Origin of the sequence: Methylobacterium sp. E-005 (genome assembly GCF_022829725.1) — a bacterium.
Classification (GTDB): Bacteria; Pseudomonadota; Alphaproteobacteria; order Rhizobiales; family Beijerinckiaceae; genus Methylobacterium.
This window is the reverse complement of the sequence record NZ_JAKSYG010000053.1, coordinates 56456-111504: the sequence shown is the minus strand read 5'-3', so window position 1 is coordinate 111504 and position 55049 is coordinate 56456. Positions and strand designations below refer to the sequence as shown.

The following is a 55049-nucleotide window of genomic DNA, read 5'->3' as shown; positions in this document are numbered from 1 at the left end:
GCCGAAGTAGTCGAGGCTCGACAGGCCGCGCGGGTCGGTGACGTAGTAGCCGGGGGCGACGGCGCCGCTGACGAAGGCGTTGTTCCGGCTGCGGCCGAAGTCGAGGTACTGGGCGTCGGCCTCGATGCCGAACACCACGCCGTTACCCGGGGTCAGCTGGAAGTTGTAGCCGATCTGGCCACCGCCGGAGAAGCCGTCCTGGCTGCGGTTGCGGAAGGTGGCGGTGGTGCCGGCGGCGGCGTAGGGGGCGGGGACGCCGAAGGTTGAGTTGTTGTTGCTGTTGCTGCTGGCGTCGAAGGCGTAGCCGGCGTTGATACCGAAGTAGGCGCCGGTCCAGGTGAACACCGGCACGGGGGTGAACACGGGCGGCGGGGCGGCGCGGCGCGGCAGGTCGGCGGCCGAGGCGGCGCCGGTCAGGAGAGCCGTAGCGGCGCTGGCGAGAAGAAGCTTCTTGATCATCGGGTCCTCTGTCTCCCGTTGGACGGGATGTGTGCCGGGCGACAAGAACGTCAGGACGCGTCCGGGCGATAGTGCAAGGATGCAACAGCGCGGGTGGGGCTCCCGAACCCCACAGCCGAAAGGTGCGCTGGAGCACATCATCGCACGGATTTGATTGGTCCAGGACAAACTATTAAGGGATCTCTGTCCGCTCGGAGACACTCTATATTTTGTTCGCTTGTCACGGCAGGCGATCTTCTGGACGCGCAGCTGCAATGCCTGCTCCAAAAGGCCGGGTGGCTGGGGAAATCTATCGCAAGTTGTTTACCCTGTCGGCGACACACGAGGGGCCGGAGACCCGTGTGGGCGCCGGATCTCGGAGCCAGACCACGACCTGCGCCGATCCGCGCGACCGCAAGGCGTGGCCGCATGGACGGGCGGCGAGAGTCTTCCTATCTCTCCACCATGGCTGAGGCGCATTTCCGCCCGGATCCGGGCATGGCGTTGGCCACTGTCTCACTGGAGACCGCGGCGTCGCTGGAAGAGATCGTGTCCGTTCTCCGGCGGACCGGGCGGGAGATCGTCGGCTCCGACGGGATCGCGGTGGTGCTGCGCGAGGGCGACGCCGTCCACTACGCGGCGGAGGACGCGATCGAGCCGCTCTGGCGCGGGAGCCGCTTTCCGCTGACCGATTGCATCTCCGGCTGGTGCATCCTGAACGGCCAGACGGCGATCGTGCCGGACATCGAGTCCGATCCGCGGCTGCCGAGGGCGGCCTATCGCATGACATCGATGCGCAGCCTCGTCATGGTTCCGATCGGCGTCCCCGATCCGGTGGCGGCCCTCGGCGCCTACTGGTGCGCTTCGGTCATTCCCGACGACGCGACCGTTTGCCGGCTCGAGGCGCTGGCCCAGCAGGCCGCGGCCGCCCTGGCGCGGATGCGGCTCCTGACCGGGGTGACCGGATCTCAGGCCTCAGGGAAGCCCGCCGGTCCGTGACGCCCGGGCCGCGGGATCGTTCGGCCGTCCCGGTTGTTCCCTGGCTTCCAAGACCCCTCAGGAAGTCCGACGTCCCCCTCATGAAACGCCTCGTCCTCGCCGGCATCTTCGTTGCCCTGCTGATCGCCATCGTCGCCATCGCGGCCACGTGGTCGAAGGTCACGCCCGTAAACCCGGCCGTGGCGCCCGATACGTCATCGACGCCCAACCCCACCGGCGCGCGGAAGTAAGCGAACTCGCTTGCCCGGATCCGGTCCGCGACCGAACGCGCCGCGGGCCCTTCGGGAACATGCGCCGGGTTGCAGCCTTGAACAGGCATCGGCCATGCGCCGGAAGGCACCCCAGGGAGAGGCGCATGGGACAGGATGTCGAGGCGGCCCGCGAAGCTTTCGGATCGGTCCCGCCGGGACGGCCCGTCCAAGCCACCGCAGAGACCGATCCGGCGGCGGGCGGCAGTGGCCCGCACGCGCCGGGCCCCGTGGCCCCAGAAACCCAGGACGTGCCCGAGACCGGCGGATACGATACCCGCCCGCCCCGGCCCGCGCCGGACAACCGCAAGGGCGGTCACGGCGCGGGTTGAAGCCTCGGATCCGGCATAGCGATCCCCGCGCACGAAGCCCGTGCGCGCCGGGACGATCAGCAAAAGATCGAGACGTTCAGCCACTTCGACAGATCATCGCAACACGCTATCGGTTTTCGGAACGTCGTGCTCCGCTGCAGGATTGATGGTTCCGAAACGATCGACGGAGTCCATCATGCGTCTGCCCCTCGCCCTTGTCGTCGCAACCCTGCTGGGATCAAGCGCCGTCGCTCAGACCACGGTCACGGGCAAGCCGGCCGCTCCCGACGCCAAGACCAGCCAGCAATCCGGCGGTCAGGAGAGCGTGACGCGGCCGAACACCGACACGATGACGCCGAACGGCACCGCACCCGGCGCAGGCACCAGCGTCCGACTCGAGAAGGGCGCCAACAGCTTCACGGAGGGCGAGGCCCGTTCGCGGCTCGCCAAGGCCGGTTTCATGGACGCCCGGGACCTCAAGAAGGACGCGGACGGCATCTGGCGCGGCACCGCCACCCATGGCGGTCAATCCGTCCAGGTCGGCCTCGATTTCAAAGGCAACGTGTCGGCGCAGTGAGCCGCCCCGCCACAGGAGACAGATCATGGCCCAGCAGACCATCACGGCCCTGTTCGACCGCTACCCGGATGCGAGCGCCGCGGTCGGCGAGATCGAGGGGCAAGGGATCCCGCACGGCGATATCAGCCTCGTCAGCAACAACGAGGGCGACCGCCATGCCGGGACCCTCGGCGACGGGGGCGCCGATACCCGGGACCGCGCCAAGGACCGCGCCAAGGACGGCACCGGTGCGGGGGCGACCCTTGGCACGGTCGCGGGCGGCGCCGCAGGCCTCCTGGCGGGCCTCGGCCTCATCGCGATCCCCGGGGTCGGGCCGGTGGTCGCCGCCGGCTGGCTCGTGGCCACGCTGACGGGGGCCGGTCTCGGCGCGGCTGCAGGGGGACTCGCCGGAGCGCTGACGGGGGCCGGAGTGAGCGAGGGGGACGCGCATGCCTACGGCGAAGGCGTGCGGCGGGGCGGAACCCTCGTCACGGTCCGGATCGACCCGGCACAGGCCGCGCTGGCCCCGACGGTGACGGCGGCGCTGGAGCGGCACGGGGCGGTCGACCTCGACGAGAAGGCGAGCGCGTGGCGCGCGGAGGGCTGGACGGCCCCGCAGGTCACGGCCGGCAGCGGGCCTGCCGGGATGCCGAGCGGGCAGGGCCGGACCCGGACCTATCCGGCCACGACCGACCTCTGACCGGGCGGCCCGGATCCGAAGTCGTTCGAAAGCGGACCGCGCGATCGTCTGGCGACGCGGAAGCGGTCCGCGGCGGCGATCGTGCGGTGCAGATGAAATCGCGCCTATTCGCTAAGTCATCAACCTAAATTTACTTCGTTTAAACCCTTACTGGCCCCAAACGACGAGGAGACAAAGCGCGATTCGAAGGATCTCACATGACCGACACACACGATGACGCCACTGAGACCTTCATGGCGATCACCGCCGAGCTCGTCGCCGCTTATGTGTCGAACAATCCCGTGCCGCTCGCGGAACTGCCGGCCCTGATCGCCCGCGTGCACGGCGCCATCGCGGGCCTCGCCTCGGGAACCCTGACGACGGAGACCGGCGCGGCCGCCCAGCCCGAGATCGACCGGCCGGGTGCCGCCCAGATCCGCAAGTCGGTCCGCCCCGACGGGATCGTGAGCTTCATCGACGGCAAGACCTACAAGACGCTCAAGCGCCACCTCACCAGCCACGGGCTGGACCCGCGGGCCTACCGCGACCGCTACGGCCTGCCGGCCGATTACCCGATGGTCGCCCCGGCTTACGCCGAGCAGCGCTCCGCCCTCGCCAAGGCGATCGGCCTGGGCCAGCCCGGCGCCATGGCCGAGCGCGAGGGGAAGGGCCGCGGCAGGGCCTGAACGAGAGGGTCCGCATCTGTCCGGTGCGAACGTGACGATCCGCACCGTTGGATATGACGCCGACACTCCGACGCCGATCGTGGGCCGGACGCGCCGAGGCGCGATCGCAGGAGACGCGGAGCTGTCTCCGGGGCGACCGTGCCCCGGGAGCAAGTGCCTCAGGCTGACCCCGCCCGGCTCGCCGCCTCCGCGTCGAGCAGCCAGCGGCGGAAGGCCTGGATCTTCGCCAGCGTCCCGTTCGCGAGGATGACGTGGAGAGGTCGCGGGTCAAGCTCGCGACCCGGCCCTGATCCAGCCGCACGAGCTGGCCGGCGGCCCGTTCCCTCTCCGCGAACCGCAGGCTCTCCAGCGCGACCCCCAGCCCCTGGACCGCCGCCGAGATGACCACCGAGCCCCGGCCGATGGCCGCGCCCGCCGCGCCGTCGGCGGCGGCGGCCAGCCGGTTATGCGCGAGCCAGTCCGGCCAGCGGACCGGACTGAACGACGAGTCCAGTCGGGTGAAGCGCCCCGCCGTGCCCACTCCGACCGACCCCAGCGCCCGGGCGACCTCCGGGGTGCAGAGGGCGGCGATCTCCTCCGGCCCGAGGGACCCGACGGTCAGGCCCGCCCCGCACGGAGGCCGGCCGTCGGCGATCAGGATGTCGATTTCCGCGTGGGGCCGGCCGAGACGCAAAAAGTCCGCGCTGGGCGACAGCCGGAGGTCATGGCGACGTGCCACGTGCGCACCACCGACGGCATCGCATGGTGCGCCACCGGCCGGCCGCTGGAGATGATCAGCCAGGATGCGGCGGCCTTCGACAACAGCCACGCGGTGATCGGCCCCTCGGTGGGCGCCGTGTCGGTGGAGACGGAGAGCGGCCGCTCGGTCGCCCGGCAGATCAGCCGCAACCGGCGGCGTGCCGCAGCGGAACCACGGCCTGCTGACCTGCTCGCAGCACAGCATCGACGGCGCGGCCTTCTGGTTCATCGCCCTGGCGCGGGCCTGCCAGCGGCAGCTCCTGGTCGAGGCCACCGGCATCAGGCCGCAGCTCCTCTCCGAGAAGACCGCCCGCTACAGCCGCGAGCACGTGGCCAGTGCCGATATCGGCTGGCTGCACCTCCGGACGCTGTACGGCCACATCGCCGAGACCCGGCCGGACATGTTCGCGCAAGGCGCAAACCCGGCCCGGGGACCTGTCGGATGCGCGGGTCCCCGGTTCAGATCGGTCGGTCAAGGCGAGGCCGTGAGCCCCGGCCCGGTCTGTCCGGAATCCTGGCGCCGCGCTCAATCCGCCGCGGTTTTCATGGTGATCAGCCTGGACCGATCGACGATCGTGCCTGCGCCCTGCGAGCCGGCGGACCAGGAGTAGTTGCGAGGCGGTCCCGTCGGCCTGAGAGGCTTGGCGCCCGCCGTGTCGCGGTTGGCCGTGGCGATCATCGCCGCGAGGGCATCGGGACCCTCGAGCGATGCGAACGGCAAGGCGGCTTGAGGCGTCGGATCGAGGGGCGTCGCGAAGGCGATGTCGCCGCCCGGCCGCGTGACCCGGCTGACCTCGGCGACGAGCCGCGCCGGATCCGGCACGCGATCGATCACGTTCAGCGCGACGACGAGGCGGAACGTATTCGCCGCGAACGGGAGCGCCTGGGCGTCGGCGATCCAGAAATCCACCCGATCGGCCTCGGGCGGGAAGTGGTAGGTTTCGCGGCGCTCATAGGCATCGCCGCAATGCCGGAGCGGGTAACGCAGCAAGCCCCGATCGAGGATCCCCCGGCCGATCCGCAACAGGGGCCAGTTCAAATCCACGCCGAGCACGGGCACGTCGTGGTGGGCCGCGAGGTCGAAGCTGGTCCGGCCGGCCGCGCAGCCGATATCGAGCCTCGGGCCGCGCCCAACGCCGAAATGCTTCAGGGCCTCCGCCAGGCAGTGTCGGGCGCGGCCGGGCGGCGGCTCCGCACCGTCCGTCTCACCCTCGAACAGGTCGCCGTAATGATCGTGGGCGTAGCGCGATTGCTGCGCGCGGCTGATGGCGTAGGCCGAGTCCGGCCCGACCGCGGCGCTGATCACCGCCTCCACCGCCGCATCCTCGACATCGCCCGCCAGGACGAGCGGTAGATTCGCCGACAGCCAGCCGCGGACGTCCGGGACCAGGATCGGGACCCCCGCGATGATCGGGAAGCGCTCCCCGCAATCCGGATCGAGGCAGCGCAGGACCCCGGACATGACCGCGTTGCTCGTCGCCTGCGCGCCCGGTTCCAGCACCAGCGCGCCGCGGCGGCAGGTCGGGCAGATGGGCTTCAGGGCGTCGAAATGCAGGCGCCGCATCGGGTCAACCGCCGATCATCACAGGGGCGGGCTCCCTGCGCGGGGGTGGCGAGCCGGGCGTGTTGCGGTTGCACCACCGTACGCCGCGCGGGCCATTGGCCTGCCGCGGCCCATCAACCACCGCCATCCGATCGGTTCCTGAAGTCATCTTGATTCCCATAAGCGATATCGCGCATTATGGCCAGTGTTCAGAGTTGATGAGCGCCAATCTATAGCATAGGCGAAAGCGTAATTTCGTGAAATAACGATGGTGAAAGCTTATTTATTTTGCCGTATAATCGCATACCGAATATGAGCCAGCACACGGAATACTTTATTCTTCAGCGCAGGACAATTCTAGCAGAAGTTTTTACATTTTTCGATTTGATAGCGTGCGGTTGCTTCGCCAACGCTCAGGTTTTCGCTGATGCAGATTGCGGTTCGCCCGCGCGCAGGCCGCCGATCGTCGGGGATGCCCCGTTGGTTTGAGCGGCCCCGCACATCTGCTCCACGGCGCTGCAGCGCCGGCCGGTTGGCGCTCGGCCGTTTCGAAGGGACCGCGCGTTGCCGCATGGTCGGCTCACCACACGTGATCGGATCGGCGGGGGCCGGAGCCCACACCGTGCCCCGTGGCTCTCACCGCCCTCAGGCGGCCACCACGCCGGGCCCGGTGGTGTCGCGCGTGGCATCCCAATCGGCGTCCCAGACCTGCACGCTGTGGCCCGGCGAGACCGCCCGGTACAGCCGCTCCGGCGGCACGTAGTCCGGGGGGCGGATCGGGCTGCGGATCTCCTCGTCCGGCAGGGCGTGGCGCGCCCGGCGGCGGGCGGGATCGGGGACCGGGACGGCGGCCAGCAGCTTCTTGGTGTAGGGGTGCTGCGGGTTCTCGAACACGGCCTCCCGCGGGCCGATCTCCACGATTTCGCCGAGATACATCACCGCCACCCGGTGGCTGACCCGCTCCACCACCGCCATGTCGTGCGAGATGAACAGATAGGCGAGGCCCATCTCGGCTTGCAGGTCGAGCATCAGGTTCACGACCTGCGCCTTCACCGAGACATCGAGCGCCGAGACCGCTTCGTCCGCGACGATCAGCCGGGGATTCAGGGCGAGTGCCCGCGCGATGGCGATGCGCTGGCGCTGGCCGCCGGAGAATTCATGCGGGAAACGCGTCGCCATGTCGGGCGCGAGCCCGACCCGGGTGAGCAGATCCGCGGCGCGGCGCAGGGCTTCCGCGCGCGGGGCGAGGCGGTTGATCAGCAGCGGCTCGGCGATGGCGGCGCCGACGCTCATGCGCGGGTCGAGGCTGGCGAACGGATCCTGGAAGATCATCTGCATCCGCTGGCGACGGGTCCGCAGAGTCTTGGCGTCGAGCCCCGTGATATCCTCGCCGTCGAGCACGACCGAGCCCGACTGGGGCTCGACGAGCCGCAGGATCGAGCGGCCGGTGGTGGACTTGCCGCAGCCGGATTCGCCGACCAGCGCCAGGGTCTCGCCGGCCGCGAGGCTGAACGACACCCGCTCCACGGCGTGGACCCGGCCGGTCACCCGGCTCAACAGGCCGGAGCGGATCTCGAACCGGGTGGTCAGGTCGCGCACCTCCAGCACCGGACGCTCGGCGGCCTGGACGGTATCGGGCCGGGTTTCGGAAGGGTCGGGCGCCGCCGCGATGCCGGTGGTCCGGTCGACCACGGGGAAGCGCATCGGCGCGGAGCGGCCCGCCATGGCGCCGAGCCGCGGGACCGCGGCGAGCAAAGCCCGCGTGTAGGGCTCGGCCGGTTCGGCAAAGATCCGCGCGGTGGGGCCGGCCTCGACGGCACGGCCCCGGGCCATCACCACCGTCCGGTCGGCGATCTCGGCCACCACGCCCATGTCGTGGGTGATGAACAGGACCGACATCCCCGTCTCGTCCTGGAGACTCCGGATCAGATCGAGGATCTGGGCCTGGATGGTCACGTCCAGCGCCGTGGTCGGCTCATCGGCGATCAGGAGTTTCGGCCGGCAGGCCAGCGCCATGGCGATCATCACCCGCTGGCGCATGCCGCCGGAGAAGCGGTGCGGGTAGTCGTGCAGCCGCGCGCGGGCTGCCGGGATCCGCACCGTGTCGAGGAGTCGCAGCGCCTCCGCCTCGGCGGCGGACCGCGACAGGCCCCGGTGCTGGATCAGCGCCTCGGCGATCTGGAAGCCGATGGTCAGCACCGGGTTCAGGGAGGTCATCGGCTCCTGGAAGATCATGGCGATGGAATCGCCGCGCACCCGCCGCATCTCGGCTTCGGGAGCGGTCAGCAAGGCACGGCCTTCGAAGCGCACGCTGCCGCCGATGCGACTCGCATCCCGGGGCAGGAGGCGCAGAACCGACAGGGCGCTGACGCTCTTGCCGGAGCCGGATTCGCCGACGAGCGCGACGGTCTCGCGGGGGCCGACATCGAACGAGACGCCGTGCACGACCTCCCGCCAGCGCCCATCCGAACGGAAGGAGACGGTGAGGTCGCGGACCGAGAGGATCGGGTCCGTCATAGGCTGTCTCCCGGAGCGATCATCGAAATGCAGGGTCCCCGCTTCGCAAGCCAATCTTGGCAAGCCCGACTTCGCAAGCAGGATCTCGCATGCAAGACGGGGCCCGCACGGACCGCGGCATCCCGGCGGGAAGCGGGCCGGGCCGCGACGTCGCGCGCGCAAGCTTGTCAGGCGAAGGCTCCTGCTGACAACCCTGTCACAACCCCCGGTCACATGTGCCGTTGCATCCGGGGGCCGGTGCGGCGTCGGCGGATGCCGGGATGCGGAAGGGGGCCCGGGGTCGGAGCGCCTCAACGCACCGACAAACTGCGCGGGAGATCGGACAGGGGCTCGGCGCCGTCCGCGGTGACGATGACGGTCTCGGAGGCGCCGACGGTCCAGTGGCCGTAGCGGCGCAGGGTCGCCGGCAGGTGGAAGACCATGCCGGGCTCGATCAGCCGGTCCTGTCCGGTGAAGAGCGAGAGCAGGGCACCCTCGCCCCAATCCGGCGCGAAGGCGACGCCCATCGCGTAGCCGATGCGCTTGCGGAAGGCCGGGCCGTAACCCGCCGCGTCGATGACGGCCTGGGCCGCCGCGTGCGGGGCCGAGCAGGGATGGCCGGGCCGGATCGCGGCGAGGGCCGCGTCGAGGGCATGCAGGGCGCAATCCATCATCCCCTGCGCCTCGGCCGGCGGCGGCCCGATCCAGACGCTGCGCATCAAGGCCGCGTGGTAGCGGGCATGGCTGCCGGCGAGTTCGAGGAAGACCGCGTCGCCCGGCTCCAGCCGGCGCCGCCGCCACGTCATGTGCGGCAGACCGCTGCGCGGGCCCGACGCGACCAGGGGCTCCATCGCCATGGCCTCGGATCCGGCGGCCGTCGCGGCGGCCAGCATGACGGCCGCGACGGCATTCTCGTCGGTGCCGGCCGCGCAGGCCTCGAGCCCGGCGGCGATCCCGGCCTGCGCGTAGCGGGCGGCGGCGCGGATCGCCGCCAGCTCGGCTGCCGACTTCACCACCCGCAGGGGGGCGAGAAGGCCCGATCCGTCGGGCAGCCGATCGGGTCCGAGCGCGGCGTCGATCCGGGCCGCGAGCGCCGGCGAGACGAACCAGCCGTCCCGTTCCAGGGCTGGCCGGTCGAGCCCGCGCCGCCGGACCAGCGTTGCCAGGGCCTCGGCCGGATCGGCGCCATCCGGATAGGCCGCGATGTCGTGGAGCCAGGTGTTGGCGGCCGCGCCCGGCAGTTCGAGCTGCCGGACCAGGAGGGCCGGATCGCCCGAGACCGGCACCACGAGGGCCTGGAACGCGAAGTAGCCCGCCGTCTGGCGGCCGGTCAGCCAGTAGATCGTCTCCGGGCCGGTCACCACCAGGGCGTGGTGACCGGCCGCCGCAATGGCGGTGCGCGCCGCCGCCTGCCGGGCGGCGAACTCCGCCTCCGGGAAGGCCGCCTCGCGGCCGCGCAGGCCGGCGAATTCGTGCATCGGACCGTCTCCGCCTCAGACTTCGCTCAGGCGCCGGATGATGCCCTGCTTGAAGTTCTCGAGATGGGCCGCGATGGCATCCGCCGCCGCGGCCGCATCCCGGGCCCGCAGGGCGGCCACCACCGCGAGGTGCTCGCGATGAACCGCCTCGAATCGCTCGGGCATCCGGCTCAGGTTGAACATCTGCGTCTTGCGCCGCAGGTCCTTGATCGTCTTGGCGAGGATCGTGTTCTGGCTGTGGTCGGCGATCAGCTCGTGGAAGCGCCGGTCGACCTCCCAATTGCCCGGCGCGTCGGGATCGCCCGCCGCCAGCAGCGCCTCGCTCTGCCGCTCCAGATCGGCCAGCACGGCGTCGTCGATCCGGCCGGTGGCCAGCACGACGCTCTCCCGCTCCAGCAGGCGGCGAACATGCAGGATCTCGATCAGCTCGCGCAAGGAGAACTCCTTGACCACGAGCATCCCGCCGGGCTGCCGCTCGATCAGCCCCTCGGTCTCCAGCCGCGACATCGCCTCGCGGGTCGGGGTCCGCGAGATGTCGAGCATCTCGGCGAGGCGGCGCTCGTGCAGCACGGTGCCGGCCGGCAGATCGCGGCGGACCAGCATGTCGAGCAGCCGGTCGTAGGCCATCTGACCGAGGCTCCGCTCGCGACGGGCGTTGAGCGCCGTCGTGTACGACGCGGCGTCGAGGGTCTTCATCGCGTCCTCCCGGAGCGGCCGGCCGGGCCGCTCCCATTCTTATTTATCTCCGGCGCCGGCCCCGCTCACAGGGCGGGTGTGTGGATCGGCTCCTTCGGGGCCGGATCATAGCCGATCAGGGGCGTGACGAGCTTGGCGTAGGTCCCGTCGGCGACCATTTCGGCGAGCGCCTTGTTGACGGCGGCGTGCAGGTTCGGCTTCCCCTTCTTGATGGCGAAGCCCTTCTGGACCGTGCTGAGCGGGGTCTCGATCATCACCAGGGGCAGCTTGCGGGCCTTGATGGCGTAATTGCCCGCCACCGCGTCGTTGATCACCGCATCGATGTTGCCGTTGACGAGGTCCTGCATGGCATCCGCGGCGGTCTTGTAGCTCTTCAGGGTGGCGCCGTGCTCCTCGGCGAGCTTGCCGAAGGTCGAGGCCGAGAGGGCGCCGACGTTGCGGCCCTTGAGGTCGTCCGGGCCCTTGATGCCGGTATCCTTGCGGGTGACGATCCGCGCGCCGGACTCGAGCCACCCATCCGCGAAGGCGACCTGCTTCTGGCGGGCCGTGGTGATGTCCATCGACTCGCTGGTGATATCGTACTGATCGGCCATCAGGCCCACCAGCAGGGCGTCGAACTTGATGTTGACCGGGCTGTATTCGAGCCCGATCCGCCGGCAGACCTCGCGCATCACCCGGACCTCCAGCCCGTCGAGTTCGCCGCTCGGCGTGCGCATGCTGAACGGCGCGAAGGTGCTGTCGGTCGCCACGATCAGCTTGCCGGGCTCGATCAGCTCCAGCTTGCCCTCGGCCGCGCGGGTCGCGGGGGCGGTGAGAAGGCCGGTGCCCAGGCTTGCGCAGAGGGCGGCGAGGGCGAGGATGTGGCGGCGGTTCATGGCGATCTCCGGTGTCGGGACGGGGCGGGAGGTGTCGGCCGCGGCCCGTCCCGCGGTGGGTGAGGCTCAGGACAGGCGGGCGTAGTGCCGCTCGAAATAGGCCGAGAGCTGCGACAGGATCGACGTGAGGCCGAGGTAGATCAGCGCCGCCGCGATGTAGAAGTCGAAGGGCCGGAAGGTCGTGGCGATCATGAGCTGCGCGTACAGGGTCAGCTCCACCACCGTGATCGTCGAGAGGAGCGAGGTGTTCTTGACCGCCGAGATCGCCTCGTTGGTCAGCGAGGGCAGGATCATGCGGAAGACCTGCGGCAGGACGATCCGCACCATCATGATCCGCGGGTTCATGCCGAGCGCCAGCGCCGACTCGACCTGACCCCGGGGGATCGCCGCAAGGCCGGCCCGGATGGTCTCGGCCACGTAGGCGCCGCTGCTGACGCCGAGCGCGATGATGCCGGCGGTGATCGGCGAGAGCTTCACCCCGATCTGCGGCATGCCGAAATACACGATGAACACCTGCACCAGGGTCGGCGTGCCGCGGATGAACCAGACGTAGAAGCTCGCCAGCGCCCGGATCGGCGCGAAGGACGAGCGCTTGCCCAGCGCCCCGAGCAGGCCGCAGACCCAGCTCACCAGGATGCTCGCCACCGTGACGCCGAGCACGACCAGGGTGGCCGAGACGAAGCCGGGTCCGTAGGTGACGACCTCGTCCGAGAGGGTGAGCCACCAATCCTGCAACGCCGCGACGCTCATCGCCGTCCGATCTCCCCGAGGATGCGCCGGCGGCTCATGCCGTCTCTCCGAGCGCGGCGGGCTGGTGCAGCACGCGCCGGAGGAACTGGCGCAGCCGCTCGCTCCGGGGCGCGCCGATGATGGCGTCGGGCGGCCCGTCCTCGGCGATCACGCCGCCGTCGAAGAACAGGGTGCGGGTGCCGACATCCCGGGCGAAGGCCATCTCGTGGGTGACAAGCAGCATCGTCATGCCCTCCGCCGCAAGCGAGCCGATCAGCGCCAGCACCTCGCCGACCAGTTCGGGATCGAGGGCCGAGGTCACCTCGTCGAACAGCATCACCTTGGGCGCCATCGCCAGGGCGCGGACGATCGCCACGCGCTGCTGCTGCCCGCCCGACAGCTTCGACGGGTAGGCGTGCCGCTTCTCGTAGAGGCCGATGCGCTGCAGCAGCGCCTCCGCCTCCGCGACCGCCTGCCGCCGGGGCATCCGCCGCACCTGGATCGGTGCCTCGATGACGTTCTCCAGCACGGTCATGTGCGGCCAGAGATTGTAGCTCTGGAACACCATGCCGATCCGCGCGCGCAACGCGCAGAGCTGCTGCGGGGTCGGCTGGCGGCGGGCGCCCTGCTCGTAGTCGAAGGCGAAGCGCTCGAAATCCATGAAGCCGGAGGTCGGCGTCTCCATGAGGTTCAGGCAGCGCAGGAACGTGCTCTTGCCCGAGCCGCTCGCGCCGATGATCGACACGACCTCGCCCTCGTGGATGTCGAGGGAGATGCCCTTCAGGACCTCGTTGGCGCCGTAGCTCTTGTGGAGCTTCCTGATCTTCAGGAGCGGGGGCGCGGCCGTCGCGATCTGAGCCATCGTCGAACCCGAGGTGATGCGGTCGTGATGCGGATCTTTGCTTCGATCCACGACACGATGCGCGCTAAGATACTGTTTTTCAAAACATCAAATCTCTCAATATGGAGATTTTATTTTGATGTCGCTGCGGTTCTACATTGCCAGGGCCGCTGCGATGCCTTAGCAAAATCGGTATACCGCCGGCATTCAAGCGGTATTTTTGAGCAGGGCTGCCTTCGACATGGTCATCGAGCCCCCGGATCCGGGTTTTGCCTTCGCGGGCGCACCGAACCCCTGCCTCATTGTTCAGCCGATTGGCCGGATCGGCCCGGCGCGGCAGGCGGATGTGCACGGCGGACAGACGGCATGACCGGCCTCGCGATCGACCCGGATTTCTGCGAACGCCTGTTCGCCGAGCTCCTGACCTTCAGCCAGGACGCGCCGGGCGTGACGCGGGCGGCCTACGGCCTCGGCGAGGAGCGCGCCCATGCTTCGATGCGGGCCACCGGGCTGGCGCTCGGGCTCACCGCCGAGACCGACGCGGCCGGCAACCTGTTCCTGACCATGGCGGGGCGCGACCCGGCACTGGCGCCCTGGATGGTCGGCTCGCACGTCGACACGGTGCCCCACGGCGGCAATTTCGACGGGGCGGCGGGCGTGATCGGCAGCCTCGCGGTCGTGGCGGCCCTGCGCCGCGCGGAGATCGTGCCGGCGCGTCCGGTCACGGTGGCGGTGTTCCGGGCCGAGGAGAGCGTGTGGTTCCCGGCCTCCTATGTCGGCAGCCGGGCCGCCTTCGGCCTGCTGCCGCCGGATGTGCTCGACCTGCCCCGCGCCGATACCGGCCGGAGCCTGCGCGACCACATGGCCGAGCTCGGCCTGCGGCCGGAGGCGGTGGCGCGGGGCGAGCGGCTGCTCGATCCGGCGCGGATCCACGGCTTCGTGGAGATGCATATCGAGCAGGGGCCGGCGCTGGAGGCGGCCGGGATCCCGGTGGGCTTCGTCACGGCGATCAGCGGCAGCTTCCGCTACCGCAAGGCCGCCTGTTTCGGCCGCTACGGCCATTCCGGCGCCGTGACGCGCCGTGAGCGCAGCGACGCCGTCTTCGCCCTCGCCGACCTGATCACCGCGCTGGACGCCTTCTGGGGGGGCCTGGAGGCGGAGGGCTGCCCGGCCACGATCACGCTGGGCGAGGTCGCCACCGACCCGGTCCAGCACGCCTTCGCCAAGATCCCCGGCGAGGTCCGGTTCTGCCTCGACGTGCGCAGCACCGAGCCGTCCGTCCTGGATCGGATCGAGGCGGCGCTTGCCGAGCGCATCGCCGCGATCGAGGCCGCCCGCAATGTGCGCTTCGTCCTCGGCGAGCGCACCGGCAGCACCCCGGCGCGGATGAGCGCGGCGCTGGTCGAGTCCCTGTCGGGCCACGCGCGCCGGCTCGGGATGCCGTTCCGCACGATGGCGAGCGGGGCGGGGCACGACACCGCGGTGCTCGCCGGCCAGGGCGTGCCGAGCACGATGATCTTCATCCGCAACCAGAACGGCAGCCACAACCCGGACGAGGCGATGCGGATCCCCGATCTCTGCGCGGCCGCGACCCTGGTGGCCCATCTCGTCGCCGAAGCCTGACCCCACGCGAAAGACAGGATGCACCGATGATCGTCGATCTGAACTGCGACATGGGCGAGGGTTTTGGCGTCTACCGCCTGGGCGATGATGCCGAGATGCTGCGCGTGGCGACCTCGGCCAACATCGCCTGCGGCTTCCACGCCGGCGACCCGCTGGTGATGCACGAGACCCTGCGCCTCGCCGCCGCGAACGGCGTCCAGGCCGGCGCCCATCCGAGCTTCCTCGACCTCTGGGGCTTCGGCCGGCGGCCGATCCACGGCGAGCGCCCCGCCGACATCGAGAAGGCGGTCCTCTACCAGGTCGGCGCCCTCCTGGCGCTCGCGCAGGATGCCGGCTGCCCGGTGCGCCACGTGAAGACCCATGGGGCCATGGGCAACATGGCCAACGAGGATGCCGACCTCGCGCTCGCGGTGGCGCGGGCGATCCGCACCCTCGACCGCGACCTGATCTTCGTGGTGATGCCGGGCCTGGAGACCGAGAAGGCCGGGGAGAAACTCGGCCTGCCGATCGCGCGCGAGATCTACGCCGACCGCGCCTACGCGGATGACGGCACCCTGGTCTCGCGCAAGCTCCCCGGCGCGGTGCTGCACGACCCCGAATCCGTCTCGGAGCGCGTAGTGCGGATGCTGGAGGACGGGGCGATCACCTGCCTGTCCGGGCGGCGCATCCCGACGCGGATCGACACGGTCTGCGTCCATGGCGACACGCCCGGCGCCGTCGCCATGGCGCGCCGCCTGCGCGAGGACTGCGCCGCCAAGGGCATCGCCCTGCGCCCGATGGCCGAGGTGCTCGGCGCCTGAGCCCGGGCGACGCCATCCGCGTCGGGGGAGGGGACATTCTCCTCAGGCGCGGCGGACGTTCCAGAAGACGAACTGGCCCTCGACCGCGTCCTGGAGATCGCGCCGGAGGGCCGTCCGGTAGAAATACTGGCCGGTCGGCAGGTACGGCACGTCGCGCATCGCCAGGGTCTGCATCCGGGCCGCGATCGCTTGCCGGGCCGCCTGATCGGGGGCCTCGATCCAGGCTTCCCGCAGGCTCTCCAGCTCGGGCAGGTTCGGCCAGCCGAAGAAACCCTTCTCGCCGCCGCAGCGCAGCACCTGCTCCACCACCGGATTGGCCATGTCGAGGCCGGTCCAGGTCGTGTTGAAGATGTTCCAGCCGCCCTGGTCGGGGGGCGCCTTGCTGGCGCGGCGTGTCACCAGCGTGCCCCAGTCGGACACGACGTACTGCACGTTCATCCCGAGGCGCCGCAGCAGGTCGTTCATGACCTCGCCGAGGGCGCCGAGCACGGGATTCTCGCTCGTCGACATGAGCACGACGCGCTCGCCCTTGTAGCCGGCCGCCACGAGGTCGCGCTTCGCCTTCGCCAGATCGCGCGGCCCGGTGAGGACGGACAGGCCCGCATCATTGGCCATCGCGGTGCCCGGGGTGAACAGGCCGACATCCTTGCGCCACAGCTTCGGGTCGTCGCCGGCCGCCGCCCCCATGAAGTCCGCCTGCGACAGGGCCTCCAAGACCACCCGCCGGATCGCGGGATTGTCGAAGGGCGGATAGAGGTGGTTCATGACGCCGGTGCCCAGGTTGCCGAGCGTCGAGGCGAGCTGCGTGGTGATCTGCGGGCTGGCCTGGAGCGTCGGCACGAGGTCGGAGATCGGGTTCTCCCACCAGTCGACCTCGCCGTTCTGGAGGGCGGCGGCCGCGGTGCCGGGATCCGGCATGACCTGCCACTCGACCCGGTCGAAATGGACGCGCTTGGGCCCCGCCACCCAGGACACGGCGCCCTCCGCCCGGGGCCGGTAATCCGGATTGCGATCGTAGACCACGCGGGCGCCGACGAGGCGCTCCTTGGTGTTGAAGCGGAACGGGCCGGAGCCGATCACCTCGGGGATCTGCTGGGCCGGGTCGGTGGCGGCGAGGCGCTCGGGCATGATGACGAGGACCGGCGGGCCGAGCTTCGCCAGGGTCTCCAGCATCAGCCCGTAGGGGCGCTTCAACCGGATGACGAAGGTCCGGTCGTCCGGCGTCTCCAGGGCGTCGGTGCGGGCCATCAGGGCCTGCCCGAGGCTGTCGCGCTGCGCCCAGCGCCGGATCGACGCGACGCAGTCGCGACCCCGCACGGGCTCGCCGTCGTGGAACTTGAGGCCGTCGCGCAGGCGGAAGGTCCAGCGCTTCCCGTCATCCTCGACCGTGTGGCCCTCGACCATCTGCGGCTGCGGCGTGAGCTGCGCGTCGAGGCCGTAGAGCTGGTCGAACACCATGAGCGCGTGGTTGCGCGTGATGTAGGCCGTGGTCGTCACCGGATCGACGATGGTCAGGTCGGATTGCGGCACGAAGCGCAGGACGCTCGCTCGACTGCCCTGGGCCAGGGCCGAGCGCGCCGGCAGGAACGGCGCGGCGGCCGCGGCGGTGGCGCCGCCGAGGAAGGTTCGTCGCAACATGAGGGTGACTCCTGGCTGTCCGGGTCAGGCGGGCGGGGAGGGATGCGCCGGGCGGCTTGCGTGGCGAGGCCGACTTCTGCGGGCGCGCATCCAATGGGAGCGCAACCTGCAAGGTCCGTTCCCGCCGCCCATCAGGGGTTGCCGACCGCCTCCTCGGCGGTCCGACGCAGGGCCGCGCGGTCGATCTTGCCGGTCGAGGCGAGCGGCAGCGCCTCGACGAACCAGACCCGGCGCGGGTGCTGGTAGGCCGGCGCGTGGGCGAGCGCGTGGGCCTTGAGGGTGGCCTCGTCGATCGCGGTGCCGGGCCGGCGGACCACGAAGGCGACGGGCTTGGTGCCCTTGATCGCATCCTCCACCGGCACGACGCAGGCCTGGAGCACCGCGGGATGGCGCTCCAGCACCAGCTCGACCTCGCCGGGGAAGATGTTCTCGCCGCCGGAGACGAACATGTCGTCGGTCCGGCCCAGGAAAGCGTAGAACCCGTCCGCGTCGCGGCGGAACACGTCGCCGGTGTCGTAGAACCCGTCCGCCGTGATCGGCACGGGCACGTCCGGGCGGTTGTGGTAGCCCAGCATGATCGCGGGGCTGCGCATCTGCAGGACGCCCGTCTCCGGCGCGTCCGGCCCGACGAGGCGCACGGCGATCTGGGGATGCGGCGCGCCCACCGAGGCGACCGGCGTCGGCAGGCCGTCCGGATGGTCGCCGAACACGACGGGGCCGCCCTCGGTGGTCCCGTAGGCGTTGAGGATGCGGGCGTTCGGCAGCAGGGCGCGGATCTGGCGGGCGAGCGCGTCGTTGACCGGCGCCGAGCCCATCCGCACCGTCCGCACGCCGGTGAGGTCGGCCCCCGCCAGGAGATCCCGCTCGCGCAGCATCATGGCGATCATCGGCGGCACGGCGGTGAGCCACGTGCAGCGGTGTCGGTCGATCGCCGCGATGTAGGCCCGCGCCTCGAACTGCGGCAGCAGCACCATCGTGGCGCCGGCCGCGCAGACGAGGAGCGCCAGGGCCAGCGCGTTCATGTGGTAGAGCGGCGCCCCCACGAGCAGACGGTCGTCGCGCAGGTCCGTCTCCGCGGCGCGGGTCCGGGCCACCCAGAGGTGGCTGGCATGGCTCAGCCGCACGCCCTTTGGCCGGCCCGTGGAGCCGGAGGTGTAGAGGAACAGGGCCGCCTCGTCGGGCGCGGGCACGATCGGCGCGAAGGGCCCGGGATCGAGCCAGGCCGCGAAGCCCTCCGGCCCGTCGTCGTCGAACCCGGCGACCCGGACCTCGGGGCCGAGCCCCGCCAGCATCGCCCGGCGCGGGCCGTCGCAGAGCACGAGCCGGGCGCCGCAATCGGCGAGCACGGTGGCGATCGTGGCCGGCGGGAACTTGTGATTGACCGGGACCGGGACGACGCCAGCCCGCATCGCGCCGAGCAGGGCCGCGACCGTGTCGGGCCGGTTGGCCGAGAGGATCGCGATCCGCTCGCCGCGGGCGATCCCGCCGCGCAGGAGGCCCCGGGCGAAGGCGTCGGCCGTCGCGTCGAGGCGGGCGCGGGTCATCACCTCGGGCTCGGCATCGGGGGCGACGCCGATGATCAGCGGCCTGTCCGGCGGCCCGGACCGGTCGACGAGATCGCCGAGATTGGTCGCACCCGTGGCCGTGCGTGTCATGGGGCCGCCCTGCAGGGGAGACGAAGATCGAAGGCCGGCAGCGTCAGCGTGGCCGTATCCGGCCCGTGCCGGACCCAAGCCGCCTCCGCGAGGGCGGCCGCGCGGGTTTCGAGAACATCGAGGCTTTGGAAGCGCAGGGCCAGGGCGGCGAAGCGGGCGGCCGGCCCCGGCACGATCGCGATCCGCGTGTCCCCGAGCCGGATGGTCCAGCCCGTGTCGGCGCCCTCGGCCGGCGCGCCGCAGGCCGCCGCGTAGAGGGCGGCGTCGGCCTCCGGTGTCGGGCTCGCGATCGTCAGCGCGTCGATCCCCGAAAAGCCGTTCGGATGATCGAGCCATTCGGCCCGCCAGACGAGATCCGGGGTCAGGTGCTCGCAATGGTAGAGGCGTCCCGCCGGAAACAGGTGGGCCGGCACCCGCACCGTCCGGAACCGGGCCTCGTCCGCCCGGCCGTCGAGAGTCACCGGCCGCGAGAAGGCGACGGGCGGTCCCGCCGCCAGCCCTGCCGCGGCGAGGCGGGCGTGGGTCGTCGCGGCGTCCCGGCTCGCCACCACGAGCCCGTTCAGGCCGAACGGGCTGTCGAGAACGTCCTGACGCTGCGGGCCCGTCTCGGGCACGCCGACGAGTTCGAGGTACGGGCCCGCCGTCATCATCAGGTGGTTGATGGAGCCGAGCGAATGGTGGCCGCGCGGCGTCAGCCGGAAGCCGAGGGCGGCGAACAGGTCCGCCGCCTCGTCCATCCGCCGCAGGACATTGACCACCACATGGTCGAGGGTCCCGTCCGCTGGGGCGGCGGGGGCCGGCCCCATCATTTCGCCGGCGCCGTCATGTAAACGCCGCGGCCGCTCGCGAGCAGGCGTCCGGCGTCGTCGAGGATCTGCGCCTCGGCGACCGAGAGCTGGTTGCCGAACTTCACCACCGTGCCGCGGCAGGTGAGATCGCCCTGCATCGCGGCCCGGTGGTAATCGACCCGCAGATCCACCGTGGGGACGCCCCGGCCGGTCTTGGAGACCAGCGCCCAGTCGGCGGTGAGGTCCACCAGCGTCGCCAGGATGCCGCCGTGCACGTAGCCGCGCTCGGCGTTGACGACCCATTCCGGCCGCCACGTCGCCTTCAGCTCGATCGTGCCCTCGCCGACCGAGACGACCGAGAGGCCGAGCCACTGGTGGAACGGGCCGCGCAGCAGCAGCGCCTCGACCTGCTCCGTGCTGAGGGGGGTGTCGGACATGGCTTTGGAATCTCCTTGGACAAGACTCTCCTCCCCCACGGATCTCCGGCTTGCCCGAGATCCGCTTCCTGTCTGCCCAGATCGGGCAAGGCCGATCTGGGTGGGGAGGCGTTGGAGGTGGGGGTGGCTCAGGATGGGGCGCCGCGGTGCCTTCTGCGCCACCCCCACCCCTGGCCCCTCCCCGCAAGGGGGAGGGGAAAGCCCCTCGGCGAGGCGGCGCTACCGCTGCCGAAGGCGCGCCTCCGGTCGGGCTTCAGGGCGTGACGACGATCTTGCCCATGACCTCGCGGTCGCGGATCATCCGCAGGCCCTCGGCGGCCTCTTCCAGGGGCAGGACCTTGTCGATGGTCGGCTTCAGCGTGCCGGCCTGGATCATGTCCATCAGGGCCGACAGGTCGTCGTCGTAGAAGCTGTTCGAGCCGATCACCTTGAGCTCGAAGCTCCAGATGTAGCGGAGATCCTCCTTGGGATCGTGCCCCGCGGTCGCGCCGCAGACTAGCAGCGTGCCGCCGCGCTTCAGGCACTTGAGTGAGGGCACCCAGGTGTCGCCGCCGGTGAAGTTGATCACCACGTCGACGCCGCCCTCGTAGGTCCGGCGCTGCGGCTTCCCGTATTGCTGGATCGCCCATTTGGAGAAGTCGGTCTCGCGGTAATTGACCACGTGGTCAGCGCCGAGCGCCGTCAGTGCCGCCATCTTCTCGGCGCTGCCCGCGCAGGCGATCACCTCGGCGCCGAGCTGCTTGGCCAGCATCACGCAGCCGGTGCCGACGCCGCCGCTGGCCCCGAGGATCAGGACCCGGTCGCCGGCCTTCACGGTGTCGTGGGTGATCAGCATGCGGTGGGCCGTGCCGTAGGCCACCGGCAGGGAGGCGGCGTCCGCGTAGCTCACGTCCGGCGGCATCGCGATGAGCTGGCCCGTCGAGACCCGGCAATACTCGGCCATGCCGCCGTCGAGCATCTCGCCCATCAGGCCCTTGGCCTTGTTGAGCGGGTTGACCAGCACCCGGTCGCCGACGCTCCACTCCGTGACGCCTTCGCCGAGCGCGACGACCTGTCCGGCCATGTCGAGCCCGATCACCACCGGCATCGGCACCTTGATGCCGGGCATGCCCTTCACGGTGAACACGTCGTGGTAGTTGAACGAGGACGCGCCGACCCGGATCAGGACCTCGCCCGGGCCGGGGGACGGCTTCGGATAGTCGTGGACCACCTTCAGCGTGTCGATGTCGCCGTGCGCCTCCAGCACCAGCGCCTTCATCGTCTCAGCCATCGTGAAAACCTTCTTCTCTCGATCGGGGGAGGGCTACGGGATCGTCTTCGACCGCTCGTAGGGGCCGGGAACCAGGGCCGCGTCCGGCAGGCTGCCCTGGACGACGCCGACCGCCTTGAAGACCTCGAACTCCCGCTTCAGCGAGGCGATGTCGGCAGGCTCCAGGCTGACCGTGTAGATGCCGTCCCAGAGCCCCGCATAGGCGGCGGCGTCGGTATCGCTCAGGTTCGCGGCCGCCTTCAGGATCCTGGCCACGCCGGGCTTGTCGGTCTGGCCGTAGGCGTAGGCCTTGCGCATCGCGGCCACGACCTTGGCGGGCGCGTCCGGGTTCTCGGTCATCCAGGCGTTGCGCATCAGGCCAACACCGAGGATCGGCGGCGCATCCTGCTGGGTGAGGCGCTTCCATTCCTCCCGGAAGGTGCCGAGCCGGCGCAGCTTGACGTCGGGGAGGAGCGCGAGGGTCACGGTGCGCAGGGCCGCCGCGTCGATGTCCTTCTGGACGAGGAATTGCGCGAGCCGGGAATCGTTGCCGGGCACCGCCTGATAATCGGCGGGCTTGAGGCCGTGATTGGTCTCCAGGATCGCCGCCGCGATGGCGGCGGTGCCGCTGCCGGCGGGCGACGTACCGATTTTCTTGCCCTTGAGGTCGGCCATCGTCTTGATCGGCGAATCCGCCGGGACCACGAAGTCGAGGTCGGCCACCTGGGTCGCCAGGACGATGCTCATCGGCAGCCCGTCGGCGGTGACGCTCAGCGCCGTCCCCGCGCTCGCCGCGATCGCGAAATCGATCGCCCCGGCCGCCATGGCCTTGGTGGGCGCGTTCACGTCCGGGAACTTGACGTATTCGGGCGTCAGGCCCTCCTTCTCCATGAACTTGCCGGCCTCCAGCACGGCGCCGAAGCCGAGGCTGATGCCGGAACTCCAGTAGCCGATGCGCACCGTCTCGGCGTGTGCGAGGCCGGGCAGGCCGAGGGCGCAGAGCACGGCGGCGGCGAGGATCCGTTTCAAGGCGTTCTCCAGGACGTGCGATGGGAGGCCGTTTGGCGGGCGTGTCTCCGCGTGGCGCGGTCCGTCACGGCTGTGCCGCCTTCTTCCAGGCGAACAGGCGCTGCTCGGCCGGCTTCAGGACGAGCGTCTCGAGCCCGATCATCAGGGCGACCAGGGTGAGGGTCCAGGCGAAGACCTGATCGGTCTGGACGAGGTCGGCCGCCTGCCGCAGGCGGTAGCCGATGCCGCTGCTCGCCCCGAGCGATTCCGCCACAAGGACGACCCGCGCCCCGAAGCCGATGGCGAGGCGCGCCCCCGAGAAGAAGGCGGGCAGGATCGTCGGCAGGTAGATCTTGGTCAGCACCTTGCGGCGCGGCATGCGGAAGGTGCGGGCGAGTTCGAGATGGTCGGCGCTCACCGTGCGCGTGCCCTGCCAGACATTGGTCAGGATCAGCGGCATCGCGGTCATGAACACCACGAACATCGTGGTCCAGTTCGAGAGGCCGAACCAGATCAGCGCGAAGATCGCCCAGATCGCGGACGAGACGGTGTTGGTCACGGTCAGCACCGGCTCGAAGAACCGGCCGAGGCGGGGGCTCGCGCCGAGCAGCAGCCCGAGCGGCAGGCCCACGAGCGCCGCGAAGGCGAGGCCCGCGCCGATCCGGCCCAGGGTGATGCCGAGATCGGCGGCGAAGCTCGGCGTGGCGACGAGGCCGAGCCATGCGTGCCAGACCCGGGCGGGGCTCGGCAGGACGAAGCTCGGCGCGTTCAGCGACCCGAGCTGCCATGCGGCGAGCGCCAGGGCGAGCAAGGCGAGCCGCTGCAGGAGCACGCCCACCCGGCGGCCGGCCCCGGATGCCCGGGTCCGCTGGATCAGGCGCGGCGGTGTCTTTACGAGCATTGTGCGCTCGCCGCGGAGAGGCTGATGCGCAGGCGTCGGACCTCCTCGGCGACCTCCGCCGAGAGCGGGTCGCGGGGATAGGGCAGGTCGATCGCCCGGATGGTGCCGATCCGGCCCGGCCGCGGGTGCAACACGACCACTTGGCTCGCCAGCACCACCGCCTCCTCGACGTCGTGCGTGACGAAGACCAGGGTCATCGCCCGCAGGCCGGCGATGCGCAGCAGCTCGGCATGCATCTGCGCGCGGATCTCGGGGTCGAGCTTCGAGAACGGCTCGTCGAGGAGCAGGGTCCGGGGTTCGGTGACGAGGCTGCGCGCCAGCGCCACCCGGCTGCGCATGCCCCCCGACAATTCGTGCGGGTAGGCGTCGCGGAAGGCTTCGAGCCCGACGAGGCGCAGGGTGGCGTCGACCCGCCGCGCCCGCTCGGCCCCGGGCATGCGCCCGGCCTCCAACCCGAAGGCGACGTTCTGGGCGGCCGTGCGCCAGGGGAGCAGCCGGTCCTCCTGGAACATGTAGGTCATGGCCCGCCAGTCCCGGAAGGCGTGGGACGGGATGCCGTCGAGGCGCACCGCGCCCTGGTCGGGCTCCACCAGCCCGGCGATCATGTTCAGCAGGGTGCTCTTGCCGCAGCCGGACGCGCCCAGGATCGCCACGATGGCGTGCTGCGGGATCGCGATGTCGACGCTGTCGAGGACGTGGAGCGGCCCGCCCTCCCGTCGGTCGAACCACTTGCTGACATGGTCGAGTTCGATGGCGTTCACGGCGCGCCTCCGTCGGCCCGGGACGGGCGCACGGGCACCACGGCGGTGTCGCGCAGGCTGGCGATGACCTTCTCCAGGGTCATGTCGCGGAAGGTCTCGACGTGGCGGCGCGCCACCAGGGCGGCGCTGTCGGCATCGCCCGCCACGAGATGCTCGATCATCGCGGTGTGATCGTTCTCGATGTTGGGCCGTACGCCCTGGACGCCGAAGCCGAGGGCGACGAGGCGGGTCATCTCGTCGAGGAGGCTCGACAGGGTCCGGTACAGGCGCCCGTTCCCGGACGCCGCGGCGATCGCGAGGTGGAAGCCCCGGTTGGCCTCCAGGAAGAAGTCGATCTGGTTGCCGACATCCACGGTGATCCGGCGGCGGCAGGCCTGCTCCAGGCGCTCCAGATGGGCCCGGTTCACCCGGCCGGCGGCGCCCCTCGCCGCGAGGGGCTCCAGCTCCATCCGGAGCGCGAAGACCTCGTCGACATCCTTCACGGTCACCGGGCTGACCCGGTAGCCGTGCCGCGGCATGGAACTGACGAAGCCCTCCTGGGCGAGACGCTGGAGGGCGATGCGACAGCTCGCCTTCCCGAGCGCGAACCGCTCCATCATCTCGGCCTCGGTGAAGCGCGTGCCGGGAAGAAGGCGGCAGGAGACGATCGCGCGCCGCATCACGTCGTAGGCTTGGTTGCCCTTGCGCGTCGCGTCGGGGACGGCCAGCACCTCGGCCACCGGGCGGGCCGGACGGGACCCGTCGTCGCTCGTCGTCATGTCACCTCACTGTTCCGGCACTGAGGCGCTCACAGATCTCTGTGAGCTGCCCACCATACGCAGATCATGTGCCAACCGCGTTCCAGCCGGCTTCCCGCGCGGGACGCGTGCCGATCGAACAGCCTTCGGCTTTCCACTTGCCGACTTGTCCGGTGATCAGCTCAGCACGCCCTGTGAGCATCCCATGACGTATTTATGGGCATCGAGATTTAGTATTGTAAATAAAATACGCATCCAAAATTGCGGATGGAGATGGAAGAACGCGTGTTCGAGTTCCGAATGATGCAGAACGATTTCCGCTTTCCTTGAGCGGAGCGGCGTATTGCGGCCCCGCATCGAAGGCGGGCCCAACCGGCAGAGGACCGGGACACGCCCCGGTCCGGCGTTGTCGCGATGCGGGCGGGCGCCCCATGCCGATATCGGCCCGTGACGACTGCGGCCCGCTGCGGCGTCCGGAAACAGGATCGCGCCGAGCCGGACGCGGCGTCCGTCCAGACTGAACGACCCTCAGCCCGTCACAGAACCCGCCGCGGGTCGAGGGCGTCGCGCAGGCCGTCGCCGATGAAGTTGATCGACAGCACGGTCAGGAAGATCGCGCCCCCCGGGAACAATGCCCAATGCGGGGCGACGTCGAGGTGGTCCTTGGCGTCGAACAGGAGCCGGCCCCAGGTCGGGATGTCGGGCGGGAAGCCGAGGCCCAGAAAGGACAGGGTCGATTCCGCGATGATCGCCGCCGAGACCTCGATCGAGGCCGCCACGATCACCGGCCCGAGCGCGTTCGGCAGGATGTGACGGCGCACGAGGTGCCCGGTCGTCGCCCCCTGCGAGCGGGCCGCCTCCACGAACTCCTTCTCGCGCAACGTCAGGAACTGCGCCCGCACCAGCCGGGCCACCGGCATCCAGCGCAGGCCCCCGATCACCGCGACGATCATCAGGAACACGCCACCCTGGGAGCCGAACACCGCCTTCAGGCTGTCGCGGAACAGGTAGATCACGAGGAGCAGCAGCGGCAGCTGCGGCAGCGACAGGAACAGGTCGGTCAGCCACATCAGCACCGGGTCGAGGAACCGGCGCGACATGCCGGCGAGCGCCCCGACCAGAACCCCGATCAGGCTCGCCACCGCCATGGCGGCAAATCCCACGGCGAGCGAGATCCGGCCGCCATAGATCATCCGGGCGAGCAGATCCTGGCCGAGATCGTCGGTGCCGAACGGGTGGTCCCAGGACGGGCCCTGGAGCTGGGCCGCGAAGTCGATGTCGTCGATGGCGACCGGCCAGAGCAGGCCGCCGAACACCACGCCGGCCACCAAGACGGCAAGGACGCCGACGCTGGCCAGCGCCAGCCGGTGCCGCCGGAAGCGCCGCCACGTCTCCCGCCCCGGCGAGGCCGGCGCGCGGGCGACGGGCACCGCCTCATCGGAGGGCGATGCGAGGGTCGAGCCAGCCATAGAGCAGGTCCGCGACGAGGTTGAACAGGATGACGAGGCCGGCGAACACGAAGGTCACCGCCATCACCACCGGCGTGTCGTTGGACAGCATCGCGTCGATCAGCAGCGAGCCGATGCCGGGGATCCGGAAGATCTGCTCGGTGACGATGGCGCCGCCGAACACCGCCGGGATCTGGAGGGCGACGAGCGTCACCACCGGGATCAGGGCGTTGCGGGCGATGTGCCGGCGGGTCACGGTGCCCTCCGGGAGGCCCTTGGCGCGGGCCGTGGTGACGTAGTCGAGCCGGGCGACGTCGAGCGCCGAGGCGCGCACGTACCGGGTGTAGGAGGCGGCCTGGAAGAAGCCCAGAACCGCCACCGGCATGATCGCCTGGCGGATATTCGCCCAGAGCCAGGGCAGCCCGGAGCCCGGCAGGTCGGCCTGGTAGACGAAGGGCAGCCAGCCGAGCTTGATCGAGAACAGCAGGATGAACAGCAGCCCAGTGAAGAAGGTCGGCAGCGAGAAGCCCACGAAGGCCAGGGTGTTGGCGATCTGATCGGCCAGCGAGTAGGGCCGGCGCGCCGCGTAGAGACCGACCGGGATCGCGATCAGCAGCGCCAGCACCTGGGAGGAGCCGACGATGAACAGGGTCGTCGGCAGCCGCTGCAGGATCAGGGTGTCGACGTTGACCCGGCTGGCGAAGGAGAAGCCCCAATCGCCGTGCAGCATGGCGGTGAGCCAGCTCAGGTAGCGGGTGAAGATCGGGTCATCGAGACCGAATTTCACGCGGAGCGCCGCCCGGACCTCGGGCGGTACGTTCGGGTTCGCGGCGAGCTCGCCGAACGGGTCGCCCGGCGCGAGCGCCAGGACGACGAACAGGATCAGGCTGATGCCGAGCAGGCTCGGGATCGCGATCAGGAGCCGGCGCAGGATATAGGCGCCCATCGGACGCTCCGCCTCCCGCTCAGGCCTCCCGGTACCAGTCGGGCAGGAACGCCAGATCGTTGTCCCAGCCGCTCCGGGGTGCCGTCAGGCTCGCGCCGACCGCCGAGACCTCGGCCCGGTGGATCAGCGGCAGCACGTTCTCGGAGACCGCGAGATCATTGCATTTGATGAGCAGCGCCGCGCGCTTGACCGGGTCGAGCTCGCTCTGGGCGGCGTTGTAGGCCTTGTCGTAGGCGGCGCTGCGCCAGCGCACGACGTTGCGGCCCTGCCACTTGTTGGCCTTCTGGGCCACCTCCCAGGAGGCGTACATCAGGAGCCAGATCGCCGGATCGGCCTGGGTGGCGCCGTAGGCGTACATCTCCATGTCGGCGTAGAAATGCGTGCAGGTGTCGGGGTTGGCCGGGTCGGAGGAGAAGAACACCGAGCCGGTGACCGATTTCAGCTCGGTCTCGATGCCCGCCTTGGCGGCCGCCTGCTTGATGATCGCCTGGGTCTTCTGGCGCGGGGCGTTGATCGAGGTCTGGAAGACGAGCTTGAGCTTCTTGCCGTCCTTGGCGCGGATGCCGTCGGAGCCCTTCGTCCAGCCGGCCTCGTCGAGGAGCGCGTTGGCCTTGGCCGGATCGAAGGCAAACTTCGTGTCCTTCGAGACGAAGCGCTCGGGGCCGTTGACCGTGTTGGCGGTGGCCTTGCCGGTGCGGCCGTAGATGTAGGTCTGGATCGACTTGCGGTCGATCAGCAGGTTCATCGCCTGGCAGACCTTCGGGTCGGAGAAGGCGGGGTGCTTGGTGGTGATCGAGGATCGCTCGCCGTCGACCTCGACGTTCGGGTCGGTGGCGTTGAGGAGCAGGAACTCGAGCTTGCCGCCGTAGACCACGTCGATCCGGCCCTTGCCGCCGGTCTCCAGGCGCTTGAGCACCTCGTCCTCGATCAGCATGTTCCAGGCATAGTCGTACTCGCCGGTCTGGAGCACCGCGCGGGCCGCCGAGACCGCATCGCCGCCGCCCTTCATCTCGACGGTGTCGAAGTACGGCCGGTTCGGCAGGTGGTAGTTCGGGTTGCGCTCGCCGCGCACGATGTCGCCGGGCCGGAACTCCACGAACCGGTACGGGCCGGTGCCCACGGGGGCCAGGTTCTGGGGCGCATCGCGGGATTTCGCGCCGCTATAGGGCCCGAACAGGTGCTTGGGCAGCACCATCCCGACGACGCCCACGAAGGCGTCGCACCAGAACGGCGTCGGCTTGTCGAACAGGACCCGGACGCTGAGGTCGTCGATCTTCTCGACCTTGCAATCCTTGTAGGAGCCGATCGTCACCGCCGCGGTGGCGGGGTCGCGGGCGTAGTCCCAGGTGAACACGAGGTCGTCGGCGGTGAGCGGCTTGCCGTCGTGCCAGGTCACCCCGGGCTTGAGCGTCCAGACCACCGAGCGGCCGTCGGCGGCGAGCGCCCCGTTCTCCCGGGACGGGATCGAGGCGGCGAGCACGGGGGTCAGGTTGCCGTCCGGGTCCCAGGCGGCGAGCGGCTCGTAGAAGATCCGCGAGGCGTCCTGGTCCTTGGTGCCGACCGCGAAATGCGGGTTGATCAGCGTCGGGGCCTGCCACCAGAGCAGCTTGAGCGCACCGCCGCCGCCGGCCTTGGTCGGCTTGTAGCCGGCCCGGATGTCGGCCGCCATCGCGACGCCGGTGCCGGCGAGCATCAGCCCGGCCATGGGGGCGGTGAGGCCCAACGCCACCATCCGCTGCACGAAGGCGCGCCGCGACAGCCGGCCGTCCTTCACGCGTCCGATGAGGCCGTGCAGATCCCGCTCGTCCATGATCATCCCTGGTTGTCGCCGCGATCGGCACAGCACCATTCCGGGGACGGCCTTGGCAAGGGGCGGGCCAGTGACGGTTCAATCGAAACGTGTCGCGAACGCCTGTTCCACACAGCCGCATGGCCTAGGTGGTGCATGCCGAGACGTCCGATACCGCTTTCCGCGCGGGGCGCCGCACCCCCGTCATTGCGAGCAGAGCGAAGCAATCCAGCGGCGCTATCCTCGCCGAGGTCGCGCTACCCTGGGTCGCTTCGCTGCGCTCGCGATGACGGCGCGGGGCCCGCTCTGGTGGCGCGAAGCCGGCCGGCAGCCTTTTCGGAGACGACACGATGGACAACCGCAACGCCGTGTGGCGCCACGTCGACGCGCAGAGGGAGCGGCTGATCGTCCTGTCCGAGCGGGTCTGGGGCATGCCGGAGGTCTGCTACACGGAAGCACGCTCCTGCGCCGAGCACGTCGCCGAGCTGCGCCATCAGGGCTTCCGGGTCACCGAGCAGGTCGCTGGCATTCCCACCGCGGTGATGGGCGAGGCGGGGGAGGGTGGTCCGGTCATCGCGTTCCTCGGCGAGTACGACGCGCTGCCCGGCCTGTCGCAGGAGGCGGGCGTGGCCGCGCATCGGCCGATCGAGGCGGGCGGCCACGGGCATGGCTGCGGCCACAACCTCCTCGGCTCGGCGGCCCTGCTCGCCGCCACCGCGGTCAAGGACTGGCTCGCCGAGACCGGCACACCCGGCCGCGTGCGCTATTACGGCTGCCCGGCCGAGGAGGGCGGGGCCGCCAAGGCCTTCATGGTCCGGGCCGGCGCCTTCGCGGATGCCGACATCGCCATCACCTGGCACCCGGCGAGCTTCTGGGAGGTCGCACCGCCCGCCGCGCTCGCCAACACCCGGGCGGATTTCACCTTCACCGGGCGGACCGCCCACGCGGCGGCGGCGCCGCATCTCGGGCGCTCGGCGCTCGATGCCGTGGAGCTGATGAGCGTCGGCGTGAACTACATGCGCGAGCACATGCCCTCGGACGCGCGGGTGCACTACGCCTATCTCGACGCCGGCGGCATCGCGCCGAACGTCGTGCAGGCGCAGGCGCGGGTGCGCTACTCGATCCGCGCCCGCGACCTGCCCGGCATGCTGGCACTGGTCGAGCGGGTGAAGAAGGTCGCGCAGGGCGCCGCCCTGATGACCGAGACCGAGGTCGAGGTGCGGATCGTGAGCGCCGTGTCGAACCTCCTGGGCAACACGCCGCTGGAGCAGGCGCTCCACGGGGTGATGGAGGAGCTGGGCCCGCCGCCCTTCGACGACGCCGACCGGGATTTCGCCGACCAGATCCGGGCGACCCTCAGCGACGGCGACATCGACGCCGTCTTCCGCGCCATCGGGATGCCGCGCACCGAGGCGCCGCTCGCGGATTTCCTCGTGCCCCTCGACGCCCCGCGCAACCCCGCGATCGGCTCGACCGATGTGGGCGACGTGAGCTGGGTCGTGCCGACCGTGCAGGCACACGCGCCGACCGTGGCGGTGGGCACGCCGTTCCACACGTGGCAGGTGGTGGCGCAGGGCAAGACCCCCGCCGCCCACAAGGCGATGGTGCAGGTCGCCAAGGCGATGGCGGCCACCGGGACCCTGGCACTCACCGATGCGGGCCTGCGCGAGGCCGCCAAGGCCGAGCTCGCCCGGCGGCGGGGCGCGGCCGGCTACGTCTCGCCGCTGCCCCCGGAGGTCGAGCCGCCGCTGCGCATGTCGCTGGCGTGAGGTGGGTGGGGCACCCGTGGTCCCGGATCCGAGCGGACCACGGAGGCTGACCGGAGGGCGCAACGTGCCCCCCTGTCCCGCACGGGGAGGGGACCCGCGCCTCATCCGGCTGCGGTATCGCGGCCCGTGACGTGTCGCTTTGATACCCCCACCGCCTGAGGCTGAGAGCGAGGCCTCAGCGGCGGCAAAGCGGCTCGGCGGCCGCGCCAGCCCAAGTTGGTCGCGCAAGGTCGTGCCCGCATCGTCGTGCTGGAACAGGCCGTGCCGCTGCAGGATCGGCACGACCGCGTCCACGAAGGTCTCCAGCCCGTCCGCGGCGCCTGACCGGAACCGGGTCTCGCTGCCGGGCGATCGCCTCCGGGGTGCCCGCGACGATGCGGCGGCCGACGCCGCTCCGGCAATACCGTGTGGGCCTGGCCTGACGTATCAGGGCCGCACGGCCGACCCGGTCAATGCAACTGGGCGAGCCGGGCCTGCACCTGCGCACGGGCCAAGCTGAAGCCGAGCTCCATCAGCAGCGTTTCCGTCAGGGCCAGGGCCTTGGGCTCCCCCAGATCCTTGAGGGTGCGATAGCTGGCCAGAACGAGGTCCACGACATGCTCCAGCGGCAGCGTCGCCTGGGCTCTCCGCGAGGCGACGAGCGGATCGTCGCAGGTGTCGCCCTGCGTGATATCCATCACGATGCCGCGGCCCGCCACCACGGTGCCGGTCGCGTCCGGATCGAACGTCCCGCGGGCCAGGATCCGGCGGATCCGGCCGTCCGCCGAGCAGACCCGGTGTTCAGCGATGAACCACCCACCGGCCTCCGCGCATCCGAGGATGTGCTCCATGACGTGCGCACGGTCATCCGGGTGGACGCCGCCGTTGAACGTCTCGAACGGGATGCCTGCTGCGCCGAACTCCGGGGTGAAGCCGAACAGCAGGGCGACGATGGGATCGGCGATCACGACGCCCCGGCGCATGTCGATCTGCCAGCGCCCCACCGTCTCGGCGTCGTCGAGAACTGTTTCCACCTCATCGTGCCTCGGATGGGCGCGCGCGCGTCCCGATATCCGCATCGGCCTGATCCCCCCAAATCGGTCTTTATGCAACCACAGATAGCACACGACTAAATTGTGGTGAGATCAAGTGGGAAAACCGGTGCTCAATGTCACGCGAACGGGGCCCGGCGCGGCAGCGCGGCTCCGCCTCAGATGCCCCAGCCACCGGTCCCGCCATCCCCGACCAGGGGCGACGCGGGCCTCTCGGCGCGGGGGGGAACGGTCTTTCGCCTCAACGCAACCAGCACAGTGTGACGTGGCGAGCGCGGCGTGGAGAGGCTTGGAGTGATGAGCAGGCAGCCTCCGGACTGAGCACGCGATCGACGCGCGGAGCCGCCGAGCCTCGTCCTGGACGGTCCCTGTCCTGACCCTCGGACCTGGAGGTCCCTGAGCGGATGCCCGATCCCCACGGCATCCGACGGTATCGGAGCGCAGCTTGGGCGTGAGGGCTATCCCGATGGCCCTCACGCCCTGAAGCCCGCCTCCGGGGCTCGCCGGCGCGGGCACGTCGGCCGGAATGTCAGGATGAGGGATCGGGCGGGATCAACGATGAGTCCGCCACCCTGCGGTGTCGTGTTCGTGGCGACCCGATGAAGAAAGGCGGGGCCGAGCGGGTTTAGCTGTTGAGACCGGGCCGCTCGGCCCCTGTCGAAGCGAAGACCCTGGGAAGGATTTGCACTTCGATCCTGTCGGAGCCGCGAGCCCCAACGGGTCGCGGCGCGTGTTCCTGTCCGCTCAGCCCTTGCGCACCAGCGGTGCCACGACCGGTGCGGCCGCGGGCGGCGTGTAGAGCGGGATGATGAACCGCACCCAGCCATCCGTCGAGTAGTTATCGCGGGTCCGGCCGAAGGCGTTCTGATAGGTCGCGCCGGTCACGACGTCCCGGGCGACGTAGGCCTGGACGGTGAAGGTCTTGAAGTCGTAGCCAATCAAGCCGCCGATGGCGAACCGGCCACGGTTGCCGGCCGCCGCGCTGTACTGGCTGATATCGAAATTGTAGGTGCCGTAGGCGACCGGGCCGATCTCGAAATTGCCGAACTTCTTGGTCGCGGTCAGGTCGATGTTGAGCGCATCCGACAGACGCAGCGGGCCGATCGCCGAGCCCACGAGGCCGCCGAAGCGCCCGGGCGAATCGTAGATATTGGCGGTCAGGTTGGCGGTGATGTCCCAGCCGTCGCCGGTGTAGCTGCCGGCGACGCCGAAGCGGTAGGTGTTCGAGGAGAATTGCGGCAGGACCGGCGTCCCGACCGGGCTGAGGCCGCCCGGCACCCGCGGGTTCGGCGCGAAGGCGCCGCTGAACAGCGAGCCGCGCCCGGCATCCAGATCGTTCAGATGGACGCCGCCGAGGAAGCTCACGCCAAAGTTGCCGCCGAGATCGAAGGCCCAGATGCCGGCGAGCAACGTGCCGACATTGATCGAGATGTCCTTGTTGCCCTGGCCGGCGGCGTTGCGCGTGAAGGCGAACACGGTGGGCTGCGCCACGAGGGCCTCGATGCGGCCGCCGAGCGGCATCAGCGGGGTCGCCCAGAGCAGGAACGGGACGTTGACCGAGGTGTCCGGCGAGAACGGCTGGTCCGTGCGGCGGTACGTGAAGGTATCCACGGCATAGAGGCCCTCCGGCAGCGGCGCGCCGGCGGCGAGGCCGACCTGCTCGCCCGGAACCGTGGTCGATTGCGCGAAGGCGGCGGTCGCGCTCAAGGCGAGCGCCGCGCCACCCGCGAGCGTGGCCGTGATCCTGTTCAGCATCCGCATTCCCCTGTCCGCAGCCCGCGCGCTGTCGTTCGCCGGGTTGCCCCAGCGGAGATGTCGTCGGAGTTCTGGTTTTCCGATCAAGTCTGCTTGTATGGAAATGCGATCAATCTGCATGCATTTCCAAGAACATCTCGATGATGTCACGTCTGATCTACGAGTCTACTTATAAAAATAGAGAATAATACAGGAGATGAGTGGGTGTTGCGCGGACAGCACGGGCCAGCCGGCCTCAGACCGCGACCTTCATGGCAGCGGCCCCCGCGCTGAGGCGTGTCTGGATCACCTGCGCAAGGTATTCGGCATCGCGGCCGACCGCCCCGAAGCGGCCGGAGCCCCAGGTGTTCAGCCAGGGCAGGCCGATGAAGGAGATGCCGGCCTCAACGGTCACGCCGCGCCGGTGCTTGGGATGGCCCGCGCCGTTGAACACGGAGGCGTCGAGCCACCGGAAATCCGGCGTGAAGCCGATGCACCAGACGAGGCTGGTGATGCCCGAGCCGTCGAGGGGGAGCGCGGTGACGGGCGCGCCCGGCTCCCAGACCGGGATGTAGGGCGCCTGCTCCGGCGCCGCGATGCCGTTCTCGGCAATGTAGGCGTCGATGGCCGCGTTGATGCTGTTGTAGGTCCGGTCGGCCTGATCGAGCGCGCGCTTGAGGCTGTCGCGGAAGCGGAGTGCGCCGTCGGCGTAATCCTCCAGCACGCCGTAGAGCTGCATGCCCTCAGTGGCGAAGCGGCGCAGGTCGATGTCGCGTCCGCCGTCGCGGCCGGTCACGTAGTGGTTGGTGTTGTCGCGGACGCCGTCGCGCAGCGGATGGTTCTCGACGGTCATCTCGTAGTAGCCCATATCGGCGAGCCACGTGACGACGTCGCGCCCGCGGTAGAAGCGGGCGCAGCGGGGCGCGTCGCCCACCGCGAGGTGCACCGTCCGCCCGGCGAGGTGCAGGTCCTCGGCGATCTGCGCGCCCGACTGCCCGGAGCCGACGACCAGCACGGCGCCGTCCGGCAGCTGGGCTGGGTTGCGGTACTGGTTCGAGTGGATCTGCGTGATCGTGCCAGGCAGCGCCGCGGCCATCCGTGGGATGATCGGAGTGTGGTAGCCGCCCGAGGCGACGACGATCTCGTCGGCCGTGTACTCGCCCTCCGTGGTCTGGACCGCGAACACGCCGTCCACGCGCCGCACCGCGCGGGTGACCGCAACGCCCTCATGGATCGGCGGCTTCACCGCGGCGACGAAAGCCTTGAGATAGGCGACGATCTCGTCCTTCCTCATGAACCCGTCCGGGTCCGGCCCGTCATAGGGATGGCCCGGCAGGTCGCATTGCCAGTTCGGCGTGACGAGGCAGAATGAGTCCCAGCGCTGGGTCGCCCAGGTGTGGGCGGCCTTGTGCTTCTCGAACACGAGATGGTCGATGCCGCGCTGCGTGAGGTGGTAGCTGACTGAGAGGCCGGCCTGACCGCCGCCCACGATGGCGACGGGGACGTGACGGATCGGGGAGGTCATGGCGCCAACTCCGTGACGGTTCGGAACGATGGGCGGGTTCAGGCGGGGATCGGCTCCCGCCGGGCGCAGGCCGTGTAGGCCGCGTGGTGGCGCTCGGCGCAGGCGCGCCAGGAGAGGGCAGCGGCCCGTTCGCGGCCGGCCTCCCGCAGCCGGGCGCGGGTCTGTGGCACCAGGGCCGCCGCCATGGCGGTGGCGAGGGCGTCCGGGGCGGCGGGATTGACGAACAAGGCGTCGGTTGGTGCGAGGTATTCGGTGAAAGGCGCTCGGTTGGAGACGATCGCCGGCGTGCCGCACGCCATGGCCTCCAGCACGCACAGGCCGAACCCCTCCGTCCAGGACGGGAAGGCCAGGAGATCCGCGATCCGGTAGAGCGCCGGCATCTCGGCTTGCGGGACCGGGCCGGTCTCGATGACGGCCGCACCCCGACCCACCGTCAGGCCCGCTTCGTCGAGGGCGGCCCGGCAGCGGGCGCGGTAGGCCGCGTGGTCGAGGAGCGAGGCCCCCCCGGCGACGACGAGCTGCGCGCTCGGGACGCAGGCTTGCAGCCGCGCGAAGCCCGCGATGAGGCCCAGCGTGTTCTTCCGCTCCTCGAAGCCGCCGACGCTCAGGATGACCGGCCCCGGGCCGAGCCCCCAGCGGTCCCGCACGAGCGCGTCCGTCTCGGCCGGCGCCTCCCGATAGGCCGCCAGATCGACCCCGTTCCCGACGATGTCGGCGTCCACGCCGAGTTCGTCCCGGATCCAGTCGGCCCAGAGCCGGCTGACGCAGAGCAGGCGTCGCGCCTCGCGGATCGCGCGCTCCTGCCAATCCGCCAGCAATGGGTCGGCGAAGTCATCGACATGATGGACGGTGCGGACGAAGCCCGGGATCAGGCGCCGATGCTTCAGGGTGGCAAGGGCGTTGCCGCCGATGCCGTCATGGGCGTGGAACACATCGAAGTCGCAGGCCGCTGGCGTCGCGAAATGGCGCAGGTAATCGTCGATGCGCGCGCGCACGAGCTCGACCGTCGGGCCCGCGACCGGCCGGGCCGCCACCGCCACCGTGGGGCACGCCGCCTCCCGGAAGAAGCCGCGTCCGGACGGGTCGGGGGCATGGACCACAGCCTCGTGGCCGAGCGCGCACAGGGCCTCGGCCAGGGCGAGGCCATGGGCGACGCCGCCCCGCGGGTTGGTGGAATGGGTCAGGATGGCGACGCGCAGGCTTTTCATGGGACAGCCCCCGCGTCGTCCTGGCCGCAGCCGATCAGCGGGCCCGCTGCGAAGTCCCAGACCACGGCCTCGTCGCGCGAAGAATCCCGCACCCGGGCGACCCGGCTCGCGTCGAGGCGCCCGATCCGGGCCGCCGCGATGCCGCGCTCCGCGAAGCGCGCGACCACCGCCTGGGTCTGGTCGGGGCGGACGCTCACGAGGTAGCCGAAGCTCGGGAAGGCCGTCAGCCAGCGTGCGAGCGGGACGTCGTTGGGACGCGGGATCGCGTCGAGGTCGATGACGCCGCCGACGCCCGAGCATTCGAGCAGCATCAGCGCCGTGCCGACGAGGCCCGCCATGCTGATGTCCTTGGCGGCGCGGGCCAAGCCGTCTTCGGCGAGCCCCGGCAGCAGGGTGAGGTCGCCGCGCAGCCGTTCGCCCGGCGCACCCGTCGAGGCGTCCCAATAGGGGTGCGGCTCGCGAAAACGGCCGCGCAGATCGATGGCGGCGACGAGGTCGTCCCCGGGCGCGGCGTCGAAGCTCGTCAGCAGGCGCGGGCCCGCCCGGCCGAGCACGGCGACCGCGAGATTGCCGGCACTCGCCCGGGTGTTGGTGTGGCCGCCCACCACCGGCACGCCATAGAGCGCGGCGGCGTCGGACAGGCCGGCCAGGATCGGATCCGCCGCCGCGCTGTCCTGACTCCACAGGGCGTCGACCACGGCGAGCGGGCGCCCGCCCATGGCGGCGACGTCGCTAAGATTGACCATGATGCCGCAATACCCGGCGAAATACGGATCCTCGGCCACGAAGCCGTCGAGGAAGCCCTCGATGGCCAGCAGCAGGTGCCCGTCGCCGTCGGGGATCGCCGCGCAATCGTCGCCGACCGGGACCGCGGCATGCCGGCTTCCGAGGCCGAGCCGTGCCACCACGGCATCGATGTCGCGCTTGTGGCCGACGCCCCGGGCGTCGCGGATCTGGCGGGCGAGCACCTGGATGTCGGGGGCGGCGGTCACGCGGCCCTGCGCAGCGTGATCAGGCCGTGCTCGGGATCCTGCATCGGCGGGTAGGCCAGGAGGTCCGCCTGCATCAGCCGGTGGGGGCGCCCGTGGAGGTCGAGGGCGGCGAGGCTCGTCCAGTGCAGGGCCTCGAACAGCGGGGCGTTCGCCTCCTGCACATGCGCCAGGAAGCGGGTGCAGCCCCTGGCATGGGCAGAGCAGACTGCGACCCGGATGAGCCCGGTGCCGAGTGCGGCGGCGCTGCGGAACGGTTTGGCGACCGCGAGGCGCGAGCCCCACCACTCGCCCGGACGCTCCGGGACTTCGTGGATGCGCACGGTGCCGACCACGGCGTCGGCGTCGCCGCCGAGCGTCGAGAGCGCGCAGATCGGGATGGCGTGGGCATCGACGGCATCGCGGTCGTCGCCGTCGAACAAGCCCTGCTCGGTACAGAAGACCTGGCGGCGCAAGACCGCGCAGGCGCGACGTTCCCAGCACGCAATTGCTAATTTCACGTGAAAACTATTCGATCGGTAGGGTGGTACGGGGTCGAACATCAGGCTGGCCCCGCCTGTTCGTAGGTGGACAGGGCCGAGCAGGCGCCGCAGCGTCCGCAGCCGGCCTTGATGTCGGTGGAGCGCAGGCTCGCGGCGCTCAGCATGACCGACAGCGGCTGCAGGATCGCGTGCATGACATCGGCGCCGGGGGCCGGATGGCTCTCCAGCGGCGTGCCGGAGATCGGGACGAACGGCACCACGAAGGGATAGACGCCCATTCCGATCAGGCGCTCGGCCATCGCCAGGATGGAATCGGGCGCATCCCCGAGGCCGGCGAGGATGTAGGTCGAGACCTGACCCCGCCCGAAGACCGGAACGGCGGCCGCGAAGGCCTCGAAGTAGCGCTCCAGGGGCACGCTCGCCTTGCCGGGCATGATCCGCGCCCGCACCTCGGGAGTGACGGCCTCCAGATGCAGGCCGAGCGCGTCGATGCCCGAGGCCTTCATCCGCTCGAACCAGCGATCGTCGTCGGGCGGCTCGCACTGGGCCTGGATCGGCAGATCGACGGCCGCCTTCACCGCGAAGGCGCTCTCGCATAAAACCGCGGCGCCCCGGTCGGTGGCGTTCGGGGTGCCGGTGGTCATCACCATGTGCTTCACGCCGTCGAGCAGAACGGCGGCGCGGGCGACCTCGGCGAGCTGGGCCGGACTTTTGTGGGCGATCGTCCGCCCGGCCGCGAGCGACTGGCCAATCGAGCAGAACTGGCAGGTCTTGGTGCGGCTCGCGTAGCGGATGCAGGTCTGCAGCACCGTGGTGGCGAGGACGTCGCGCCCATGCAGCACGGCAATCTTGGAATAGGGCACCCCGTCGAAGGTCGAGAGCCCATAGAAGCGGGGCTTGCCCGGGAAGGTGGCGCGCCCGACCACGACGCCCTCGTGCTCGATCACCGCGACCCCGTCGGCGTCCGGCCGGCGCACGAGGAAGGGCGAGTCGAAGGCGGTCTCGGTATGGACCGGTACCATCACGGTGCGGCCCGCGATGGTCATGGCCTTGTGGTCCGACGGACCGGCCCCGCCGCGGCGGCTCGGGGCCCCGGCGCGGCTGTCGGCCAGCCTAACGCCGTAGGATTGCAACGCGTTGATCAGGCGCTCCGTCGGCATCCCGATCAGCCCCGTCGCGGCCGGCGGCGCGGGGGGAGGGCTCGTCAGGAACGGGCTGCTGCTCATGGTCGAGGCTCCGGGAGGCTGTCTGCGCGCCGGCCGGCTGATGCACGAACGCGGCCGGGCGGTCGTCGTGGAGGAGGCTCAGGAGTTCGGGCCGGGCGTAGTGGCCGACCGAATCCATCATCCGCTTGCGCTTGGTCACCAGCGCGAGGTCCATGTCGGCGATCAGGATGCCCTCGCCGGGGCCGAGCGGTTCGGCGAGGTGCTTGCCCTCGGGCGAGACGATGGCGGTGCAGTTGCCGCCCCGGCAGGCGCCGCGCAGGCGCTCGTCCGGGCAGACCTGCGCGACCTGCGCGTCGGTGAGCCAGCCCGTGGCGTTGACCACGAAGCAGGCCGCCTCCAGGGCATGGTGGCGGATCGTCACCTCCATCTGGTCGGCGAAGATCTGACCGACCAGCGAGCCCGGGAATTGCGCCGCGTGGATCTCCTCGTGGCGCGCCATCAGGGCGTAGCGGGCGAGGGGGTTGTAGTGCTCCCAGCAGGCCAGCGCTCCGACCCGGCCGACCGCGGTCTCGACGACGGTAAGGCCCGCCCCGTCGCCCTGACCCCAGATCATCCGCTCGTGGTAGGTCGGGGTGATCTTGCGGCGCTTGAGCTTCAGGGTGCCGTCCGCGTCGAAGATCAGCTGCGCGTTGTAGAGCGAGCCGTGGTCGCGCTCGTTCACGCCGAGCACGATCACCACCCCATGGCGGCGCGCGGCCGCCGAGACCGCCTGCGTCACCGGCCCCGGCACAGCCACCGCGCGCTCGTAGAGTTTCAGGTGCTCCGCGCCCTGCAGCGCGGGGGGCAGGACGAAGGAGAAGTAGGGGTAGTAGGGCACGAAGGTCTCGGGGAAGACCAGGAAGCGCGCGCCCTTGGCGGCGGCCTCGTCGACCGCGTTGAGCACCCGCTCCAGGGTGCCCTCCGGCCGGTCGAGGTCCGGCGCGATCTGGATGGCGGCCGCCCGCACGATCCGGGTTTCTGGCCGGGTTTCTGACATGGATGATCCTCCGGCTGAGCCAGCGGCTGCGCATCCCGCGCGGCCGCCGGATACGGGCGTCAGACGGTCCAGGTGTCGATGATCACCGCGTTGTCGCGCTTGTGCAGGAGGATGCAGTCGAGCACGTCGAGGGGGTTGATCATGCGGATCCCCTCGATGAAGGCCGCCTCGCCGTGGCCGTAGAGGGCCTGGGTCGAGAACCGGCAGGCATAGACCTTGCCGCCTTCGGCCATGAACTTCTCGAGCTGGTTGTTGAAGTTGAGATGGCCGGGAAACGCCTCGTCGCCGAGCCGCGGGAAGCCGCGTTGCACGCCGAGCGTGATGCCCGGGCCGTACAGCAGGATCGAGGTCTCGAACCCCTTGCGCTGCAGACGGGTGGCCTGGAGCAGGTTGACGAGGCCGATCGAGCCCTCGAACGCGACGGTGTGGAAGGTGACGAGCGCCTTCTGGCCCGGCTCGGCCTTCACATCCTCGAAGACCTTCTCCTCGTAATCGACCAGGAAGTCGCCCTTCTTGTGCGGTTCGCGGTTCACGGCTGGCATCGCTCACGCTCCTCGATGGATTGAACCGCGGCAGCGGGCGCTGCGTGCGATCAGATCCCGTATTGGCAAGCGACGTGCCACTTCATTGCGATCAGCGATCCATGCAATGCGCTCCTGGGAAATACATACAAACATCCGATCAATAAAGCTTGGCCGATATCTGGCCTCATCGGCCGAGCGCTCATGGAAGCATCATGAGATGCGTGATCCACGACCATGAGATGCTGGTCGATGCGCCATGCGTTGTATGGATTGTATGGAGGCCTCCTCCGGATTTCGGAATTCGCCCCGCGGTACGCTGCTTGCAGACCATACAATCGAGCATTGATCGCATCTTGATGGTCTGGGCGCGGAACCGATGAACCCGACGGAGCAGGAGGGGCGGCCAGACAGCCGGACCGGCATGGCGGATCTCTGGACGCCGGACCTGAAGCGCTGGGGCAAGCCCCATTATCTGGCCATCGTGGAGGCCCTGGCGGACGACATCCGGACGGGGCGCCTCGGACCCGGCATGCGCCTGCCGACGCAGCGTGCCCTCGCGGAGGCGATCGGCCTGAACTTCACCACCGTCTCCCGCGGCTATGTCGAGGCGCATAAGCGCGGCCTGATCGAGGGGCGCGTCGGCCAGGGCACCTTCGTGGTCGATCCGATGCGGTCGGCCCACCCGGCCGGCCCCGCCCGGACGGGCCGGATCGGTCCGGTCGACTTCACCATGAACCTGCCGCCCGAGCCCGATCAGCCGGCCCTGCAGACCCGCATGCGGACGTCGTTCGCGGAGCTGTCCGGAGACCTCGCCAACCTGCTGCGCTACCAGGGTTTTGGCGGGACCGACGACGACAAGGAGGCGGCCCTGCGTTGGCTCAAGGGCCGCGGGATCGTCGCGTCGCGCGAGCGCCTGCTGATCTGCCCGGGCGGCCACAGCGCCCTGTTCGGCGTGCTCGGTCAGGTCGCCCGGGCGGGGGACACGATCTGCGCCGAACGCATCACCTATCCGGGCATCCGGACAATGGCGGCGCACCGGGGCCTGCGCCTCCTCGGCCTGCCGATGGATCGGCACGGGATCGATCCCGACGCCTTCGCGGCCGCCTGCACCAAGGCCGCTCCAAAGGCCCTCTATCTCAATCCGCTGCTGCAGAACCCGACCACCGCGACCCTGTCCCGGTCGCGGCGCGAGGCCATCATCGCGGTGGCGCGCCGGTATGCCGTGACCATCATCGAGGACGACGCCTACGCGCGCATCTGCCCGACGCCGCCGCCGAGCTTCGCGGAACTCGCCCCCGAGATCACCTATTACGTGGCCGGCCTCGCCAAGTGCCTGGGCGCCGGCCTGCGCCTCGCCTATCTCGTCGCCCCGAGCGCCCGCGCCGCCCTGCCGCTCGGCGGCGCCCTGCGGGCCGCGACCGTCATGGCCTCGCCGATCGCGACGGCCCTGACGACGCGCTGGATCAACGACGGGACCGCGGAGGCCATCGTGCAGTTCGTGCGCGCCGAATCGGCCGCCCGCCAGCGCCTCGCGGCGTCGCTGCTCCCGTCGGAGACCTACACGGCCGATCCGCATGCCTTCCACGCCTGGATCACCCTGCCGGCGGGCTGGACGCGTTCGGCCTTCGCCAGCCAGGGCCGCTCGGCCGGTCTCGGCGTCGTCGGCAGCGATCCGTTCTGCGTGACGGGTACGCCGCCGGAGGCGGTGCGCCTCTGCCTCGGCGGCCCCTCGACGCGGCAGCAGATCACGAACGGCCTGGAGATGCTCGCCCATGCGCTGGAGGGCTCGCCCGCCCTGGCATCCAGCTACATCTGAGACGCCGCCGCTCGCGCAATTCCGCCGGGCCGGTATACCCGTCATCGGACAGCCCGCCCGGAGTCCCGGCATGGCATACGCGACGACCCTCGAAGGCACACGCTTCACCTTCCCCGACCTGCGCGGCCTGCTGGCCAAGGCGACGCCGGAGCGCTCCGGCGACCAGCTCGCCGGGCTCTGCGCCGAGGGGCCGGTGGAGCGCCTCGCCGCGCAGATCGCGCTGGCGGATCTGCCGCTGAAGACCTTCCTGGCGCAGGAGCTGATCCCCTCGGACGAGGATGAGGTGTCCGACCTCATCGCCCGCCGTCACGACAGGCAGGCCTTCGCGCCGGTGGCGTCGCTGACGGTGGGGGCCTTCCGCGAGTGGCTGCTCGCGCCGGAGGCCGACGCGGCGGCGCTCACGGCCCTCGCGCCGGGGCTCACGCCCGAGATGGTGGCGGCCGTCTCCAAGCTCTGCCGGCTGCAGGATCTCGTGGCGATCGCCGCCAAGCGGCCGGTGGTGACGCGCTTCCGCTCGACGATCGGCCTGCCCGGCCGCCTCGCAACCCGCAACCAGCCGAACCATCCGACCGATTCCTCGGCCGGCATCCTGATCTCGGCCCTCGACGGGCTGCTGATGGGGTCGGGCGATGCGGTGATCGGGGTGAACCCAGCCACCGACTCGCTGCCGGACTACATCCGCATCGTCGAGCTTCTGGAGACCCTGCGCCTGCGCCTGAACGTGCCGACCCAGCATTGCTGCCTCGGCCACGTCACCGTGGCGATCGAGGCCATGGCGCAGGGCGCGCCGGTGGATCTGGTGTTCCAGTCGGTGGCGGGCTCGCAGAAGGCCAATGCCGGGTTCGGCGTGAACCTCGCCGTCCTGCGCGAGGCCTCCGAGGCGGCCCGCGCGCTGGGCCGCTGCCCGGAGGGCGGCCAATGCATGTATTTCGAGACCGGCCAGGGCTCGGCCCTCTCGGCGGAGGCCCATTGGGGCGTCGACCAGCAGACCATGGAGGCGCGGGCCTACGCGGTGGCGCGGGAATTCGATCCGCTGCTCGTCAACACCGTCGTGGGCTTCATCGGCCCCGAGTACCTCTACAACGGCAAGCAGATCATCCGGGCCGGGCTGGAGGACCATTTCTGCGGCAAGCTGCTCGGGCTGCCGATGGGCGTGGACGTCTGCTACACCAACCACGCCGATGCCGACGGCGAGGACATGGACGCCCTGCTGACCCTGCTCTGCGCGGCGGGCGTCAATTTCGTCATCACCGTGCCGGGGGCCGACGACGTGATGCTGAACTACCAGTCCCTCTCCCACCACGATGCCGTCTTCGCCCGCGAGACCCTGGGCCGCCCGCCGGCCCCGGAATTCGAGGCGTGGCTGCGCGAGGTCCGCATCACGGATGCGCAGGGCCGGCTCGCCAACGCCCCGGGCGAATTGCCCCCGGCGCTGGCCGCGGCGTCGCGCCTCCTGCCCGGGCGGGCGGCGTGAGCGCGCCCGCCGAACCCAGACGCGCGGGCGCCCCGTCGCTGCGCGACCTGCGCGGGCTGACCCAGGCCCGCATCGCGCTGGGGGCCCACGGTGCCGGCCTGCCGACCGGGGCGGCGCTCGCCTTCGGGCTGGACCATGCCCGGGCCCGCGAGGCGGTCTGGACGCCCCTCGACGGGGCGGCGATCCGGGAGGCCCTGCGGGGCGAGGGGCTCGATGCGGTCGAATTCCGGGCGAACGTCGCCGACCGGGCGGAGTACCTGCGCCGGCCGGACCGGGGCCGCACCCTGCATCCGGAGTCGGAGGCGACCCTCGACGGGCTGGGCCAGGGCTTCGACGTCGCCGTGGTGATCGCCGACGGGCTCTCGGCCACGGCGGTCGCCCTCAACGCGGTGCCGACCGCCGCCGCGCTCGCGGCGCGGGCGGCCCAAGCCGGCTGGAGCCTCGCCCCAGTCGCGGTCGTGCAGCAGGGCCGGGTGGCGATCGGTGATCCCATCGGCGCCCGGCTCAAGGCGCGCTGCGTCGTCGTGCTGATCGGCGAGCGGCCGGGCCTGTCGGCCTCCGACAGCCTCGGCTGCTACATCACCTATGCGCCCGAGCCGGGATTGCCGGATTCCCGGCGCAACTGCATCTCGAACATCCGGCAGGACGGCTTGGCCGTCGCGGCGGCCGCCGACCAGATGGAGGCCCTGCTGCGGGCCATGATGGCGCAGGGCACCAGCGGGGTCGGCCTGCGCCGGGAGAGCCTCGTGAGCCCGCCGGCGCCGTCCCTCCCGGAGCCCTGATGGGACCGAAGCCGCGGCGGCGTCCGGCGGCGCAGGAGCGCGATAAAACCGAGGCTCGGCGCCGGACGCGATGACAGAGGCGCGGGATGCGCCGGTCGCAGGCCGGACCGTGCAAGCTCCCTCCAAGGCCGGCTCTGTTCCCCGCGAGGGGCGGGTCCGGCATTCCGTCGCGCGGCAGGAGACCCGCCCGGCCGTCGGTCTTCGCAGCGCATCGGCTCGGCGGCCGATGCGGCGTCGGTCGCCGCCGGCTTCGCGAGCGCCGTTGCGGCCGCGGTCCGCCCCGGTCCGGAAGCCGACGCGATCGACCGCTGAGGAGGTGGCCCTGACGGTCGGAGGTGAAGTCCTTCCTCATCGCCGACATCGCGAGAACTGTGCCTCACCGACCTCCGCCAGGCTCAACATTTGAGCGGCCATGACGCGCAAAGAAGCGCCGCGTGACGCCATTTTTTGCCGCTTCAGTTTGACAAACCTCTGAACGCGAAGTGATATACCGATATATCACACCGGCGCTCTCGGGCAAGGGACGACCCTGCCCACGCATTCGGATAGGCCCGGACACTCCGAATGGAGACGAGGGAGTCCCGGTTCCTGCAAGATGAGAGCACATCACGTTCCGACGAATTCTATTGGCCTGGATCTGCAATTTCAGTGACTGGAGCTTCCATGTCGAACATTCTTCGAAGCTTGCTCACGATATCAGTACTGGCCGGACCAGCCGCCGCGCAGGCGCAGCCCGTCCCAGGCGGTCGCGCCAACCTGATCGTCCAGCCGGAACCGCCCAGCCTGATGCTCGGCCTCGTGACCAATGCGCCCACGCAGCTGGTGGCCGGGCAAATCTACGAAGGCTTGCTGCGCTACGACGACAAGCTGAAGCCCTTGCCGTCCCTCGCGAAGAGCTGGGAGATATCCCCGGATGGACTGCGCTATACGTTCCACCTCAATCAAGGGGTGTCATGGCACGACGGCAAGCCGTTTACCGCTGGCGATGTTCTGTTCTCGGTCAATGAATTCCTCATGAAGACGCAGCCGCGTCACAGGAATACGATGACGCGCGTGGCCGGCGTCGCCGCGCCGGACGATCACACGGTGGTGTTCACCCTCAAGGAACCCTTCGAGCCCTTCATCCGAAGCTTCGCCTTCTGGGTGATGCCGATGGTGCCCAAACACATCTACGAGGGCACCGACTATGCGTCCAACCCGGCGAACGACAGGCCGATCGGCACCGGACCGTTCAAGTTCGAGAGCTGGCGGAAGGGCAGCGCCATCCACCTCGTGAAGAACGAGAGTTATTATCTGGCGGGCAAGCCTTATCTTCAGGACATCTACTATCAAGTCATCCCGGACGGCGCCTCCCGCGCCGTGGCCTACGAGACCGGCAAGGTCGACGTGCTGCCGGGCGGGTCGGTCGAGAATTTCGATGTGCCGCGGCTGACGGCCCTGAAGAACACCTGCGTCTCGCAGAAGGGGCAGGAATTCGACTCGCCCCTGTCCTGGCTCTGGCTCAACAACCGCAAGCCGCCGATGAACGACGTGCGGTTCCGGCAGGCGGTCATGTACGCCATGGACCGGCAGTTCGCCCTCGACGTCCTGTGGAACGGGATCGGCAAGGTCGCCACCGGTCCGATCGCCGGGACGACGCCGTTCTACAAGTCGGTCCAGCCGCAATATCCGCACGATCCGAAGAAGGCCAAGGCGCTGCTCGCCGAGATGCACTACGACGGCAAGCCGCTGAAGCTGCTGCCGCTCCCCTACGGCGAGACGTGGCAGCGCTGGGCGGAGGCCGTGAAGCAGAATCTCGGCGAGGTCGGCATCCCCGTCGAGATCCAGGCCACCGACGTGGCGGGCTGGAACCAGCGCGTGTCCCAGTGGGACTACGACATGGCCTTCACGTTCCTGTTCCAGAACGGTGACCCGGCCCTCGGCGTCGAGCGGAATTACATCAGCTCGCAGATCTCCAAGGGCAATCCCTGGAACAACGTCGAGGGCTACTCGAACCCGACGGTCGACGCGCTGTTCGCCAAGGCGGCCTTGGCCACGCCGGCCGAGAAGCGCCAGGATCTCTACGACGCGGTTCAGACGGCGGTTCAGGCGGACGTGCCCGTGGCGTGGCTGCTCGATCTGCGCTTCCCGGTGATCTACCGGTGCAACGTCCAGGACCTGATCACGACCGCCAACGGTCTCAACGACTCGCTGCGGGACACGTGGATCAAGCGCTGACGGCGCTCGACCGGCCCGCACGACGCCTCTCCATCGGCCCCGATCGCGGGGCCCCGTCCGACACCGAGCCCCCGGCCGTTCCGGCCGGACTCCAGCGCGGAGGACCACGCCCGTCATGCCCCGCTTCATCGCCGCGCGCCTGGGCAAGATGGCGCTCATCCTGGTCGGGATCGTCATCCTCAACTTCGCGCTGATCCACGCGGCGCCGGGGGATCCGGCCTCCGTGATGGCGGGCGAGGCCGGCGATGCCGACGCCGCCTTCCTGCAGCAGCTGCGCGAGCGCTTCGGCCTCGACAAGCCGCTGCCGATCCAGCTGCTGACCTACCTCGCCAACGTCCTGCGGCTCGACTTCGGCTATTCCTACCGCCAGGGCATGCCGGTGATCGACCTGATCACCGACCGGCTGCCCGCCACCCTGCTCCTGTCGGGCTCGGCCTTCCTGATCTCCCTCGTCCTCGGCGTGGCGGCGGGGGCGCTGGCGGCCTCGCGCCAGGGCAAGGTCTCCGACTCGGTCATCTCGACCCTCGCCCTCCTGTTCTACGCCACGCCGCTGTTCTGGCTGGCGCTGATGGCGGTGCTGCTGTTCTCGGTGCAGCTCGGGTGGTTTCCGGGCTTCGGCTACGAGAGCGTCGGGTCCGGCTACAGCGGCCTCGGCCGGGCGGCCGACATCCTCCACCACCTCGTGCTGCCGGCCCTGACGCTCGGCCTGTTCTTCATGGCGGTCTACGCCCGCATGACCCGCGCCTCGGTGCTGGAGGTGAGCCGGCTCGACTTCGTGCGGACCGCCCGCGCCAAGGGGCTGCGCCCCCGCGCCGTGCTGGTCCGCCACATCCTGCGCAACGCCATCCTCCCGGTCGTGACGCTGGCGGGCCTCCAGGCGGGCCAGCTCGTCGGCGGCGCCGTGCTGATCGAGACCGTGTTCGCGTGGCCGGGCATCGGCCGGCTGATGTTCGAGGCCCTGGAGCAGCGGGACTACAACCTCCTCCTCGGGATCTTCGTCGTCTCCGCCGCCATGGTGCTGGCCTTCAACCTCATCACCGACATCCTCTACCGGCTGGTGGATCCCCGTATCGGAGCTGCGGCATGACGGCGTTCTGGGTCCGATACGTCCGCAACCGCGGCGCGGTGGCGGGGATCGTCATCCTCGTCCTGGTGCTGGTCCTGGCGATCGCGGCGCCGGCGCTCTACCCCCGCTCCCCCTGGGCGATGGTGCAGCGCCCGTTCCTGCCGCCCTTCACCAACGGCGGCGTCCCGCTGGGCACCGACACGATGGGCCGGGACATCGCCTCGGCGGTCGCCCACGGGGCCGGGGTGTCGCTGCTGGTCGGCTTCGTCTCGACCCTCGCGGCGCTCCTGATCGGCATCCCGATCGGGGCCGTCGCGGGCTATTTCGGCGGCCGGGTCGACGACCTGCTGATGCGCTTCACCGAGTTCTTCCAGAGCGTGCCGAACTTCGCCCTCGCGGTGGTGCTGGTGGCGATCTTCCGGCCGAGCCTCGTCTCGATCGTCGCGGCGATCGCGATCGTGAGCTGGCCGCCGGTCGCCCGGCTCCTGCGGGGCGAGGTGATGGCGCTGCGCGGGCGGGAATTCGTGCAGGCCGCGGTGCTGTCGGGCCAGCGCAGCGGCCCGATCATCCTGCGGCAGATCCTGCCCAACACGCTCTCGCCGGTCATCGTCCTCGGCACCATGATGGTGGCCGCCGCCATCCTGCTGGAGAGCGCCCTGTCGTTCATGGGGCTCGGCGACCCCAACATCATGTCGTGGGGCTACGTCATCGGCGCCGGGCGCACGGTGATCCGGCAGGCCTGGTGGGTGAGCCTGTTCCCCGGCCTCGCGATCCTCCTGACGGTGCTGGCCCTGAACCTCGTCGGCGAGGGGCTGAACGACGCCCTCAACCCGCGCCTGTCGCGCAAGACGCGATGAGGGGCGCAGCCATGACCGTCGCTCCCCAAAACCAACCGCCCCAGAGCTACGCCTCCGGTGCGCCGGTCCTCGTCGTCGAGAAGCTCGCCATCGCCCTGCCGCCCGGCGCGGACCGCCCCTACGCGGTCGACCGGGTCAGCTTCACGCTGCGGGCCGGCGAGATCCTGTGCATCGTCGGCGAGAGCGGCTCGGGCAAGTCGATGTCGGCCAACGCCGCGATGGGCCTCCTGCCGGAGACGGTGCGGCCGGTCGGCGGCCGGATCCTCCTCGGCGGGACCGACCTGCTCGCCCTCGACGAGGCGGATCTCTACGCGGTGCGCGGGCGGCGCATCGCGATGATCTTCCAGGAGCCGATGACGGCCCTCAACCCGCTGATGCGGATCGAGGCGCAGATCGCCGAGGTCTTCGCCGCGCACGGCCTGCTGACGCCCCGGACGCGCCGGAGCCGGGCCCTCGAACTGTTGGCCGAGGTCGGCCTGCCGGACCCGGCGCGCGCCGCCGCATCCTACCCGTTCCAGCTCTCCGGCGGCCAGCGGCAGCGCGTGATGATCGCCATGGCGCTGGCCCTCGAACCGCAGGTGCTGATCGCCGACGAGCCGACCACGGCGCTCGACGTCACCACGCAGGCGCAGATCCTGCGCCTGATCCGCGATCTCCAGGCCCGGCGCGGCATGGCGGTGATGTTCATCACCCACGATTTCGGCGTGGTCGCCGAGATCGCCGATAGGGTGGCGGTGATGCAGCACGGCCGGATCGTCGAGGAGGGCGCCGCCGCCGACATCCTCGAGCGGCCGCAGCACCCCTATACCGCCAAGCTGATCGCCGCGATCCCCGACATGGAGGCCGGGGCCGGCCGGGCGGCGCGGGCGGCACCCCGGGCTTCCGTCCTCGACGTCGAGGGCCTGACCAAGACCTACACGCTCGGCGGCGGCCTGTTCCGGGCGCCCCGGACGGTCGCGGCGGTGCGCGACGTCTCGTTCACCCTCGGCCGCGGCGAGACCCTGGGCATCGTCGGCGAGAGCGGATCGGGCAAGTCCTCGGTGGGGCGATGCCTCGTGCGGCTCCAGGACCCGGACGGGGGACGGGTGCGCCTCGGCGGCATCGACATGGCGGGCCTGTCGGGCGAGGCCCTGCGGCAGGCGCGGCGGCGGATCCAGATGGTCTTCCAGGATCCCTACGGCTCGCTGAACCCGCGGGTGCGCGTCGGGCGGGCCATCGCCGATGGCCCGATCGCCTATGGCGAGCCTGTCGGGACCGCCCTGAAGGCCGCGTCCGCGCTCCTCGAGCGCGTCGGCCTCGACGCCTCGGCGGCCGACCGCTACCCCCACGAGTTCTCCGGGGGGCAGCGCCAGCGCATCGGCATCGCCCGCGCCCTGGCGCTCAAGCCCGAGATCATCGTGGCCGACGAGGCGGTCAGCGCCCTCGACGTCTCGATCCAGGCCCAGATCCTCGACCTCCTCGACGAGCTGAAGCGCGAGCTGCACCTCTCGCTCCTGTTCATCACCCACGACCTGCGGGTCGCGGCCAAGATCTGCGACCGCGTGATGGTGATGGAGAAGGGCGCCGTCGTGGAGATCGGGCCGGGCGCTGCGATCTTCTCGAACCCGCGCGAGCCCTACACGCGCAGCCTCGTGGCGGCGATCCCCGGCCGCAGACCCCGCACGGCCCCGCCGGAGATCCCCGACTCCGTTCCCTTTGCCGCCACGCCCCTTCCCGCCGCGATCAGGACACCCGTCTGATGACCTTCATGCCCAACTCCGTCGAGGCGCGCGACATCGCCTACCAGCTCCATCCGCTGGTCGACCTGCGCAACTACGACAAGACCGGCGCGCTCGTGATCGAGCGGGGCGAGGGGATCTACGTCTACGACAATGCCGGCCGGCGCTACATCGAGGGGCTGGCGGGTCTCTGGTCGGTCGCCGTGGGCTTCGGCGAGCGGCGGCTGTCGGACGCCGCCAAGCGGCAGATGGACCAGCTCTCCTACTACCACATCTTCGCGCACAAGACGCACGGCCCCTCGGTCGACCTCGCCGAGAAGCTGATCGGGATGGCGCCGGTCCCGATGTCGAAGGTGCACTTCACCTCCTCCGGGTCCGAGGCCAACGACCTCGTCGTCAAGCTGGCGTGGTACCGCTCGAACGCGCTGGGCAAGCCGGAGAAGAAGAAGATCATCGGCCGCCTGAAGGGCTATCATGGCGTCACCATCGCGGCGGGCTCGATCACCGGCCTTCCGCGCAACCACGAGAGCTTCGACCTGCCGCTCGACCGGATGCGGCACGTCTCCTGCCCCGACTATGCCGGATCGGCCCTGCCGGGCGAGACCGAGGCCGCGTTCTCCCGGCGGATGGCGGACGAGCTCGAAAAGCTGATCCTGGCCGAGGGGCCGGACACCGTGGCGGCCTTCTTCGGCGAGCCCGTGATGGCCTCGGGCGGGGTCTACGTCCCGCCGGAGAATTACTGGGCGGAGATCCAGAAGGTGCTGCGCCGCTACGACGTGCTGCTGGTGGCCGACGAGGTGATCTGCGGCTTCGGGCGCACGGGGGCGATGTTCGGCTGCGAGACCTTCGGCATCGAGCCGGACGTGATGGTCCTCTCGAAGCAGATCTCCTCCTCGTACATGCCCCTCTCGGCGATCCTGATGAACGCGAACTTCTACGACCCGATCGCCGACGAATCCGCCCGGCTCGGCGTGTTCGGCCACGGCTACACGGCCTCGGGCCACCCCGTCGCCACCGCGGTCGGCCTGGAGAACATCCGGATCATCGAGGAACGCGACCTCGTGGGGAATTGCCGGCGCCTGAGCCCGCTCTTCCTCGAGCGGCTGGCGGGGCTCGCCGAGCACCCCCTGGCGAAGACGTGGCGCGGCGTCGGCCTGATCGGGGCCCTCGAGCTGAAGCCCGCGACGGCACCCGGGGCGAAGCCCGGCGCGGCCGGCGCCGCCCTCCAGGCCGCCGCCCTCGAACAGGGGGTGATCGCCCGCGCCATCGGCGATTCCCTGTGCTTCTGCCCGCCGCTGATCATCACCGCGGAGCAGATCGGCGCGATGTTCGACGCCGTCGGCCGTGCCCTCGACACGATCGCCGCGTGAGCCCGATGGACCAGATTCGCACGACGACCCGGACCGATCTCGGCGCGATGGATGCGGTGGAGCTCGGGGCGCTGTTCGCGTCCGGCCGGGCCTCGCCGGTGGAGGCCGCGCAGGCGGCGCTGGCGCGCATCGAGCGGTTCAACCCGCAGGTGAATGCCTTCGCGTTTGTCGCGCCCGAACCGGCGCTCGAGGCCGCGCGGGCCTCGGAGGCGCGCTGGGCCAGGGGCGCGGCGCTGAGCCCGATCGACGGGGTGCCGACGACGATCAAGGAGCTGACCGCCGTCAAGGGTATCCCGTGGCGGCGGGGCTCGAAGCTCACCGGCGAGGCCCCGGCCACCGACGAGATCCTGGTGATGCGGCGCCTGCGCGCCGCCGGGGCGGTCATCCTCGGCACGACGACCTCGCCGGAATTCGGCTGGAAGGGCGTGACCCACGGCCCGGCCTTCGGCAACACCGTCAATCCCTGGCGCACCGACCGGGCCTCGGGGGGCTCCTCGGGCGGGGCCGGCGTCGCCGCCGCCCTGAACATGGGCGTGCTGCACGAGGGATCCGACGGGGCGGGCTCGATCCGGATCCCATCGTCGTTCTGCGGCGTCTTCGGCATCAAGCCGACCTTCGGCTGGCTGGCCACCGACGCGCCGACGCCGCTGCGGGACATGGCCCATCGCGGCCCGCTCACCCGGACGGTGGCGGATTCCGCCCTATTCCTGAACGCCGTCACCGGCCCGTCTCCGGACGGGCTGTACGGCGACTGCCCGAGCCCCGTCCCCGACTGGACGGAGGCGGCCCGCGGCGGCGTCGCGGGCCTGCGCATCGGCTACAGCCGGACTTTCGGCTACGCCCGCGTCGATCCCGAGGTCGCCGCCGCGGTGGACCGGGCCGCCGCCCGCCTCGCCGCGCTGGGCGCCATCGTCGAGGAGGCCGATCCCGGCTTCGCCTCGCCCCTGGAGGCCCTGCGGGTGATCTGGTTCTCCGCCATGGCGGTCCTCGTGGATCGCTTCGCCCGCACCGAGACGGATCGCGGGCGCATGGATCCCGGATTCGTCGCCGTCGCCGAGATCGGGCGCCGCACCAGCGCGGCGGACCTCCTGGCGGCCGAGCAGGTCCGGGCCGAGCTGAAGGTCACGATGGCGCGCTTCCACACGCGTTACGACCTGCTCCTCTCGCCGACCATGCCGGTCACGGCGATCCCGGCGGGCATCGACTTCCCCGCGGGCCAGGGCATGACCGACTGGACCGACTGGAGCCCCTTCACCTACCCGTTCAACATGACCGGCCAGGCCGCGCTCTCGGTACCCTGCGGCTTCGATTCGGGCGGCCTGCCGATCGGACTGCAGATGGTCGCCGCCCGGTTCCGGGACGATATCGTCCTGCGGGCCGCCGCGGCGTACCAAGCCGCATACCCCGAGGCGTTCCCGGACGCCCCGGTGGTCCGGTCCACCTGAGGGCGCAGGGCGCGCCGGCTTTGAAACCGCTTTCTGGATCCCCGATGTCCCATCCCACGATCGACGCCCCCGAGACCGGCATCGGCGCCGGCCTGTCGGTCGTGGCCGAGCCGGTCGATGCCCGGACCGCCGAAGGCATCGCCGCCGCGCAGTACGGCATTGCCGGCACGGCGACGTGGCTCGCCGGGGAGAAGGATTCGAACTTCCGCCTCGATGCGGGGGCGGGGACCGCCTACTTCCTGAAGATCCTGAGCCCCGGCGAGGATCCCGCGGTGTCCCGCCTGCACAGCAACGCCCTGATCCATGTCGCGCAGGCCGCGCCGGACCTGCCGCTGCCGCGCATCGTGCCGACCCGCGCGGGCGAGCCCGACCTGCGCATCACCGTCGCGCCGGAGGATCGCCGCACCGTGCGACTCACGACCTTCACGCCGGGGCGCTCGCAGGCCGCCGGCCCCCGGACCGACGGGCAGCGCCGGGCCGCCGGGGCGCTTCTGGCGCGCCTCCAGGAGGCGCTTGAGGGCTTCACGGACCCGGCGGCGGACCACGTCTCCTCCTGGGACCTGCGGCATGCCGGGCGGCTGCGCGCCGTGCTCGACGTCTTCCCCGAGGGCGGGCAGCGCGACCGCCTCGCCGGCATCCTCGACGCGTTCGCGGCGCGGATCGTGCCCGCCCTGCCGGACCTGCCGCATCAGGTGGTCCACAACGACCTCGGCGGCGACAACATCCTGGTCGATCCCGACGATCCCGACCGGATCACCGGGGTGATCGATTTCGGCGACATGGTCCGCACGGCCCGGCTCTTCGACGTGGCGATCGCGGCGGCCTATCAGCTCGGCCTCGACGCCGATCCCCTCGGCCCGGCCCTGGCGTTCCTGCGGGGCTACGCCTCGGTGGCCAGGCTGTCGGAGGCCGAGGTCGCGCTGCTGCCGACGGCGATCCGGACGCGGATGGCCCTGCGCCTCCTGATCCCGGAATGGCGCGCCCGCCGCTTCCCCGAGCGCCGGGACTACCTCACCCGCAACAGCGCCGGCGTCTGGGGGCAATTCCGGCACCTCGACGCCCTGGCGCCGGCGGCGATCGACGCGGCGATCGCGCAAGCCTGCCGACCCTGAGGCCACGTCATGACTGCCCCTTCCGCCTCCGCCGAGGCCCTGATCGCCCGGCGTCGCAGCCTCCTCGGCGCCTCGTACCGGCTCTTCTACGAGCGGCCGGTCCACATCGTGCGCGGCGCGGATGTCTGGCTGTACGACGCCGACGGGCGCCGCTACCTCGACGCCTACAACAACGTGCCCTGCGTCGGCCATTGCCACCCGCGGGTGGTGGAGGCGGTGGCGCGCCAGATGGCGACCCTCAACACCCATACCCGCTACCTGCACGCGGCGGTGCTCGACTATTCCGAGCGGCTGCTGTCCACCTATCCGGCCGCCTTCGGCCACGTCATGTACACCTGCACGGGGTCCGAGGCGGTCGACCTCGCCCTGCGGATCGCGCGCTACCAGACCGGCGGCACCGGTCTCGTGATCACGCAAAACGCCTATCACGGGACCACCGAGGCCACGGCGGGGATCTCCCCGTCGCTCGGCCCCAACGTGCCCCTCGGCCGCGACGTCTGGACGGTGCCGGCGCCGGACGCCTACCGCAACCCCGGCGTCGATGTCGGCGCGCGGCTGGCCGAGGACGTCCGGGCGGCCTTCGCCGACATGCGCCGCCACGGCGTGCGGCCCGCGGCGTTCATCGCCGACGGCAT

The 55049-nt window shown here is 70.7% G+C and carries 50 protein-coding genes and 1 pseudogene (1 of these 51 cut by a window edge); 21 read left to right on the top strand and 30 right to left on the bottom strand.

Going from position 1 to position 55049, the window contains the following annotated elements; genetic code table 11:
- Positions 1-459, bottom strand: a pseudogene (locus tag MKK88_RS05500) (porin family protein); the annotation flags it as partial.
- Positions 460-936: 477 nt separating this feature from the next.
- On the opposite strand from MKK88_RS05500, the gene MKK88_RS05495 reads away from it, so the two are divergent.
- The 6 genes from MKK88_RS05495 (at position 937) to MKK88_RS05470 (ending at position 3917) form a co-directional block, all read left to right on the top strand.
- On the top strand, positions 937-1437 hold the full coding sequence (locus tag MKK88_RS05495) for a GAF domain-containing protein (protein ID WP_243997650.1): 501 nt from the start codon (positions 937-939) through the stop codon (positions 1435-1437).
- Between the two features lie 80 nt (positions 1438-1517).
- A complete protein-coding gene (locus tag MKK88_RS05490) occupies positions 1518-1667 on the top strand; it encodes a hypothetical protein (protein ID WP_243997648.1) in 150 nt (49 codons plus the stop codon).
- 125 nt (positions 1668-1792) lie between these two features.
- Positions 1793-2017 carry a hypothetical protein gene (locus tag MKK88_RS05485; protein WP_243997646.1) on the top strand — a complete coding sequence of 75 codons (225 nt, stop codon included), beginning with the start codon at positions 1793-1795 and terminating at the stop codon, positions 2015-2017.
- Positions 2018-2192: 175 nt separating this feature from the next.
- Positions 2193-2573, top strand: coding sequence for a hypothetical protein (locus MKK88_RS05480; RefSeq protein WP_243997644.1), 381 nt, complete (start codon positions 2193-2195; stop codon positions 2571-2573).
- Between the two features lie 25 nt (positions 2574-2598).
- Positions 2599-3252: a hypothetical protein gene (locus MKK88_RS05475; protein ID WP_243997642.1), complete on the top strand. Its 654-nt coding sequence runs from the start codon at positions 2599-2601 to the stop codon at positions 3250-3252.
- 197 nt (positions 3253-3449) lie between these two features.
- Complete coding sequence (locus tag MKK88_RS05470) at positions 3450-3917, top strand: MucR family transcriptional regulator (protein WP_243997640.1); 468 nt, start codon at positions 3450-3452, stop codon at positions 3915-3917.
- Positions 3918-4550: 633 nt separating this feature from the next.
- On the opposite strand, the gene MKK88_RS05465 is transcribed toward MKK88_RS05470, so the two are convergent.
- Positions 4551-4805, bottom strand: a complete 255-nt coding sequence (locus tag MKK88_RS05465) for a hypothetical protein (protein WP_243997639.1) — start codon at positions 4803-4805, stop codon at positions 4551-4553.
- Between the two features lie 8 nt (positions 4806-4813).
- Here MKK88_RS05465 and MKK88_RS05460 point away from each other — a divergent pair, with 8 nt between their 5' ends.
- Positions 4814-5266 (top strand): hypothetical protein, encoded by a 453-nt coding sequence (locus MKK88_RS05460; protein ID WP_243997637.1) that lies wholly within the window; start codon positions 4814-4816, stop codon positions 5264-5266.
- Here MKK88_RS05460 and MKK88_RS05455 read toward each other — a convergent pair.
- The 7 genes from MKK88_RS05455 to MKK88_RS05425 all read right to left on the bottom strand — a co-directional run bounded on the left by MKK88_RS05455 (position 5182) and on the right by MKK88_RS05425 (position 13334).
- On the bottom strand, positions 5182-6219 hold the full coding sequence (locus MKK88_RS05455; RefSeq protein WP_243997635.1) for a class I SAM-dependent methyltransferase: 1038 nt from the start codon (positions 6217-6219) through the stop codon (positions 5182-5184). The two genes, MKK88_RS05460 and MKK88_RS05455, sit on opposite strands and share 85 nt — an antisense overlap.
- A 624-nt stretch (positions 6220-6843) precedes the next feature.
- Positions 6844-8715: an ABC transporter ATP-binding protein gene (locus MKK88_RS05450; RefSeq protein ID WP_243997633.1), complete on the bottom strand. Its 1872-nt coding sequence runs from the start codon at positions 8713-8715 to the stop codon at positions 6844-6846.
- Positions 8716-9005: 290 nt separating this feature from the next.
- Positions 9006-10172, bottom strand: a complete 1167-nt coding sequence (locus MKK88_RS05445) for a M24 family metallopeptidase (protein ID WP_243997631.1) — start codon at positions 10170-10172, stop codon at positions 9006-9008.
- 15 nt (positions 10173-10187) lie between these two features.
- Positions 10188-10868: a GntR family transcriptional regulator gene (locus MKK88_RS05440; RefSeq protein ID WP_243997629.1), complete on the bottom strand. Its 681-nt coding sequence runs from the start codon at positions 10866-10868 to the stop codon at positions 10188-10190.
- A 65-nt stretch (positions 10869-10933) separates the two neighbouring features.
- Positions 10934-11743, bottom strand: coding sequence for a transporter substrate-binding domain-containing protein (locus MKK88_RS05435; protein WP_243997628.1), 810 nt, complete (start codon positions 11741-11743; stop codon positions 10934-10936).
- A 66-nt stretch (positions 11744-11809) separates the two neighbouring features.
- Complete coding sequence (locus MKK88_RS05430) at positions 11810-12493, bottom strand: amino acid ABC transporter permease (RefSeq protein WP_243997626.1); 684 nt, start codon at positions 12491-12493, stop codon at positions 11810-11812.
- Between the two features lie 34 nt (positions 12494-12527).
- Positions 12528-13334 (bottom strand): amino acid ABC transporter ATP-binding protein, encoded by an 807-nt coding sequence (locus tag MKK88_RS05425; RefSeq protein WP_243997624.1) that lies wholly within the window; start codon positions 13332-13334, stop codon positions 12528-12530.
- Positions 13335-13679: 345 nt separating this feature from the next.
- Between MKK88_RS05425 and MKK88_RS05420 the strand changes: the two genes are divergently transcribed.
- Positions 13680-14936, top strand: a complete 1257-nt coding sequence (locus tag MKK88_RS05420) for a Zn-dependent hydrolase (protein ID WP_243997622.1) — start codon at positions 13680-13682, stop codon at positions 14934-14936.
- Between the two features lie 26 nt (positions 14937-14962).
- Positions 14963-15736 carry a LamB/YcsF family protein gene (locus MKK88_RS05415; RefSeq protein WP_243997621.1) on the top strand — a complete coding sequence of 258 codons (774 nt, stop codon included), beginning with the start codon at positions 14963-14965 and terminating at the stop codon, positions 15734-15736.
- A 42-nt stretch (positions 15737-15778) separates the two neighbouring features.
- On the opposite strand, the gene MKK88_RS05410 is transcribed toward MKK88_RS05415, so the two are convergent.
- From MKK88_RS05410 to MKK88_RS05355, 12 genes are all read right to left on the bottom strand, one after another.
- The gene (locus tag MKK88_RS05410; RefSeq protein WP_243997619.1) at positions 15779-17374 is read right to left on the bottom strand and encodes an ABC transporter substrate-binding protein; all 1596 of its coding nucleotides are present in this window, start codon (positions 17372-17374) and stop codon (positions 15779-15781) included.
- A gap of 131 nt (positions 17375-17505) precedes the next feature.
- A complete protein-coding gene (locus MKK88_RS05405; protein WP_243997616.1) occupies positions 17506-19029 on the bottom strand; it encodes a class I adenylate-forming enzyme family protein in 1524 nt (507 codons plus the stop codon).
- Positions 19026-19835, bottom strand: a complete 810-nt coding sequence (locus MKK88_RS05400) for a VOC family protein (RefSeq protein WP_243997614.1) — start codon at positions 19833-19835, stop codon at positions 19026-19028. Before MKK88_RS05400 ends, MKK88_RS05405 begins: the two co-directional genes overlap by 4 nt.
- Positions 19835-20254 carry a PaaI family thioesterase gene (locus MKK88_RS05395; protein WP_243997612.1) on the bottom strand — a complete coding sequence of 140 codons (420 nt, stop codon included), beginning with the start codon at positions 20252-20254 and terminating at the stop codon, positions 19835-19837. The genes MKK88_RS05400 and MKK88_RS05395 overlap by 1 nt, the downstream gene beginning before the upstream one ends.
- A gap of 253 nt (positions 20255-20507) precedes the next feature.
- Complete coding sequence (locus MKK88_RS05390; RefSeq protein ID WP_243997611.1) at positions 20508-21524, bottom strand: zinc-binding alcohol dehydrogenase family protein; 1017 nt, start codon at positions 21522-21524, stop codon at positions 20508-20510.
- 33 nt (positions 21525-21557) lie between these two features.
- Entirely contained in the window at positions 21558-22532 is a 975-nt protein-coding gene (locus MKK88_RS05385; protein ID WP_243997609.1) for an ABC transporter substrate-binding protein, read from the bottom strand.
- A 64-nt stretch (positions 22533-22596) separates the two neighbouring features.
- The gene (locus tag MKK88_RS05380; protein ID WP_243997607.1) at positions 22597-23412 is read right to left on the bottom strand and encodes an ABC transporter permease; all 816 of its coding nucleotides are present in this window, start codon (positions 23410-23412) and stop codon (positions 22597-22599) included.
- Positions 23403-24173, bottom strand: coding sequence for an ABC transporter ATP-binding protein (locus tag MKK88_RS05375; protein WP_243997605.1), 771 nt, complete (start codon positions 24171-24173; stop codon positions 23403-23405). The genes MKK88_RS05380 and MKK88_RS05375 overlap by 10 nt, the downstream gene beginning before the upstream one ends.
- Positions 24170-24931 (bottom strand): GntR family transcriptional regulator, encoded by a 762-nt coding sequence (locus MKK88_RS05370; protein WP_243997603.1) that lies wholly within the window; start codon positions 24929-24931, stop codon positions 24170-24172. The genes MKK88_RS05375 and MKK88_RS05370 overlap by 4 nt, the downstream gene beginning before the upstream one ends.
- 515 nt (positions 24932-25446) lie before the next feature.
- Complete coding sequence (locus MKK88_RS05365) at positions 25447-26379, bottom strand: ABC transporter permease (protein ID WP_243997601.1); 933 nt, start codon at positions 26377-26379, stop codon at positions 25447-25449.
- Positions 26345-27304, bottom strand: coding sequence for an ABC transporter permease (locus tag MKK88_RS05360; protein WP_243997599.1), 960 nt, complete (start codon positions 27302-27304; stop codon positions 26345-26347). Before MKK88_RS05360 ends, MKK88_RS05365 begins: the two co-directional genes overlap by 35 nt.
- A gap of 19 nt (positions 27305-27323) precedes the next feature.
- Entirely contained in the window at positions 27324-29114 is a 1791-nt protein-coding gene (locus MKK88_RS05355; protein ID WP_243997596.1) for a peptide ABC transporter substrate-binding protein, read from the bottom strand.
- Positions 29115-29443: 329 nt separating this feature from the next.
- On the opposite strand from MKK88_RS05355, the gene MKK88_RS05350 reads away from it, so the two are divergent.
- A complete protein-coding gene (locus MKK88_RS05350) occupies positions 29444-30862 on the top strand; it encodes a M20 family metallopeptidase (RefSeq protein WP_243997595.1) in 1419 nt (472 codons plus the stop codon).
- A 449-nt stretch (positions 30863-31311) separates the two neighbouring features.
- Here MKK88_RS05350 and MKK88_RS05345 read toward each other — a convergent pair whose 3' ends face one another.
- From MKK88_RS05345 to MKK88_RS05305, 9 genes are all read right to left on the bottom strand, one after another.
- On the bottom strand, positions 31312-31875 hold the full coding sequence (locus MKK88_RS05345) for a PAS domain-containing protein (protein WP_243997593.1): 564 nt from the start codon (positions 31873-31875) through the stop codon (positions 31312-31314).
- Positions 31876-32637: 762 nt separating this feature from the next.
- Positions 32638-33648 carry a transporter gene (locus tag MKK88_RS05340; RefSeq protein WP_243997591.1) on the bottom strand — a complete coding sequence of 337 codons (1011 nt, stop codon included), beginning with the start codon at positions 33646-33648 and terminating at the stop codon, positions 32638-32640.
- Between the two features lie 235 nt (positions 33649-33883).
- Positions 33884-35152, bottom strand: coding sequence for an MSMEG_0569 family flavin-dependent oxidoreductase (locus MKK88_RS05335; RefSeq protein ID WP_243997589.1), 1269 nt, complete (start codon positions 35150-35152; stop codon positions 33884-33886).
- Between the two features lie 38 nt (positions 35153-35190).
- Entirely contained in the window at positions 35191-36360 is a 1170-nt protein-coding gene (locus MKK88_RS05330) for an MSMEG_0565 family glycosyltransferase (RefSeq protein ID WP_243997587.1), read from the bottom strand.
- Positions 36357-37352 (bottom strand): sll0787 family AIR synthase-like protein, encoded by a 996-nt coding sequence (locus MKK88_RS05325; RefSeq protein WP_243997585.1) that lies wholly within the window; start codon positions 37350-37352, stop codon positions 36357-36359. Before MKK88_RS05325 ends, MKK88_RS05330 begins: the two co-directional genes overlap by 4 nt.
- The gene (locus MKK88_RS05320) at positions 37349-37891 is read right to left on the bottom strand and encodes an MSMEG_0567/Sll0786 family nitrogen starvation N-acetyltransferase (protein ID WP_409566623.1); all 543 of its coding nucleotides are present in this window, start codon (positions 37889-37891) and stop codon (positions 37349-37351) included. Before MKK88_RS05320 ends, MKK88_RS05325 begins: the two co-directional genes overlap by 4 nt.
- Positions 37891-38991, bottom strand: a complete 1101-nt coding sequence (locus MKK88_RS05315; RefSeq protein ID WP_243997660.1) for an MSMEG_0568 family radical SAM protein — start codon at positions 38989-38991, stop codon at positions 37891-37893. Before MKK88_RS05315 ends, MKK88_RS05320 begins: the two co-directional genes overlap by 1 nt.
- Complete coding sequence (locus MKK88_RS05310; RefSeq protein ID WP_243997584.1) at positions 38945-40033, bottom strand: Nit6803 family nitrilase; 1089 nt, start codon at positions 40031-40033, stop codon at positions 38945-38947. The genes MKK88_RS05315 and MKK88_RS05310 overlap by 47 nt, the downstream gene beginning before the upstream one ends.
- 59 nt (positions 40034-40092) lie before the next feature.
- Positions 40093-40575, bottom strand: a complete 483-nt coding sequence (locus MKK88_RS05305; RefSeq protein WP_058191264.1) for an MSMEG_0572/Sll0783 family nitrogen starvation response protein — start codon at positions 40573-40575, stop codon at positions 40093-40095.
- Positions 40576-40933: 358 nt separating this feature from the next.
- Here MKK88_RS05305 and MKK88_RS05300 point away from each other — a divergent pair, with 358 nt between their 5' ends.
- The 11 genes from MKK88_RS05300 to MKK88_RS05250 form a co-directional block, all read left to right on the top strand.
- Complete coding sequence (locus tag MKK88_RS05300) at positions 40934-42373, top strand: PLP-dependent aminotransferase family protein (RefSeq protein ID WP_243997583.1); 1440 nt, start codon at positions 40934-40936, stop codon at positions 42371-42373.
- A gap of 70 nt (positions 42374-42443) precedes the next feature.
- Positions 42444-43847 (top strand): ethanolamine ammonia-lyase subunit EutB, encoded by a 1404-nt coding sequence (locus tag MKK88_RS05295; protein ID WP_243997581.1) that lies wholly within the window; start codon positions 42444-42446, stop codon positions 43845-43847.
- A complete protein-coding gene (gene eutC, locus MKK88_RS05290; RefSeq protein ID WP_243997579.1) occupies positions 43844-44629 on the top strand; it encodes an ethanolamine ammonia-lyase subunit EutC in 786 nt (261 codons plus the stop codon). The genes MKK88_RS05295 and eutC overlap by 4 nt, the downstream gene beginning before the upstream one ends.
- Before the next feature lie 663 nt (positions 44630-45292).
- Positions 45293-46846: an ABC transporter substrate-binding protein gene (locus MKK88_RS05285; protein ID WP_243997577.1), complete on the top strand. Its 1554-nt coding sequence runs from the start codon at positions 45293-45295 to the stop codon at positions 46844-46846.
- Positions 46847-46961: 115 nt separating this feature from the next.
- A complete protein-coding gene (locus MKK88_RS05280; RefSeq protein WP_243997575.1) occupies positions 46962-47933 on the top strand; it encodes an ABC transporter permease in 972 nt (323 codons plus the stop codon).
- Positions 47930-48769, top strand: coding sequence for an ABC transporter permease (locus MKK88_RS05275; RefSeq protein ID WP_243997574.1), 840 nt, complete (start codon positions 47930-47932; stop codon positions 48767-48769). The genes MKK88_RS05280 and MKK88_RS05275 overlap by 4 nt, the downstream gene beginning before the upstream one ends.
- 11 nt (positions 48770-48780) lie before the next feature.
- Entirely contained in the window at positions 48781-50508 is a 1728-nt protein-coding gene (locus MKK88_RS05270) for an ABC transporter ATP-binding protein (protein ID WP_243997572.1), read from the top strand.
- On the top strand, positions 50508-51857 hold the full coding sequence (locus tag MKK88_RS05265) for an aspartate aminotransferase family protein (RefSeq protein ID WP_243997570.1): 1350 nt from the start codon (positions 50508-50510) through the stop codon (positions 51855-51857). The genes MKK88_RS05270 and MKK88_RS05265 overlap by 1 nt, the downstream gene beginning before the upstream one ends.
- Before the next feature lie 5 nt (positions 51858-51862).
- A complete protein-coding gene (locus tag MKK88_RS05260) occupies positions 51863-53302 on the top strand; it encodes an amidase (RefSeq protein WP_243997567.1) in 1440 nt (479 codons plus the stop codon).
- A 44-nt stretch (positions 53303-53346) separates the two neighbouring features.
- On the top strand, positions 53347-54414 hold the full coding sequence (locus MKK88_RS05255) for a phosphotransferase (protein ID WP_243997565.1): 1068 nt from the start codon (positions 53347-53349) through the stop codon (positions 54412-54414).
- A 9-nt stretch (positions 54415-54423) separates the two neighbouring features.
- Positions 54424-55049, top strand: partial view of an aspartate aminotransferase family protein gene (locus tag MKK88_RS05250; RefSeq protein WP_243997564.1) — the 5' end (the start) only. 661 nt of this gene lie beyond the right edge of the window; 626 of the gene's 1287 nt are visible here — the first part of the coding sequence; it begins with the start codon at positions 54424-54426; the stop codon falls past the right edge of the window.

What these genes read in the sequence shown, in the direction of transcription:
- MKK88_RS05260 (WP_243997567.1), top strand. Translation starts at nt 51,863, where the DNA reads ATGGACCAGATTCGCACGACGACCCGGACCGATCTCGGCGCGATGGAT.
- MKK88_RS05335 (WP_243997589.1), bottom strand. Translation starts at nt 35,152, where the DNA reads ATGACCTCCCCGATCCGTCACGTCCCCGTCGCCATCGTGGGCGGCGGT.
- MKK88_RS05440 (WP_243997629.1), bottom strand. Translation starts at nt 10,868, where the DNA reads ATGAAGACCCTCGACGCCGCGTCGTACACGACGGCGCTCAACGCCCGT.
- MKK88_RS05255 (WP_243997565.1), top strand. Translation starts at nt 53,347, where the DNA reads ATGTCCCATCCCACGATCGACGCCCCCGAGACCGGCATCGGCGCCGGC.
- MKK88_RS05430 (WP_243997626.1), bottom strand. Translation starts at nt 12,493, where the DNA reads ATGAGCGTCGCGGCGTTGCAGGATTGGTGGCTCACCCTCTCGGACGAG.
- MKK88_RS05270 (WP_243997572.1), top strand. Translation starts at nt 48,781, where the DNA reads ATGACCGTCGCTCCCCAAAACCAACCGCCCCAGAGCTACGCCTCCGGT.
- MKK88_RS05495 (WP_243997650.1), top strand. Translation starts at nt 937, where the DNA reads ATGGCGTTGGCCACTGTCTCACTGGAGACCGCGGCGTCGCTGGAAGAG.
- MKK88_RS05295 (WP_243997581.1), top strand. Translation starts at nt 42,444, where the DNA reads ATGGCATACGCGACGACCCTCGAAGGCACACGCTTCACCTTCCCCGAC.
- MKK88_RS05280 (WP_243997575.1), top strand. Translation starts at nt 46,962, where the DNA reads ATGCCCCGCTTCATCGCCGCGCGCCTGGGCAAGATGGCGCTCATCCTG.
- MKK88_RS05265 (WP_243997570.1), top strand. Translation starts at nt 50,508, where the DNA reads ATGACCTTCATGCCCAACTCCGTCGAGGCGCGCGACATCGCCTACCAG.
- MKK88_RS05365 (WP_243997601.1), bottom strand. Translation starts at nt 26,379, where the DNA reads ATGGCTGGCTCGACCCTCGCATCGCCCTCCGATGAGGCGGTGCCCGTC.
- MKK88_RS05340 (WP_243997591.1), bottom strand. Translation starts at nt 33,648, where the DNA reads ATGCTGAACAGGATCACGGCCACGCTCGCGGGTGGCGCGGCGCTCGCC.
- MKK88_RS05400 (WP_243997614.1), bottom strand. Translation starts at nt 19,835, where the DNA reads ATGGGGCCGGCCCCCGCCGCCCCAGCGGACGGGACCCTCGACCATGTG.
- MKK88_RS05410 (WP_243997619.1), bottom strand. Translation starts at nt 17,374, where the DNA reads ATGTTGCGACGAACCTTCCTCGGCGGCGCCACCGCCGCGGCCGCCGCG.
- MKK88_RS05450 (WP_243997633.1), bottom strand. Translation starts at nt 8,715, where the DNA reads ATGACGGACCCGATCCTCTCGGTCCGCGACCTCACCGTCTCCTTCCGT.
- MKK88_RS05330 (WP_243997587.1), bottom strand. Translation starts at nt 36,360, where the DNA reads ATGAAAAGCCTGCGCGTCGCCATCCTGACCCATTCCACCAACCCGCGG.
- MKK88_RS05275 (WP_243997574.1), top strand. Translation starts at nt 47,930, where the DNA reads ATGACGGCGTTCTGGGTCCGATACGTCCGCAACCGCGGCGCGGTGGCG.
- MKK88_RS05490 (WP_243997648.1), top strand. Translation starts at nt 1,518, where the DNA reads ATGAAACGCCTCGTCCTCGCCGGCATCTTCGTTGCCCTGCTGATCGCC.
- MKK88_RS05455 (WP_243997635.1), bottom strand. Translation starts at nt 6,219, where the DNA reads ATGCGGCGCCTGCATTTCGACGCCCTGAAGCCCATCTGCCCGACCTGC.
- MKK88_RS05425 (WP_243997624.1), bottom strand. Translation starts at nt 13,334, where the DNA reads ATGGCTCAGATCGCGACGGCCGCGCCCCCGCTCCTGAAGATCAGGAAG.
- MKK88_RS05475 (WP_243997642.1), top strand. Translation starts at nt 2,599, where the DNA reads ATGGCCCAGCAGACCATCACGGCCCTGTTCGACCGCTACCCGGATGCG.
- MKK88_RS05405 (WP_243997616.1), bottom strand. Translation starts at nt 19,029, where the DNA reads ATGACACGCACGGCCACGGGTGCGACCAATCTCGGCGATCTCGTCGAC.
- MKK88_RS05305 (WP_058191264.1), bottom strand. Translation starts at nt 40,575, where the DNA reads ATGCCAGCCGTGAACCGCGAACCGCACAAGAAGGGCGACTTCCTGGTC.
- MKK88_RS05470 (WP_243997640.1), top strand. Translation starts at nt 3,450, where the DNA reads ATGACCGACACACACGATGACGCCACTGAGACCTTCATGGCGATCACC.
- MKK88_RS05320 (WP_409566623.1), bottom strand. Translation starts at nt 37,891, where the DNA reads ATGTTCGACCCCGTACCACCCTACCGATCGAATAGTTTTCACGTGAAA.
- MKK88_RS05350 (WP_243997595.1), top strand. Translation starts at nt 29,444, where the DNA reads ATGGACAACCGCAACGCCGTGTGGCGCCACGTCGACGCGCAGAGGGAG.
- MKK88_RS05360 (WP_243997599.1), bottom strand. Translation starts at nt 27,304, where the DNA reads ATGGGCGCCTATATCCTGCGCCGGCTCCTGATCGCGATCCCGAGCCTG.
- MKK88_RS05315 (WP_243997660.1), bottom strand. Translation starts at nt 38,991, where the DNA reads ATGCCGACGGAGCGCCTGATCAACGCGTTGCAATCCTACGGCGTTAGG.
- MKK88_RS05485 (WP_243997646.1), top strand. Translation starts at nt 1,793, where the DNA reads ATGGGACAGGATGTCGAGGCGGCCCGCGAAGCTTTCGGATCGGTCCCG.
- MKK88_RS05300 (WP_243997583.1), top strand. Translation starts at nt 40,934, where the DNA reads ATGAACCCGACGGAGCAGGAGGGGCGGCCAGACAGCCGGACCGGCATG.
- MKK88_RS05480 (WP_243997644.1), top strand. Translation starts at nt 2,193, where the DNA reads ATGCGTCTGCCCCTCGCCCTTGTCGTCGCAACCCTGCTGGGATCAAGC.
- MKK88_RS05285 (WP_243997577.1), top strand. Translation starts at nt 45,293, where the DNA reads ATGTCGAACATTCTTCGAAGCTTGCTCACGATATCAGTACTGGCCGGA.
- MKK88_RS05445 (WP_243997631.1), bottom strand. Translation starts at nt 10,172, where the DNA reads ATGCACGAATTCGCCGGCCTGCGCGGCCGCGAGGCGGCCTTCCCGGAG.
- MKK88_RS05395 (WP_243997612.1), bottom strand. Translation starts at nt 20,254, where the DNA reads ATGTCCGACACCCCCCTCAGCACGGAGCAGGTCGAGGCGCTGCTGCTG.
- MKK88_RS05420 (WP_243997622.1), top strand. Translation starts at nt 13,680, where the DNA reads ATGACCGGCCTCGCGATCGACCCGGATTTCTGCGAACGCCTGTTCGCC.
- MKK88_RS05390 (WP_243997611.1), bottom strand. Translation starts at nt 21,524, where the DNA reads ATGGCTGAGACGATGAAGGCGCTGGTGCTGGAGGCGCACGGCGACATC.
- MKK88_RS05435 (WP_243997628.1), bottom strand. Translation starts at nt 11,743, where the DNA reads ATGAACCGCCGCCACATCCTCGCCCTCGCCGCCCTCTGCGCAAGCCTG.
- MKK88_RS05415 (WP_243997621.1), top strand. Translation starts at nt 14,963, where the DNA reads ATGATCGTCGATCTGAACTGCGACATGGGCGAGGGTTTTGGCGTCTAC.
- MKK88_RS05310 (WP_243997584.1), bottom strand. Translation starts at nt 40,033, where the DNA reads ATGTCAGAAACCCGGCCAGAAACCCGGATCGTGCGGGCGGCCGCCATC.
- MKK88_RS05370 (WP_243997603.1), bottom strand. Translation starts at nt 24,931, where the DNA reads ATGACGACGAGCGACGACGGGTCCCGTCCGGCCCGCCCGGTGGCCGAG.
- MKK88_RS05380 (WP_243997607.1), bottom strand. Translation starts at nt 23,412, where the DNA reads ATGCTCGTAAAGACACCGCCGCGCCTGATCCAGCGGACCCGGGCATCC.
- MKK88_RS05355 (WP_243997596.1), bottom strand. Translation starts at nt 29,114, where the DNA reads ATGGACGAGCGGGATCTGCACGGCCTCATCGGACGCGTGAAGGACGGC.